This is a genomic window from Paraglaciecola sp. 20A4, assembly GCF_011378905.1.
Lineage (GTDB): Bacteria > Pseudomonadota > Gammaproteobacteria > Enterobacterales > Alteromonadaceae > Paraglaciecola.
Genome location: NZ_WTPY01000003.1, coordinates 1 through 57,671, shown reverse-complemented (window position 1 = coordinate 57,671; position 57,671 = coordinate 1). Strand labels below are relative to the sequence as shown.

39 protein-coding genes (1 of these 39 running past the window's edge) are annotated in these 57,671 nt (G+C 42.5%); 23 read left to right on the top strand and 16 right to left on the bottom strand.

Annotation, left to right across the window (positions count from 1 at the left end; translation table 11 throughout):
• On the bottom strand, positions 1 to 487 hold the 5' portion of the coding sequence (gene kdsA / locus GQS54_RS04630) for a 3-deoxy-8-phosphooctulonate synthase (protein WP_166422856.1). The gene continues 365 nt to the left of window position 1, outside the view; 487 of the gene's 852 nt are visible here — the first part of the coding sequence; it begins with the start codon at positions 485 to 487; its stop codon lies off the left edge, out of view.
• A gap of 430 nt (positions 488 to 917) precedes the next feature.
• Between kdsA and miaB the strand changes: the two genes are divergently transcribed.
• From miaB to lnt, 5 genes are read left to right on the top strand one after another with little or no spacing between them, the layout of a single operon-like run.
• On the top strand, positions 918 to 2,351 hold the full coding sequence (miaB, locus tag GQS54_RS04625; RefSeq protein ID WP_166422855.1) for a tRNA (N6-isopentenyl adenosine(37)-C2)-methylthiotransferase MiaB: 1,434 nt from the start codon (positions 918 to 920) through the stop codon (positions 2,349 to 2,351).
• A gap of 28 nt (positions 2,352 to 2,379) precedes the next feature.
• Positions 2,380 to 3,414, top strand: coding sequence for a PhoH family protein (locus tag GQS54_RS04620; RefSeq protein WP_166422854.1), 1,035 nt, complete (start codon positions 2,380 to 2,382; stop codon positions 3,412 to 3,414).
• Positions 3,414 to 3,872, top strand: a complete 459-nt coding sequence (ybeY, locus tag GQS54_RS04615) for an rRNA maturation RNase YbeY (RefSeq protein ID WP_166422853.1) — start codon at positions 3,414 to 3,416, stop codon at positions 3,870 to 3,872. The genes GQS54_RS04620 and ybeY overlap by 1 nt, the downstream gene beginning before the upstream one ends.
• A 33-nt stretch (positions 3,873 to 3,905) precedes the next feature.
• Positions 3,906 to 4,766 (top strand): CNNM family magnesium/cobalt transport protein CorC, encoded by an 861-nt coding sequence (gene corC / locus GQS54_RS04610; protein ID WP_166422852.1) that lies wholly within the window; start codon positions 3,906 to 3,908, stop codon positions 4,764 to 4,766.
• A gap of 14 nt (positions 4,767 to 4,780) precedes the next feature.
• Positions 4,781 to 6,274 (top strand): apolipoprotein N-acyltransferase, encoded by a 1,494-nt coding sequence (gene lnt, locus GQS54_RS04605; RefSeq protein WP_166422851.1) that lies wholly within the window; start codon positions 4,781 to 4,783, stop codon positions 6,272 to 6,274.
• A gap of 36 nt (positions 6,275 to 6,310) precedes the next feature.
• Here the strand turns inward: lnt and GQS54_RS04600 are convergent, their stop codons facing one another.
• Positions 6,311 to 7,216, bottom strand: a complete 906-nt coding sequence (locus GQS54_RS04600) for a DMT family transporter (RefSeq protein WP_166422850.1) — start codon at positions 7,214 to 7,216, stop codon at positions 6,311 to 6,313.
• Positions 7,217 to 7,834: 618 nt separating this feature from the next.
• On the opposite strand from GQS54_RS04600, the gene GQS54_RS04595 reads away from it, so the two are divergent.
• On the top strand, positions 7,835 to 8,395 hold the full coding sequence (locus GQS54_RS04595; RefSeq protein ID WP_166422849.1) for a type 1 glutamine amidotransferase domain-containing protein: 561 nt from the start codon (positions 7,835 to 7,837) through the stop codon (positions 8,393 to 8,395).
• Positions 8,396 to 8,557: 162 nt separating this feature from the next.
• On the opposite strand, the gene greA is transcribed toward GQS54_RS04595, so the two are convergent.
• The 5 genes from greA to GQS54_RS04570 form a co-directional block, all read right to left on the bottom strand.
• Positions 8,558 to 9,034, bottom strand: a complete 477-nt coding sequence (gene greA, locus GQS54_RS04590) for a transcription elongation factor GreA (protein ID WP_166422848.1) — start codon at positions 9,032 to 9,034, stop codon at positions 8,558 to 8,560.
• Between the two features lie 97 nt (positions 9,035 to 9,131).
• Positions 9,132 to 12,350 (bottom strand): carbamoyl-phosphate synthase large subunit, encoded by a 3,219-nt coding sequence (gene carB / locus GQS54_RS04585; protein ID WP_166422847.1) that lies wholly within the window; start codon positions 12,348 to 12,350, stop codon positions 9,132 to 9,134.
• 37 nt (positions 12,351 to 12,387) lie between these two features.
• Positions 12,388 to 13,533, bottom strand: a complete 1,146-nt coding sequence (carA, locus tag GQS54_RS04580; protein ID WP_166422846.1) for a glutamine-hydrolyzing carbamoyl-phosphate synthase small subunit — start codon at positions 13,531 to 13,533, stop codon at positions 12,388 to 12,390.
• Positions 13,534 to 13,823: 290 nt separating this feature from the next.
• Positions 13,824 to 14,627: a 4-hydroxy-tetrahydrodipicolinate reductase gene (dapB, locus tag GQS54_RS04575; protein WP_166422845.1), complete on the bottom strand. Its 804-nt coding sequence runs from the start codon at positions 14,625 to 14,627 to the stop codon at positions 13,824 to 13,826.
• An 88-nt stretch (positions 14,628 to 14,715) separates the two neighbouring features.
• Positions 14,716 to 15,189 (bottom strand): Lrp/AsnC ligand binding domain-containing protein, encoded by a 474-nt coding sequence (locus tag GQS54_RS04570; RefSeq protein ID WP_166422844.1) that lies wholly within the window; start codon positions 15,187 to 15,189, stop codon positions 14,716 to 14,718.
• Between the two features lie 488 nt (positions 15,190 to 15,677).
• Between GQS54_RS04570 and GQS54_RS04565 the strand changes: the two genes are divergently transcribed.
• The gene (locus GQS54_RS04565; RefSeq protein WP_166422843.1) at positions 15,678 to 16,364 is read left to right on the top strand and encodes a cytochrome b/b6 domain-containing protein; all 687 of its coding nucleotides are present in this window, start codon (positions 15,678 to 15,680) and stop codon (positions 16,362 to 16,364) included.
• A gap of 693 nt (positions 16,365 to 17,057) precedes the next feature.
• Here the strand turns inward: GQS54_RS04565 and GQS54_RS04560 are convergent.
• Together GQS54_RS04560 and GQS54_RS04555 are read right to left on the bottom strand one after the other, a co-directional pair.
• Positions 17,058 to 17,759 (bottom strand): SIMPL domain-containing protein, encoded by a 702-nt coding sequence (locus GQS54_RS04560; protein ID WP_166422842.1) that lies wholly within the window; start codon positions 17,757 to 17,759, stop codon positions 17,058 to 17,060.
• A gap of 148 nt (positions 17,760 to 17,907) precedes the next feature.
• Positions 17,908 to 18,750 (bottom strand): sulfurtransferase, encoded by an 843-nt coding sequence (locus GQS54_RS04555; protein WP_166422841.1) that lies wholly within the window; start codon positions 18,748 to 18,750, stop codon positions 17,908 to 17,910.
• Between the two features lie 501 nt (positions 18,751 to 19,251).
• Here GQS54_RS04555 and GQS54_RS04550 point away from each other — a divergent pair.
• The 5 genes from GQS54_RS04550 (at position 19,252) to GQS54_RS04530 (ending at position 27,550) form a co-directional block, all read left to right on the top strand.
• Positions 19,252 to 20,706, top strand: coding sequence for a nucleobase:cation symporter-2 family protein (locus GQS54_RS04550; protein WP_166422840.1), 1,455 nt, complete (start codon positions 19,252 to 19,254; stop codon positions 20,704 to 20,706).
• Positions 20,707 to 20,834: 128 nt separating this feature from the next.
• The gene (locus tag GQS54_RS04545) at positions 20,835 to 22,226 is read left to right on the top strand and encodes an 8-oxoguanine deaminase (protein ID WP_166422839.1); all 1,392 of its coding nucleotides are present in this window, start codon (positions 20,835 to 20,837) and stop codon (positions 22,224 to 22,226) included.
• 317 nt (positions 22,227 to 22,543) lie between these two features.
• Complete coding sequence (locus tag GQS54_RS04540) at positions 22,544 to 24,952, top strand: TonB-dependent receptor (protein ID WP_166422838.1); 2,409 nt, start codon at positions 22,544 to 22,546, stop codon at positions 24,950 to 24,952.
• An 86-nt stretch (positions 24,953 to 25,038) separates the two neighbouring features.
• The gene (locus tag GQS54_RS04535; RefSeq protein WP_166422837.1) at positions 25,039 to 26,727 is read left to right on the top strand and encodes a cupin domain-containing protein; all 1,689 of its coding nucleotides are present in this window, start codon (positions 25,039 to 25,041) and stop codon (positions 26,725 to 26,727) included.
• 517 nt (positions 26,728 to 27,244) lie between these two features.
• A complete protein-coding gene (locus GQS54_RS04530; protein WP_166422836.1) occupies positions 27,245 to 27,550 on the top strand; it encodes a hypothetical protein in 306 nt (101 codons plus the stop codon).
• A 90-nt stretch (positions 27,551 to 27,640) separates the two neighbouring features.
• Here GQS54_RS04530 and GQS54_RS04525 read toward each other — a convergent pair whose 3' ends face one another.
• Complete coding sequence (locus tag GQS54_RS04525) at positions 27,641 to 28,222, bottom strand: outer membrane beta-barrel protein (RefSeq protein WP_166422835.1); 582 nt, start codon at positions 28,220 to 28,222, stop codon at positions 27,641 to 27,643.
• A 582-nt stretch (positions 28,223 to 28,804) separates the two neighbouring features.
• On the opposite strand from GQS54_RS04525, the gene GQS54_RS04520 reads away from it, so the two are divergent.
• The 7 genes from GQS54_RS04520 (at position 28,805) to GQS54_RS04490 (ending at position 42,561) form a co-directional block, all read left to right on the top strand.
• Positions 28,805 to 29,983 (top strand): efflux RND transporter periplasmic adaptor subunit, encoded by a 1,179-nt coding sequence (locus GQS54_RS04520; RefSeq protein WP_166422834.1) that lies wholly within the window; start codon positions 28,805 to 28,807, stop codon positions 29,981 to 29,983.
• A gap of 15 nt (positions 29,984 to 29,998) precedes the next feature.
• The gene (locus GQS54_RS04515; protein WP_166422833.1) at positions 29,999 to 33,367 is read left to right on the top strand and encodes an efflux RND transporter permease subunit; all 3,369 of its coding nucleotides are present in this window, start codon (positions 29,999 to 30,001) and stop codon (positions 33,365 to 33,367) included.
• Positions 33,360 to 36,506: an efflux RND transporter permease subunit gene (locus tag GQS54_RS04510; protein WP_166422832.1), complete on the top strand. Its 3,147-nt coding sequence runs from the start codon at positions 33,360 to 33,362 to the stop codon at positions 36,504 to 36,506. The genes GQS54_RS04515 and GQS54_RS04510 overlap by 8 nt, the downstream gene beginning before the upstream one ends.
• A gap of 110 nt (positions 36,507 to 36,616) precedes the next feature.
• Positions 36,617 to 37,636: an aldo/keto reductase gene (locus tag GQS54_RS04505; RefSeq protein ID WP_166422831.1), complete on the top strand. Its 1,020-nt coding sequence runs from the start codon at positions 36,617 to 36,619 to the stop codon at positions 37,634 to 37,636.
• Positions 37,633 to 38,160: an RNA methyltransferase gene (locus GQS54_RS04500; protein WP_166422830.1), complete on the top strand. Its 528-nt coding sequence runs from the start codon at positions 37,633 to 37,635 to the stop codon at positions 38,158 to 38,160. Before GQS54_RS04505 ends, GQS54_RS04500 begins: the two co-directional genes overlap by 4 nt.
• Before the next feature lie 186 nt (positions 38,161 to 38,346).
• On the top strand, positions 38,347 to 39,483 hold the full coding sequence (locus GQS54_RS04495) for an efflux RND transporter periplasmic adaptor subunit (protein WP_166422829.1): 1,137 nt from the start codon (positions 38,347 to 38,349) through the stop codon (positions 39,481 to 39,483).
• Between the two features lie 12 nt (positions 39,484 to 39,495).
• Positions 39,496 to 42,561 (top strand): efflux RND transporter permease subunit, encoded by a 3,066-nt coding sequence (locus GQS54_RS04490; protein ID WP_166422828.1) that lies wholly within the window; start codon positions 39,496 to 39,498, stop codon positions 42,559 to 42,561.
• 118 nt (positions 42,562 to 42,679) lie between these two features.
• On the opposite strand, the gene GQS54_RS04485 is transcribed toward GQS54_RS04490, so the two are convergent.
• Both GQS54_RS04485 and GQS54_RS04480 read right to left on the bottom strand, forming a co-directional pair.
• Positions 42,680 to 44,857 carry a molybdopterin-dependent oxidoreductase gene (locus GQS54_RS04485; RefSeq protein WP_166423076.1) on the bottom strand — a complete coding sequence of 726 codons (2,178 nt, stop codon included), beginning with the start codon at positions 44,855 to 44,857 and terminating at the stop codon, positions 42,680 to 42,682.
• Positions 44,858 to 44,951: 94 nt separating this feature from the next.
• Positions 44,952 to 45,260: a DUF1272 domain-containing protein gene (locus GQS54_RS04480; protein ID WP_166422827.1), complete on the bottom strand. Its 309-nt coding sequence runs from the start codon at positions 45,258 to 45,260 to the stop codon at positions 44,952 to 44,954.
• A gap of 157 nt (positions 45,261 to 45,417) precedes the next feature.
• Between GQS54_RS04480 and GQS54_RS04475 the strand changes: the two genes are divergently transcribed.
• From GQS54_RS04475 to GQS54_RS04460, 4 genes are read left to right on the top strand one after another with little or no spacing between them, the layout of a single operon-like run.
• Positions 45,418 to 46,716, top strand: coding sequence for an efflux RND transporter periplasmic adaptor subunit (locus tag GQS54_RS04475; RefSeq protein ID WP_166422826.1), 1,299 nt, complete (start codon positions 45,418 to 45,420; stop codon positions 46,714 to 46,716).
• Between the two features lie 40 nt (positions 46,717 to 46,756).
• Positions 46,757 to 47,473: an ABC transporter ATP-binding protein gene (locus GQS54_RS04470; protein WP_166422825.1), complete on the top strand. Its 717-nt coding sequence runs from the start codon at positions 46,757 to 46,759 to the stop codon at positions 47,471 to 47,473.
• Positions 47,466 to 48,773, top strand: a complete 1,308-nt coding sequence (locus GQS54_RS04465; protein ID WP_166422824.1) for an ABC transporter permease — start codon at positions 47,466 to 47,468, stop codon at positions 48,771 to 48,773. Before GQS54_RS04470 ends, GQS54_RS04465 begins: the two co-directional genes overlap by 8 nt.
• A 15-nt stretch (positions 48,774 to 48,788) precedes the next feature.
• Positions 48,789 to 50,015 (top strand): FtsX-like permease family protein, encoded by a 1,227-nt coding sequence (locus tag GQS54_RS04460; protein ID WP_166422823.1) that lies wholly within the window; start codon positions 48,789 to 48,791, stop codon positions 50,013 to 50,015.
• Between the two features lie 274 nt (positions 50,016 to 50,289).
• On the opposite strand, the gene GQS54_RS04455 is transcribed toward GQS54_RS04460, so the two are convergent.
• The 4 genes from GQS54_RS04455 to GQS54_RS04440 form a co-directional block, all read right to left on the bottom strand.
• Positions 50,290 to 51,237 (bottom strand): NADPH:quinone reductase, encoded by a 948-nt coding sequence (locus GQS54_RS04455; RefSeq protein ID WP_166422822.1) that lies wholly within the window; start codon positions 51,235 to 51,237, stop codon positions 50,290 to 50,292.
• 303 nt (positions 51,238 to 51,540) lie between these two features.
• Complete coding sequence (locus GQS54_RS04450; protein ID WP_205967623.1) at positions 51,541 to 52,827, bottom strand: hypothetical protein; 1,287 nt, start codon at positions 52,825 to 52,827, stop codon at positions 51,541 to 51,543.
• Complete coding sequence (locus GQS54_RS04445; protein WP_166422821.1) at positions 52,824 to 53,447, bottom strand: hypothetical protein; 624 nt, start codon at positions 53,445 to 53,447, stop codon at positions 52,824 to 52,826. Before GQS54_RS04445 ends, GQS54_RS04450 begins: the two co-directional genes overlap by 4 nt.
• Positions 53,444 to 57,133 carry an ATP-binding protein gene (locus GQS54_RS04440; RefSeq protein WP_166422820.1) on the bottom strand — a complete coding sequence of 1,230 codons (3,690 nt, stop codon included), beginning with the start codon at positions 57,131 to 57,133 and terminating at the stop codon, positions 53,444 to 53,446. The genes GQS54_RS04445 and GQS54_RS04440 overlap by 4 nt, the downstream gene beginning before the upstream one ends.
• Positions 57,134 to 57,671: the final 538 nt, after the last annotated feature.

The window sequence follows — 57,671 nt, the reverse complement described above, 5'->3', positions numbered from 1 at the left end:
TATCGTTACCTGCTTCCATGAATTTATTAATGATGTGGCGCATTTCGTGAGGCGCCAAAAACTGTGGTTTTTTGACATTAATGATGGCATTGGTTTTCGCCATAGCCACCACGAGATCTGTTTGACGTGCTAAAAAGGCCGGTAATTGGATTACATCTACGACTTCAGCAACAGGGGCTGCCTGAGCAACTTCGTGCACATCTGTAATAAGAGGGATATCAAAGGTCGCTTTAATTTCAGCAAAAATTTCCAGACCTTTATCCATGCCAGGTCCCCGATAAGAATTCACCGAGGAGCGATTTGCTTTGTCAAATGACGCTTTAAATACGTAGGGGATGCCAAGTTTACTGGTTATTTCTTTATAATGTTCCGCGATGCGCATGGCCATGTCACGTGATTCTAATACGTTCATACCGCCAAAAAGTACAAATGGTTGGTCGTTGGCGACTTGTATATCATCAATTGAAATAGTATGTAAGTTGTTCATTTATTAGGCCTTTGAAATATCTTAAGAGGCAAGAATAGCAAGGCTGATAACGCTTGGGTAGACCCATAAAATGCGTAGATACTTACTGCCATTTTAAACATCCTAATCAAGGTAAATATAACTTGATATATATGGCGCAGTTAACGGCGTGCATAAGTATTCAACATACGATTCAATTCAGCCAGATACTCAACTCATTGATGCCACTGATTTGTTAGCAAATCATTAACAGGCTGCCAAAAATGACGGTTTTTTGTCTTAATAACGCCTGATAAAACTAGCCTAGTGAAACAATTACCCGTAAAATACGCGGTTCGATTTTGCTCAATTAATTTTTGACCACGCTTAAAATGCATTTTCAACATTGGGCATTATAAGATTGCATTGTTTTTTCGCAGAGATTTCACATCAAAGGTAAGTACACGGCGTTATGACTAAAAAACTTTTTATTAAAACTTGGGGCTGTCAAATGAACGAGTATGACTCGCAGAAAATGGCTGACCTATTGGATTCGACCCATGGATACCAAGTTGCAGACACTGCGGAAGAAGCCGATGTGATTTTGTTAAACACCTGTTCCATCCGTGAAAAAGCACAAGAGAAAGTTTTTCATCAACTAGGCCGATGGAAAAATCTTAAAAAAGACAAACCAGAATTAATTATCGGTGTGGGTGGTTGTGTTGCGTCTCAAGAAGGCCAAGTTATTCGCCAGCGTGCGCCATTTGTCGATTTAGTGTTTGGTCCACAAACACTGCATCGCCTACCGGAAATGATTAATCAAATTAAAGGTGGTAGTTCATCGGTGATTGATATCAGCTTTCCTGAAATTGAGAAATTTGATCGTTTACCCGAACCAAAAGCAGACGGTCCCACTGCGTTTGTTTCCATTATGGAAGGTTGCTCTAAATACTGTACTTTTTGCGTTGTACCTTATACTCGCGGCGAAGAAGTAAGCCGTCCAGTAGACGATGTGTTGCTAGAAGTGGCACAACTCGCCGAGCAAGGTGTGCGGGAAGTCAATTTACTTGGACAAAATGTCAACGCGTTTCGTGGCCCTCATCATGATGGCGCCATTTGTACGTTCGCTGAATTACTAGAGATGGTTGCGTCTATTGATGGTATCGATCGTATTCGCTATACCACATCTCACCCTGTTGAATTCACTGACGACATCATCGATGCCTATGCCGCGATCCCAGAATTAGTTGACCATTTACATTTACCCGTTCAATCAGGCGCCGACCGTGTCTTGAATTTGATGAAACGTGGCCATACTGCAATAGAATATAAGTCAAAAATTCGTAAGTTGAAAAAAATACGTCCAAATTTAAGTATGTCTTCTGATTTCATCATCGGTTTCCCAGGCGAAACAGATGCTGACTTCGAAGCAACAATGGATTTAATTCAAGCTATGGACTTTGACTTAAGTTTCAGCTTTATTTATAGCGCTCGTCCTGGTACCCCAGCAGCTGATTTACCAGATGACGTAACCGAAGAAACCAAAAAAGAACGTTTACAGTTATTGCAAAACCGGATTACCCAGCAAGCACTGCGCATTGCACGAAATATGGTAGATAGCGAACAACGTATTCTCGTCGAGGGTCCATCTAAGAAAAATCCGATGGAGCTTTCTGGGCGAACTGAAAACAATCGAGTCGTTAACTTCGAAGGAACGCCAGACATGATAGGCGGATTTGTCGATGTTAAAATCACCGATGTCTTTGCCAACTCTTTGCGCGGACACGTATTGCGAAAAGAAGCGGATATGAATTTACGTATCAATGTTGCGCCGCAAGCCATTTTAGCCAAACAGACGAATAAAACCGACGCTTTAGGCGTGGCGCAATTTGTGCCGGCACATTGATCAAATATTAACAACCGAGAGAGAACGATTGAGCAAACTTATCAGTAATGAAATAGCGTTAGAACCATCTGATCATAAACGACTAGCCAGTTTATGTGGTCCACTAGATGACAATATTAAGCAAATAGAACGTCGACTTGGGGTAGAAATCACCTACCGTAATAACGAATTTAAGGTCACAGGCAAACCGCTTCAATCGAGCGGTGCTGCGCAACTATTAAAATTGCTTTATATTGAAACCCAACCGATACGCGGTGAAATTCCTGATTTGGAATCTGAACATGTACACTTAGCTATTCAAGAAGCCAAGTGTCTAGAACGTGCGGAAGCCGGACATTACGGTAAAGAAGTGCACATTAAAACCAAACGCGGGGTTATCAAACCGCGTAATCCAAATCAGTCGAAATACGTTTCCGATATCTTGACCCATGATATTAGTTTTGGTGTCGGCCCAGCAGGGACAGGTAAAACCTATCTAGCAGTTGCCGCCGCAGTTGATGCTTTAGAGCGTCAAGAGGTCCGTCGTATTTTGCTGACCCGTCCTGCCGTGGAAGCTGGGGAAAAACTGGGTTTTTTACCGGGAGATTTATCGCAAAAAGTGGACCCTTATCTACGCCCACTTTACGATGCACTGTTTGAGATGCTTGGTTTTGAAAAAGTCGAAAAGCTTATTGAACGTAACGTGATAGAAGTAGCCCCCCTTGCATACATGCGCGGTCGTACCTTAAACGATGCCTTTATCATCCTTGATGAAAGCCAAAATACCACCGTCGAACAGATGAAAATGTTTCTGACCCGTATTGGCTTTAATTCTAGAGCAGTCATTACCGGCGATATCACCCAAGTAGATTTACCTCGGGGAACACGCTCAGGTTTGCGCCATGCCATTGAAGTTCTTAAAGAGGTTAACGATATTTCATTTAACTTTTTTAATGCTAATGATGTGGTAAGACATCCTGTAGTAGCAAGAATCGTAATGGCTTACGAAGATTATGAAGCACAGCAAGAGCGTATTCGTCTGGAAAAGAAGGCTGAGCACACTAGTCAGCAAAGCGAACAATAGTGAGGGCGCTACTGGATTTACAAATTGCATCTACTGCGCCAGATTTACCTCTAGCTGTTGACGTACAGTCATGGCTAGAGGCCGTTTTTGTACATCAGAACATACCTGAAAATGAAGTGACTGTGCGCATTGTTGACGTTCCTGAGAGCCAAGCGCTCAATTTGGCCTATCGTGGCAAAGACAAACCTACCAATGTACTGTCATTCCCGTTTGAGGCACCTGCGGGTATTAGTATGAACTTACTTGGCGATCTTATAGTTTGTTCCAGTGTTGTGGCACAAGAAGCTAATGACCAAAACAAAGCGTTGCATCATCATTGGGCCCATATGATAGTGCACGGAACCTTGCATTTATTGGGCTTTGACCACATAAAGGATGATGAAGCACAACAGATGGAAGAACTAGAAGTCGCAATTCTTAAACAATTTTCGATTGACGACCCTTACCAAGATCAATGATGATAGTCATTCAAACCATAATTTAACGAGATCATGAGCGAAGATAACCCCCCATCTACAAACGGTTCTTCCAACAAAGGTTGGTTGGATAAAATAGTCCAATCATTCACGGGAGAACCGAAAAACAAAGAAGAACTTTTCTCTGTCATCACTGATGCAGAACAGCGAGAGGTCATTAATCAAGAAACGCGCGAGATGATTGAAGGTGTCATGGAAGTGAGTGAAATGCGTGTCAGAGAGATTATGATACCTCGCGCTCAAATGACCACCATCGACATTACAGAAACGGTCGACAAATTCTTGCCTATTATGCTTGATTCGGCACATTCGAGATTTCCCGTAATAAGCGAAGATAAAGATCATATCGAAGGTATTTTACTCGCCAAAGATTTACTGAAATATGCCTTTATACCTGGTAAAGAGCTAGAAATTAAGAATGTTTTACGCCCAGCAGTTATCGTTCCAGAAAGTAAACGGGTGGACGTACTGTTAAAAGAGTTTCAACAAAAGCGTTTCCATATGGCGATAGTGGTAGACGAATATGGTGGTGTATCAGGTCTTGTTACAATCGAAGATATTCTTGAGCTGATTGTCGGCGAAATCGAAGATGAACATGACGCAGAGGAAATCAATAGTGATAATATTCGCGCCCTGAATAAGCACACGTATTCGGTAAAAGCACTCACTGAACTTGAAGACTTTAATGACTTCTTTAAAACGTCATTTGATGAAGAAGAAGCCGATACCATCGGCGGGATTGTTCTAAAGGCATTTGGTCATATGCCGATGCGTGATGAGAAGGTCAGTATTAATGGATTTATTTTTACCGTATCTAACTCAGATTCTCGTCGCTTGATCCAATTAAAGGTCACCCTTCCCCACTCTGAAGATTAGGTGCCATAACCCGCATGCTTTACTTTTTATCACTTCTTACTGGAGCTAGCTTAACATTAAGCTATGCTCCTTTTTCTTATTGGGCGGTTATGCCCATCGCTCTCACTGGTTACTTGTGTATTCTGTACAAAGCGCGAGTCGATCAAGCTGCTAAATTAGGTTTTATCTTTGGTTTAGGTTGGTTTGGTGCAGGAATTAGCTGGGTACATGTCAGTATCGCTGATTTTGGCGGTTTACCTCTTGCGGGTTCACTAGGCTTAATGCTTTTACTGTGCAGTTATTTATCACTATACCCCATGCTGTTTAGCAAACTAGCAAAGCGTTACTTATCACCCAACCTATGGGGATTAGCACTACCATTTTTATGGCTGCTAAGCGAATGGGCGAGAGGCATAGTGTTAACGGGTTTTCCGTGGTTATCCATCGGTTATAGTCAAATGAATAGCCCGTTATCTGGCTGGCTACCAGTGATAGGTGAATTTGGTGTAAGCGCACTGTTGATGTCGCTCTGCGCCGCATCCGCGATTTGGTTGATGCACAAACGGTACCTGGCGCCAATAATACTCTGTGGATCACTGTATTTAAGCGGGGGGGTACTCAATACCTATAAATGGGTTGTGCCAACCGGTGAGCCAGTCAAAATCGCTATGGTGCAAGGCAATATAGCGCAAGAGATACGCTGGGCACCTGAGCAAGACTGGCCAACAATGAAAAAGTACCTCGAATTGACAGAAGCCCATTGGGATAATCAAGTTATTATCTGGCCAGAGGCGGCTATTCCACAACTCGAACCCATCGCAGTAGATTATCTGACTCAACTTGACGAAGAAGCCGCCAAGCATAGAACGGGCATACTAACGGGGATTGTTAATTATAATTTTGAAACCCGCCAAGCATACAACAGCATTATAGGTGTGGGTTTAAAAAATAAAGCTGACAGCAAAGGACACTATCAATATCCTCAATCAAATCGTTTTGACAAGCATCATCTATTACCGGTCGGAGAATATATCCCCTTAGAGGATTGGTTGCGTGGTTTGGCGCCCATTTTTGATTTACCAATGTCATCTTTTACCCGAGGGGATTATCAGCAGGCAAACTTGGTATCAAATGGCTTTTACTTTGCCCCTGCCCTGTGCTTTGAAATTGTCTTCCCGAATCAAATACGCGAAAATTTATATGCTGCTACAGATTTTATTATCACTGTAAGTAACGATGCTTGGTTTGGTCATTCCCATGGCCCAGCTCAGCATCTGGAAATAGCTCAAGTGCGAGCTAAAGAGTTCGGGCTTCCTGTATTGCGCGCCACAAATAATGGTATCACCGCTTTTATTGACGCCAGCGGTGCTATTCAGAGTCGTTTACCTCAGTTTGAAACGGCGGTACTCAGTGATAAAATACAACGGGTTAGTGGGACTACACCTTATCGATATTTCGGTAATTTAACGGCATGGCTTGTCACTGTACTAGGATTGATTATCGCCATTCGTCTACATCGGGCTAAGTAGTTAATTGACGACTATTTAGCCGACGATACATCTTTTTTACTGTTTGCGATGCAAAAACCAATGTCGAATTTTAGCCATCGGCGTCAGCACGATGGCATTACCGATAATGACCAATACAAAACCCAATACGGTATTGATATGCCATTCGAATCCTTCGTAATAGGTACTGAGCGTAACGGCCACAAATGGGAATAATACAATCGAATAACTAGCCTTTTCTGGCCCAATATCCCGAAGTAGTAAGAAATAACATGCAAAAGCGATAACTGTGCCAAACAGTGACAGATATAGTAATGACAAGACATAGCTAGGTTTCATTGAGAAACTAAACTCGACCCCCGTAAAGAACACAACACAAACAAGCGCTAAGGCACCGTATAACATTCCCCAAGCATTGCCCTGCATTACACCTATCTTATGGGCAGAATTACGTACACTGGCCATATTGCCCAGTGACGCTATAAACGTTCCACTTAGCGCTAAGCCTAACCCGAGAACGGCGTCACTAGCATAATCGAGACTTTTAATATCAGGCCAGAACAATGCACCTAAGCCCATAACACCTAACCCAGCCCCAACATATATACGTTTAGCAATTACCCGGCCGAAAAATAATCGCGTATTGATAATGTTCATCAACAGCAACGTTGAAAAAGCGATAGATGCCATCGCTGATGTAAGGTAATTTTGAGCCCAATAAAGGATAAGGTAATTTACACCAAAATTACACAACGCTAATATCAGGAAAAAACGATGGTCGCCCCAAGAAAAACGCATATCCAGATGCTTGAACAAACAATATGCCCACATTAAAATCGCGGCAATTGCGAAGCGGTAAACCAAGGAGACTTGCGCCGGAACATCACCCAATTGAAACTCTATTGCTAGCCAAGTTGAGCCCCAGATAAGCACAGTGATTATATATAAAACGCTACTGCGCATGTGTCTCGTTATCCCAAAGGTGAGTGTTATATTTAAAAAACGTACAAATGTAATTTACGCGTTCACGTTTAACGCACATTTTCGATCAAGTGATTAACGCAACTTAAGTAGCTTATTAATATGCCGCGTTTTTAGATGCTTTATTTTGCGCTAATCAGATTAACTCATTCCCTTTTCACAAACCTATTTTAATAGCTATTAGCACTTTATTTATGCAGAGGGAAAAACCTACTGTGCAACATTAGACACATTTAACGTTACAAAACACTAACGGGAAAGTAATTAACCTTGAAAAAGTACTAAAAATCTCATCTTAGGTAATTTTAACTACCTAAGCTTATTTTTGCTGTAAATATTCGTGACAAATTTGCTTAATTCCTGCGACTAAATTTACACAGATTTACTATATCATTTGAAAACTAACTGACTTGAAGTCGGTCTAATCTAATTAATAAACAAGCATTATTACGTTAAATCAATAACTAAGGCATTTTCACCACCAATCGGAATCGCGATTAATTACTGGTTTAATAATTGCATTACCTATTTTAGATGCATTTGTTGGCTTTATTCATATTTACGTCACAAAAAGCACGAATGCAAAAGCAGGAGCAAAGCATGTTAAACACATTATCAAGTAACAAAACGGCCGCCATATTAGCCAAGGATGGATTCGAACAATGTGAGCTCATTGAAACCCGCGATGCACTTATCAGCGCTGGGGTGAGAGTTCATATCATCTCTTTAGAGCCAGGCACTATTATAGGATGGAATGGCAGCAAATGGGGTATCGAAGTAGATGTCGATAAAATAGTTTCAAATGTTTCGGCTGAGGATTATGACGCACTAATTTTACCTGGTGGTTTATTTAATCCCGATGCATTGTTGCAAGATAAAGACGCCATCGATTTTGTTAAGGGGTTCTTTAAGGACGCTGAAATCAAACCCGTAGTCGCGATCAATCAAGGTACATGGATGTTGCTAGAAGCAGACGTACTTAAAAATCGGCTTGTGGCGTCCTTCCCGACCGTTTTAAATAGATTACGGTACGCAGGCGCTAAGCTCGTTGACAGGGATCTGGTTATCGACAAGGGTCTTTATACAAGTCGCAGCTCTCACAATTTAGCAGCATTGAATCAACAAGTTATCCAACATTTAACAAAACCGAGAATGCATTAGCAGTAGCTTAGCTTAGCGCCAATTTCAGACTTCGCGGAATATTTAGTGAAGACTACATACTTTAGGCTTTAAAAGCGCATGCCAGCGTTAGAGAAAATTTCACACAAAAAAAAGCGTGCCGATCAGCACGCTTTTAACCTTTATTAACACCAAAGGCATTAACTAAATGTATTTCACATCGATAATTTCGAATTCAACTGCACCTTTAGGTGTTTGAATTGTAACAACATCATCCAAGCTCTTACCAATTAAACCCCGTGCTATGGGTGAGTTGATAGATATTAAATTATTCTTAATATCAGACTCGTCATCGCCGACAATTTTGTACGTAATTTCGCTGTCATTGACCAAATTAAGCACGGTCACTGTAGTACCAAAAATGACTTTTCCGTTATTGGTCATTTTGGTTACATCGATAATCTGTACATTCGACAGTTTACCTTCGATGTTTTGAATACGCCCTTCACAAAAACTCTGCTGCTCACGGGCTGCGTGATATTCTGCATTTTCTTTCAAATCACCGTGTTCACGCGCTTCTGCGATAGATTTGATAATTTCTGGGCGTTTTACTGACTTTAAATGCTGCAATTCTGTACGCAACATTTCCGCGCCTTTCGCCGTCATTGGATATTGAGTCATTGATCAATAGCTCGCTTAATGTGTTTGTTGATTTACGTCACTATAAGGTGAGTGCTGGGCGTGATATTTCAACACCCAGCACAAACTTTTTAAACAATTAGACTAATTGTTTATGCAGTTCCTGTAATGAATTAACTCTGGCTCTGTCATCAGCTTTATTAGCATTGACAGTAGCAAAAGCAGCATTCATCGTTGTAGTGTATGGAATTTTATTCAACAACGCTTCCCGGCGAATATACACCGAATCATTAATCGCCTGGCGACCTTCAGTGGTATTTATAATATAACAATATTCACCGTTTTTAATCGCATCTACGATATTTGGACGCCCTTCAGACAACTTATTAACGATTGAACAAGGTACGTCTGCGTTATTAAGTACTTCAGCTGTTCCACGCGTTGCTTCTAATGTAAATCCTTTTACCACCATAGCGCGACCTAATTCGATAATACGATTTTTATCATTTAGACGCACTGATAATAGCGCTTTACCACCCGCAGGGATCGGTTCACCAGCACCAAGGTTAGCTTTCGCGTAAGCTTCAACAAAAGTATCTCCTACGCCCATCACTTCACCTGTCGAACGCATTTCAGGACCAAGCAAAGGGTCAACACCTTGGAATTTCGCAAACGGCAACACCACTTCTTTCACACTGAAAAATGGTGGGATAACCTCTTTACTATAACCTTGAGAAGCAAGTGATTGGCCGGCCATCGCACGGGCACCGATTTTGGCTACCGCTAACCCCGTTGCCTTAGACACGAATGGAACAGTACGTGCAGCACGTGGGTTGACTTCGATTAAATACACTTCGCCGTCTTTTACCGCAAATTGCGTATTCATCAAACCAACAACGCCTAATTCTAGCGCCATGGCTTTAACTTGCTCGCGCATTACATCTTGTATTTCGCTACTCAGTGAATATGGTGGCAGTGAACATGCAGAGTCACCAGAGTGAACACCCGCCTGTTCAATATGCTCCATAATACCCGCTATCATCACTTCTTTACCGTCACAAATAGCATCTACATCAACTTCAATTGCATCGTCTAAGAAGCGATCTAGCAGCACAGGTGAGTCATTTGACACTTTAACAGCATTATTTAAATAGCGTTTTAAATCTTTTAAGTCATAGACAATTTCCATTGCACGACCACCCAATACATATGAAGGGCGCACAACCAATGGGAAACCGATTTTCTCAGCTGCAATTAAAGCTTCTTCAAGATTGCTTACCGTCGCGTTGGCAGGTTGCTTAAGATTTAATTTATTAACCATCTTCTGAAAACGTTCACGATCTTCTGCTTTATCGATGGCGTCTGGTGACGTCCCAATAATCGGTACACCGGCAGCTTCTAAATCACGCGCAAGTTTAAGAGGTGTTTGACCGCCGTATTGAACAATAACGCCGACAGGCTTCTCAATACGCACGATTTCTAAAACGTCTTCTAGGGTCACAGACTCAAAATACAAACGATCAGATGTGTCATAGTCTGTTGAAACTGTTTCAGGGTTACAGTTGACCATAATGGTCTCATACCCATCTTCACGCATCGCAAGCGCTGCATGCACACAACAGTAATCAAACTCTATACCTTGACCAATTCGATTAGGGCCACCGCCTATGACCATGATCTTTTCTTTGTCAGTAGGATTTGCTTCACATTCTTCATCGTAAGTCGAATACATGTAAGCGGTGTTAGACGCGAATTCAGCCGCGCAGGTATCGACACGCTTGTAAACGGGGTGAATATCATAGCCTCGACGAAGTTCACGCACGTCACCTTGATCTACTCCCGTTAAATCAGCAATTCGAGCGTCTGAGAAGCCTTTACGCTTTAAACGGGTCATTAATTCTGCGTCAATAGCCGACAAGCCAATTTCAGCAATATTTTGCTCTTCTTTAACAAGATCTTCGATTTGCGCCAAGTACCAACGATCGATATTTGTCAGGGTAAATATCTCATCGATATTCATGCCCATTCGCATCGCATCCGCCACATACCAGATACGCTCAGCGCCTGGTTCGCGCAGCTCACGTAGGATCGTAGCTTTATTCTCAGGGTCGGTATAATCAATGATAGAGTCAAGTCCATTCACACCGACTTCTAAACCACGAAGGGCTTTTTGCAATGATTCTTGTTGATTGCGGCCAATTGACATGACCTCACCAACTGATTTCATCTGGGTAGTTAAACGGTCATTCGCACCAGCAAATTTTTCGAAGTTAAAACGTGGAATTTTTGTTACTACATAATCGATAGCAGGTTCAAAGGATGCTGGCGTTAAGCCACCCGTAATGTCATTAGCCAACTCGTCTAGGGTATAACCAATGGCTAGCTTCGCGGCTACTTTTGCGATAGGAAAACCTGTTGCTTTTGATGCCAGTGCAGACGAGCGAGAAACACGCGGGTTCATTTCGATGATAACCATACGCCCCGAGTCGGGATCAACACCGAATTGAACGTTAGAGCCACCCGTTTCGACACCGATTTCACGTAAGACTGCCATGGCAGCATTACGCATAATTTGAAATTCTTTATCGGTCAGAGTTTGCGCCGGAGCAACCGTGATAGAATCACCTGTATGTACACCCATGGCGTCGATATTTTCAATGGTACACACGATAATGCAGTTGTCTGCTTTATCACGGACCACTTCCATTTCGTATTCTTTCCAACCGATTAATGATTCGTCAATCAGCAATTCAGAGGTGGGAGATAAATCTAGCCCTCGACGGCAAATCTCTTCGAACTCATCAACGTTGTATGCGATGCCGCCGCCACTTCCACCCATGGTGAACGATGGACGAATAATACATGGAAAACCAATACGGGTAGAGACATCGAATGCTTCTTCAAGGCTATGGGCAATTTCGGCGCGGGGACATTCTAGGCCGATAGATTTCATCGCCTTATCAAATCGCTCTCTATCTTCTGCCTTATCTATAGCGTCAGCTGTGGCGCCAATCATTTCTACGCCAAACTCTTCTAAAACACCGAACTTGTTTAAATCCAATGCACAATTCAAAGCAGTTTGCCCACCCATAGTTGGCAAAATGGCATCAGGGCGTTCTTTCTCAATAATTTTTCTAACCACTTCCCAGTGAATAGGCTCAATGTAGGTTGCATCAGCCATTTCAGGGTCAGTCATTATAGTCGCTGGGTTCGAGTTAACCAAAATAACTCGGTAACCTTCTTCGCGCAGTGCTTTACACGCCTGCGCACCAGAATAGTCGAATTCACAGGCCTGGCCGATGACAATCGGTCCAGCACCAATAATTAAGATACTTTTTATGTCGGTACGTTTTGGCATTGTGCTTATTACTCTAATTTGGGGCTTAAGGGTCGTATTAGCGTGTTGCTTGCATCAACTCAATAAAATGATCAAATAACGGGGCGGCATCATGAGGGCCAGGGCTCGCTTCAGGGTGTCCCTGGAAGCTAAACGCGGGCTTGTCATTGCGGTGAATACCTTGTAGCGATTGATCAAATAACGAAACATGAGTGATATCTAAATTATCAGGCATTGATTGCTCGTCAACCGCAAAACCATGATTCTGACTGGTTATCATAACGCGATTACCGAGTATATCTTTCACCGGATGATTAGCACCATGGTGACCAAATTTCATTTTGACTGTCTTAGCGCCGCTAGCCAACGCAAGCAATTGATGACCGAGACAAATTCCGAAAATAGGTAAGTTATTATCAAGCAATGTTTTTATCGCTTCAATCGCGTAAACGCACGGTTCTGGGTCACCTGGGCCATTTGATAGAAATACCCCGTCAGGCTTCAAAGCCAATACGTCTTGAGCACTGGTTTTCGCCGGTACAACGGTTAAACGACAACCTCGGTCAACCAACATGCGTAAAATATTGTGTTTTGCACCGAAATCGTAGGCAACAACATGAAAAGGCAGATCGGTTTGGTTTTCTTTAAAACCTTGACCCAAAGTCCAAGAGCCATCGGTCCAGCTATAGGCGCTGCCAGTGGTGACTTCCTTTGCCAAATCCAAGCCTTTCAACCCAGAGAATGCCTTCGCCTTCTCAAGAGCTAACGCGTGATCGAGAGAGAATTCTGAATTTGAATCAATCGCGATAATACAGCCATTTTGCGCGCCTTTATCACGTAAAATACGTGTTAGACGTCTGGTATCGATATCAGCAATACCTAAAATATTATTCGACCGCAAATATTCACAAAGAGATTGCTCACTACGAAAATTACTCGCCAATAGGGGTAAATCTCTGATGACAAGGCCTTTGGCCCATATCTTGTTGGATTCACAATCTTCACTATTGGTACCGGTGTTACCGATATGAGGATATGTTAAAGTTACAATTTGTTCTGCGTATGAGGGATCAGTAAGAATTTCCTGATAACCTGTCATTGAAGTGTTAAACACCACTTCCCCAACAGATATACCAGTCGCTCCGATAGCCGTGCCATTGAAAACAGACCCATCTTCTAGCACTAAAAGGGCGGAATTAGCCAAGTCAACCTCCGAATATAGTTAACCTAAGGTATTTACACGGGCAATGTGCAAAAACCTGTAAAAAACGGGCTGCAATAAATCAAATCACATCCCGCTCTACCGTATTTGCAGCTATTAATTCCGTGGATTTGTAAAAAACCCACTAAAATTTGGCAAATTCGCAATAATATACATGAAAGCCTGTTTGAGGTCTATTCCCAATTAGAAAAATCGCTAAAATACACCTTTCACGCGCATTTACTGCACTAAGGGGTAAAACCCCTAGTTACACATTTATGATTAATGGTATTTTATGCCAAGCCTAAAACATCCTGCATATCATATAAGCCAGCTGGCTTGTTTTTAAGCCACATTGCGGCTTTTACAGCGCCGTTGGCGAACGTTAGACGACTAGATGCTTTGTGCGTCAATTCAATCCTTTCACCAATATCAGCAAAAAGTGCAGTGTGTTCACCCACGATATCCCCTGCCCTAATGGTAGCAAAACCAATCGTTTTTTGATCCCGCTCCCCAGTGTCACCTTCACGGCCATACACTGCACAGCTAGCAAGATCACGACCTAACTCGTCAGCTATGACTTCACCAATCGCTACTGCCGTGCCAGAAGGGGCATCTTTTTTGAAACGGTGATGACCTTCAATAATCTCAATATCTGCGGTATCTCCCATTACGCGAGCCGTTTGCCTGGCCAAATTTAATAACAGATTGACACCGACACTATAATTAGCGGCAAATACGATGGGAATATGCTGGCTAGCTTGGTGAAGAGCCTCTTTTTGCGATTTATTTAAGCCTGTTGTACCGATCACGACTGGCTTTTTATGCGCAACACATAACGCTAAATTTGCTTCAAGTGCATCAGGAAGTGTGAAGTCAATAATAACATCGAGACATGAAAGATCGGCTTTGTTCGCGTCAGTGACGACTATGCCTCGTTGGCCAATACCGGCTAATTCACCTACATCAACGCCCATCATGGTTGAGGTTGCTCTGACATAAGCCGCGCTCAACGTTGCGTTTTGCGCTTGATCTAACGCATCGATTAATACACGTCCCATTCGGCCATTGGCCCCAAAAATTGCGATTTTATTCATGCTGTTTGTACGTCAAATTATCTGTGTCATCATTGTGCCTGATTTACCACAGGCTTTCAGCCATACAATTAGCTCAATACCGCATTTTTTATAATTGGATTAAATGTGTCGATTTAACTTCTTCCATTACCACGTAGGTGTGAGTCTGCGTAACACCTTTAATTGACGCTAATGTTGAGCCCAAAAACTTACAATATTCTTCCATATTTTCAGTTCGTATTTTAATCAAATAATCAAATTGGCCGGCAACCATTGCGCATTCAACAATTTCGTCTATTTCACCTATTTTTTGATTAAATTCTTTTACTGCTTCGGTGCTAGTACTGGCCAACGAAAGCTGCACATAGGCGGTTAAGTTAGCTCTAAGCTTTTTCGGATTCAAATGTGCAACGTATTTCTCTATATAGCCATTTTTCTCTAAGCGACGAACCCGCTCTAAGCAGGGCGTTGGACTTAAATGGATTTGGTTAGCTAACTCAACATTCGATATCCGGCACTCTCTTTGTAGAATGTCGAGTATTTTTAAGTCAGTGCGGTCTAGCGTATCTTGCCCTTTTTTCATTTTTTGCTGCCTTGTAGTAACACGATTTTATCGTTTTTTGTTTTGCTCATGCTAATCATAGACAGAATTAGTGTCAGGTAAATTATCCAAAAGGATTAATTTAAGCAGCAATTCTACGATATAACCAGTGATAAGTGCTGCTTAAGTAGGCAAACCTTAAAATAGTAACACGACCCTATTATTTTAAATTTAACACTATCTCCTTCACGTCGGTGGTCTCAACATACGAATGAGTCCGTCAGCATGACTTAACATAAAACCAACGAGTCCATGGGTTATTAATATTGCGTGTCATTTTTTGCCTTCATCCAAACTTTGCAAACAAGCTTCGTGACCAACGCTTTTAAATCTTTTGTACTGCGTCGAGTCATGGGCTTCTTACGTTTAAATATTAAGTAATAACAAAAAAAACAATTTTGCTTGAGTTCCGCGTCATCGCCAGTAACAATATTCATTACGAATTTCACTTATATCTAGTGGGTAAAGCCATGCAAAAAAGAACCTTGGTATGGGATCTTCCTTTACGTATTTTCCATTGGGCCTTAGTCAGTCTTATATTCGCACAATGGCTCACTGCAGAAGTGATAGATGGGTACATGGATTACCACGCATTCTTTGGTTACAGCTTGTTGGGGTTAGTTATATTCAGAATTGTATGGGGGTTTTGTGGGCCTAAGCACGCCTTATTCAGTGATTTTCTGCGGGGGCCGACTGCTATATGGCATTATTCGCAATCATTAATCAGTCGTCACCCATCTACCTATACGGGCCACAACCCTGTGGGTGCTTTAATAGTTCCAGCGATTTTAATTGTGGTAGGCACACAAGCGATTAGCGGATTATTTGTTACCGATGACGTACTATTTACTGGCCCTTATTACGCGGCCATATCAACTGAATTACAAAGCACGATGCAGTGGTTGCACCATAAAATGTTCGACCTTTTGTTAGTCATTATTGGCTTACACCTAAGCGCAATAGCAAGTTATCAATTCCTGCTTAAAAAACCACTTATTGGCGCAATGGTACATGGCCACAAGAATTTACAAGCTAAGAGTGGCATTATTTCCTCTAAGCTACCTTTAGCCTTCATTATTGCTTTAGCGATAGTTGCTTTTATGTATTGGTTGGTCATTATCGCACCGCCAGCAGCTGAGTTGGATTATTACTACTGAGAAAATATTACTAAAAAATAAATAATTCAATGCGTTGGGCATAGTTAATGTTTCAGCGCGTACCTCTTCAATTACGAGTAAAAAAGTATCAACATTACGTTGCTGCATGATCTCCCAATTATCATTCGATACTTTTATTACAGTCGCACTTTTTGCGGGAAAAGGTTCCCTAAGCAGCAGCGCCAATATTGTAGCGTTAATACATATGCCCAACCATGACGGGGATTACCTTTATCTTTAAGAGCAGAACGATAACGATAATGAATTATAATCAGTTGCCATTCGTTTAGTTTAATCAGTATTCCTCTCCCCGTGACAGCGTTTACGATTGTATTTTGTTGCTTTATTTCGCCAAGTTGAAAAATCAAATCCTGTTAGTTGCTCTAAACTTATTAAAGAACTGCCGAAATTTTATATAGATATCTATTATTCATCCTGCGTTGTGACAAAAAGGTCAAATATAAAACGCGCTAAATGCTGAATAACATTCAACAAACCAAGGCGATTTAGTATAAAGGGCGCGAGACAAGCGAACAAAAGAGGTGTGTTGCTATAGAGTATTTGCAGATAAATAAAAGTGGAATAACCCAGACACAAAAAATATGGCGGATAATAAGTGTATCCGCCAAGGTGCAACGTTACTTCTTGTGTAGCCATTAAATAATGGGATATTTTGACTACTTTTACACAGGGTTACTCGACTAATTCAAAAACCACATTAACCTGCGCGCCAGTATTGATTTGGCCCGGCAGCGAATCACTCGATTTACTCATCATCATCACCTCACGAGCACGGGGCATTGGCGAGTAACCACTGTTCTCGCTTATAGAAATCACCTTCCCTAATTTTGCGCCTAACGTTGCGGCCATACGAGAAGCCCGCAATTTGGCATCTTTAAGGGCAAGTTCCAGTGCAGCTAAATATTGCGGCTGAGCATCTTCAACTACATAATTGAAACCATCAATACGACTCACCCCTGTGCTAAGTACAGCGTCAATAACTTGGTCATATTTTTCAATGTCACGTAAGGTGAATTTTATTTCTCTGGATAATCGGAATCCGTTCTGTACCCGTTGATTATTAATATTTTCATACCAAGGATTGAGCTGAACGCGCATCGATTGTATATCCTTTTTATCAACGCCAAATGCCAGCACACTGCTGACTATCGTTTGGGTTTTATCTGTGACAACACGATTTAGGTTTTGTACTTTTTCGCCTTGTTCCTCGACGTAAACACTAAATTCAAATAAATCTGGTACGCTCGCCACATTAGCTTGTCCGCTAACATTGATTTGGTGAACCTGCTCATCATTCTTAGCCAGACTTGCGGTGCTATAAGTTAACGCGGCGCTGAGGCTGATTAAAGTGACAAACGCGAATATTTTTTTCATTTTACGTCCTTAAAAACTAAGCAAATTCGATTTAACTATCGATGAAGGAGCAAAGTATCGGCTCCTGTGACTGAATCCTTACTGAATATCGAAATACTCATCTATACATAATTGGAAATGCCGTTGTGGCAGTCCCATTTGAAAATAGCTAATCGGTCACTACAGGCAAGCCATTATCAGCTCCCCATTCACTCCATGAACCATCATATACACTGAGTTTTTCATATCCAGCCTCATGGGCCGCCAGCGCTAACACACAGGCAGTAACACCGGAACCGCAGCTAAAAATAAGCGTTTGATTCTTGCTTATTTTTAACGCTTCGAATTTTTTGCGTATAACTGAATCGTTTATTAATTTCCCCTTATCGACACAATGGTTAAACGGCAGATTACACGCATTAGGCATATGCCCCGAGCGCAAATGGGCACGCGGCTCCTCTACTTTGCCAAAAAAGCGCTCAGATGAGCGCGCATCAATCACTTTTTTGTCTGTCGCACTTAATGCGGCTAAAACCTGCTCAGAACCAACAATCAAATCAGCTCTATAATTACTGATAAAGTCCCCTAGCAAGGTTGTATTTGTTAAGCACGCATCGCTTGTAAACCCATTTTTTTGCCACGCCGGGAAACCGCCATTTAGCACATATACGTGCTTGTGACCCATGCATTTGAACATCCACCACACACGAGGCGCACTGAATACACCTTGGTTATCATATATCACTACCACGCTATCGTTATTGACACCTAATTTACGTACTTCCTGTTGAAATACTTCAGGACTCGGCATGGTATGGGGCAACGAACTCGTTTTATCACAAACTTGATGCTCAAAATCGAACAATTGAGCATGTGGAATATAGCCCGAAGGTGCGGCTTCAGGTTCGCCTGTTGTAATCACATTCATAGTACTCATAAACAGCACTAAATTCGCATCATCAATATGTTGGTTAAGCCAAAATGGGCTAACAAGTGCACTACTGTTTTGCATACTTTACTCCTGAAATATATTCGATAGTCATACTGAACGTCATGAATTTGTAATCAAAAATCGACGTGTTAGCCCAACTCTAACCCAACTTTAACGCCATGTATTATTCGATAGGTAGACTGCGCCCAAAACAATCATTTTATGCACCATTTAAGAGCAATTAATATTCACCTGACTAACCACCTCTAATTAAAACAAATATTAATCAATCAATTCAATAAGTTACCAATTCAATATCAACTGACCATTTGGTCAAATAATTGCTTCATAGCCTATAACCTTGATTGAAATTAGCTCAACTCAATTTACTGACAAATATATGCCCTTAGGAAATTCCCCAAACCGGTAATTTTCCATTTGCCTGCAAGCAGAACATTATTCTCAAGCTTGCAGATATTGCTTAGCACAAGGTTGAAACGGAATATGGACTGGTATGAAGTTTTCACGCAATGGGCTTCACAATCCGATTATTTCATGTAACACAACTTTATAGGGTTACCCATGCTTAATGCTCGTCCACAAAATGATGAAATACTGTATTCCCTTACGGACGTGCCATCAATAAGCCATAGCTTAACGGCGGCACTGCAACACATTATGGCCTGCTTTATTGGCATCATTACGCCGACCTTGATCATCGGTTCAGTACTGGGCTTGCAGACAGAAATTCCCTATTTAATCAGTATGGCCTTAATGACGTCTGGCGTATCCACCTTTATTCAAGCGAAAAAATTTGGCCCTATAGGCTGTGGACTCATTGCCGTTCAAGGTACCAGTTTCACCTTTATTAGCGCCCTTCTGGTGGCCGGTACTGCAATAAAAAGCAGAGGCGGCAGCAACGATGAAATTATGGCCTTGATGTTTGGATTATGTTTTTTCGGAGCGTTTGTAGAAATAATCATAAGCCAGTTTATACAACACCTTAAGGCCGTTATTACCCCCCTGACGACAGGGATAGTTATCACAACAATCGGCATTACGCTTATCAAAGTGGGTATGACTGATCTTTCAGGTGGGTTTAACGCCCCTGATTTTGGCGCGCCACATAATCTTATGCTAGGCCTAAGTGTGTTGGTTACAGTGATTGCCTTGAACGCATCTAAGTATCCGATGCTGCGCTTAAGTGCCATATTCTGTGGCATGTTGGTTGGCTGCATCATTGCATGGTGGCAAGGTATTCTATCATTTAATGATATGGTGTCATTGCCACTAATTAGTGTTCCAGAGCCTTTTAAGTACGGAATTGCATTTGATTGGGAACTTTTCATTCCCATTGCGCTGGTTTACTTCCTTAGCGCCATAGAGACATCAGGTGATTTAACCGCCAACAGCTTATTTTGCAAAGAGCCCATCAAAGGACCTGTTTATATTAAACGGATAAAAGGTGGAATATTAGCAGACGGTGTTAATTCTATGTTTGCCGCGATATTCAATAGTTTTCCAAATACCACTTTCGGTCAAAATAACGCCGTGATTCAAATGACCGGAGTGGCAAGTCGTCATGTGGGTTTCTACATTGCAGGCTTGTTAGTGTTATTGGGTTTATTTCCGATTATTGGTAGCGTATTGCAATTGATGCCCAAGCCCGTTTTAGGCGGTGCAACCTTAGTTATGTTTGCTACTATCGCTGTCGCGGGGGTCAAGATCCTTACAAGCGAGCCTATTGATAGGCGAAAAAGCTTGATTATTGCTACCTCGTTAGGACTAGGTTTAGGGGTTATGATGGTACCTGACGCTTTGTCGCAGCTACCACAATTGGTCAATAACATTTTATCTTCATCAGTCACCACTGCAGGCTTTTGCGCCATCATTATGAGTATTTTAATTCCTGATAATACCCCTATCGATACCGCCGAAGAAGAGAACGTACCCTCATCAAATTTGTTGGTAAATAAACAGATACCGAGTTTAGCTAGCGCAAATGTTATTAACGCTAAAGTCATAAGAGAAAGTTAATTATTAATCGGTTATTTCGACATTAACACCGAGCAACAACGCAATTTAATGCGCCGTTGTCATCACCCAACTTATAAAAAGCCAATTAACAAGTCAACGTTCAAACAATCACCAAAGAGCAAGAATAAATGCAACATCCTGTCCAATATAAAAGTGCTCCTACTCTATGGCTTAAATCACCAGAAGGTGTTTTTACCGGTAATACTCAAAATGCGGATAACGGCGTGCTGGTTCAAAACAGTCAAATTATCGAGTTGGTTAAAAGCGGAGAAACCCCTAAATTACCGTTTGACGCAATTGAAAACTGCACGGGTAAAGTGATTATGCCGGGTATGATTAATACCCATCACCATTTTTATCAAACACTGACGCGCTGCGTGCCAGGCGCTTTAAATAAACCACTCTTTCCTTGGCTAACATTTTTATATAAAGTGTGGAAAAACCTCGATGAAGAAATGCTATATAGCGCCACCAAGTTAGCGGGCTTAGAGCTGATGATGTCTGGTTGCACCACAATTGGTGATCATCACTATGTATTTCCTAAGCGTTTACGTCATGCGATTGATGTGCAAGTACAAGCAATAGCGGAACTGAACTGCCGAGCACTGCTAACTAGAGGCTCCATGAGCTTAGGCCAAAGTAAAGGTGGATTACCGCCAGATTCAGTTATACAAAGCGAAGACACGATACTGGCAGACTCACAACGTGTCATAAGTGCTTATCACCAATCAATAACTAGTCACCCTAACCCCATGTTGCAAATTGCTTTAGCCCCCTGTTCGCCATTTTCTGTATCAAAGGAATTGATGCAACAAACCGCCCTATTAGCCAACAAGAATGACGTGCTACTGCACACACATTTGGCTGAAACTGAAGACGAAAATGCCTTTTGTCAGCGCATTTATGGCGCTCGTCCCTTGGATTACTTAGAGCAATGCGGTTGGTTGAATGAACGTACATGGTTAGCACATGGTATCCATTTTACCCCGCAGGAAATTGCCCGCTTAGGGGAGGCAAACGTCGGTATTGCCCACTGCCCTAGTTCTAACATGTTATTGGCATCGGGTATTTGCCCAACACTGGATTTAGTAAACGCCGGTTGCCGAGTCGGTTTAGGTGTTGACGGCTCTGCGTCAAATGATTGCTCAAACATGATCCAAGAGGCTCGCCAATCGCTATTGCAACAACGATTGCGCTATGGCGCGGTCGATATAACCGCCGAATATGTTCTTGGACTGGCTACAAAAGGTTCTGCTTCGTTACTTAATCGAACAGATATAGGTGAAATTGCCATTGGTAAGCAAGCTGATTTAGCTATATTTGATTTAAACGCGTTGCGCTTCTCAGGAGCAGGAGATCCCATCGCCGCAATTATCACATGTGGCGCACATACCGTTGATAAATTGATGGTAGCCGGTAAATGGGTAATCGAAGACGGTAAACACTATGCTATCGACGATCATGACTTAATTCTAGAACATCAAAAATTAGCCAAAAAGCTGCAATCTGCTGCGATATAAGCAAACTTGGTGCGGTTTGTGAAATTAATTAACCACTTATTTCACAAACCATTAAGTTATGTTTAGGTGCAATAGCCCATTTTTTGATTCGTTTTGGTGCAGCCAGTTAATCCGAATTTTTACGAACATCGGATTTATTGTCGCCATCTAACCGAAAATTAAATATTACTTATATAAATCATGCTCTTACGTATTAGACTAATTTCTTGACCATTTGGACAAGTCTTTGGCACTCTTCATGCTTTTACCCCATCAGTAACACAAATAAACACCACACATAAATAACCACATATAAGAAAATAGTTAGAGGAATACTGATGAAACATCCCTTATTTAAAAGCTCAACCGTGAGCACTGCAGTTTTATTAGGGTTAGCGATGACGCTATCACCTACTATCATGGCTCAAGAGACCGCAACTGATGAAGCAGCGGCAGTGGAGCGAATAGAAGTAACGGGATCCCTAGGTAGTCTGCCAGGACAAGGTGTCGAGGCAGTTTTTGGTTTTGGTAAGTCAATTTTAGAAACGCCTCGTTCAGCATCAACTATCAGTGATGAAATGCTTGAACGATTTGCAGTAACCGATATCGATGACTTAGTTGCATTTTCGCCAGGTACATTTACCCAGTCCTTCTTTGGCGTTGCCGGTTCACTAGATGTCCGTGGTACACCCGGCGAAACTTATTTCCGCGGGGTTAAACGCTTAGATAATCCTGGTAACTACCCTACGCCAATTGGTGCATCTAGCCGCATTGATATTGTGCGCGGTCCAGCATCTCCTATTTACGGTCCAGCTAAGATTGGCGGTTACTTAAACTTTAATCCTAAGTCAGCCCGTGCCAGCGGCGGCCAGTATCTTGAAGAAAACGAAGGTCAGTTTTCATATACATTAGGGTCATGGGATAAAAGCGTTATGACAGCCGAAATTGGCGGCCCTACAACACTGGCCGGTAAAGAAGCAGGTTTTTACCTGTACGGTGAAGTTGAAAATTCAGGCAGTTACTATGACAACTCCGGTACTGACCAAACTGTGTTACAAGGCTCATTCAACATAGATGTAACAGACAACTTACGTTTTGAATTTGGCGGAATGTATCATGATTATGATGGTAATCAAGTAGCGGGTTGGAACCGCTTAACCCAAGATTTAATCGATAATGGGACTTATATCACAGGTACGGCTAAAAACATTGATACTGATGGCAGCGGTGCGATTTCTCATGACGAATATGGTGCTGTAAACTTAGCGGGTAATAGCTTTTTCTATCCGTTTGCTCCTGGTTTTACCGATGATGAAGCCACTGACTTGATGCAACTCGAGAACGTCGGTACCACCACATTGGGCCGCAACCAAGTGTTGGTAGCCGCTGATGACGTGCTGCAAAATACCGTTCAAACACTATATTTTGACGCGATTTATTACAGTGATAGCGGTTGGGAAATCAAAAACCAATTCTTCTATGAAGATTATGAAAACTTAAATGAAAACGCTTACGGTTTCTCGCAATTTCACAACAGCTCAGTAGTTGAAAATAAATTAATATTTTCTACTGAATATGAAACCAATTCTTTGTTAGCCCAATTTCAAGTGTCACCGTCAATTCGTCATACTAATTTCTTACACGGAGACGACTTCACTTACGAATACTTTAATCGTCGCGATTTGACCATGGCGTCAAGCGCGTTGGATAGACGTGAAATGGCTACTCGTATTAACGACAACTACGATAACTACGACAAAGGTAATTATACTGACTACGGTATTGCTGCATTAACCGATTTAACCTGGGATTGGGGCCTGAACATAGTACTAGGTTTGCGTTACGACTCAATCGATATTGAAACCACTAGCCGCGGTGATTTGCTCCTCGAAAAAGGAGATATTGTGACCTTGAGCAAAACCGAAAGCGGCACATCGTGGAACACCAGTATTTCTTACAAAACTGAATTTGGATTAATTCCATATATTACTGCCGCCGAGCAAGCAACGATCGTTGCAGGTCAAGGTGCTGAAATTGGTGTAGGCCAACTTCAAGACGGTGCGTTTGATACATCTGAATTGTTTGAATATGGTGTAAAAGGTTCTTTCCTTGACGACAGTTTGTATTTCGCCTTATCAGTGTACGAACAAAAACGAACTGATTTTAGCGCACAAGCCATCGTGACCAACTCAACTACGCAAAATGAAGGTGTAGAATTTGAATTACGTTGGGTAGCAACAGATCAGTTAGTCCTCGGTGCAGGTTACACACATTTAAATGTGTATAATTTAACCGCATTAGATGAAGGTAGTCAGTTTGGTTTCCTTGGTGCCGAAGACTTAACTAGCTTAACTGACCCATCATTAATCTTCGGTGGTAACCCAATAGGGTTAACTTTGCTGCCAGAAGGCGCAACTAAAGACGATGCACGTAAGGCTGGTATTCCAGAAAACATTTATACCTTAAACGCAACATACGACTTCTTAAACGGATACGCCGCTAATGCCAGTATAGTGCGAGCGGACGAAACTTATTCTAGTTTCTCCCAATCGGTTCAACTCCCCGCTTACACATTGGTTAATGCAGGTGTGTCGTATACAACCGATACATGGTCAGCAAGCTTTAATATTAAAAACTTAACAGATGAAGAGTACTACCGTGCCAACTTCCCTGATTTGTTTGGTGCACAAATTGTGTTACCTGAGCTACCACGTCATTATCAAGCGTCGGTATCTTATAAGTTCTAATCACATGTAATTATTTATAAGTGATTTATTCCAACAGACAGGTATGCTAAATAGCATGCCTGTTTTTTTATATAACGGTTTTTATTATGCTATCAACTATACGTAAATCTATGCTGCCACTTGGCGCACTTATTCTTTCAAGTTTTTTTATTAGTGCCTGCCAAAATACGCCTTCCTTAGCAGATGCCAAGCAAATGGCTACTAAACAAGAAGCGCCACTTGAGATCAAAGTGGTGGTGGTCACCATGTTCGAAATAGGTGAAGACGACGATGACAAACCCGGTGAATTCCAAATGTGGAAAGAAGGCCAAAATCTTGATACCCGCTACGCATTCCCCATGTCTCACCATGATATTTACGTCAACAAAGCAACCGGCGTAATGGGCATAGTAACCGGTATGGGAACGGCTAAAGCTGCTGCGGCTATTATGGCACTCGGTCTTGACCCGCGGTTTGATTTAACCCATGCCTATTGGTTAGTGGCAGGTATAGCAGGCGTCGACCCTCATGACGCCTCTATTGGCTCAGCGGTTTGGGCAAATTGGTTAGTCGATGGTGACTTGGCTCATGAAATTGACGCCCGTGAAATACCCAAAGATTGGAAAAGTGGCTACTTTCCATTGTTTAGTGTTGAACCAACGCAGCGCACGCAAGAGACCGTAGAGGCACATAATGGTGAAGCATATAAGCTTAATACCCAGTTAACTAGGTGGGCCTATGAACTGAGCAAAGACACACAGCTTAGTGATTATCCTGCGATGTATGAGCTACGCGAAAAATACTTAAATTACCCTAATGCCCGAAAACGTCCATTCGTATTAATGGGCGATCATATGGCCGCGGCAACCTTTTGGCACGGCAAGCTACTCAACCAGTGGGCTAACGACTGGAGTGATTACTGGAGTAATGGTCAAGCAAATTTTGTAACCTCAGGCATGGAAGACACAGGTAGCTACCAATCAATGATTTATCTCGATAACGCCAAAAAAGCGGATAAATCACGTTTTATGGTCTTGCGTGCAGCTAGCAACTACTCCATGCAGCCTGACAGCCTTACTGCCGCTGATAATCTAGCCATGGAAAGTGGTGAGAATGGCTACGCTGGTATGCAATCAGCCTTAGAGTCTGCTTATAGCGTCGGTACTGTTGTGGTCAATGATATCATTGCAAACTGGTCTCAGTATAAAGATGCTCTTCCCTATCAAGCTACACAAGTCTCACCAGACGAAGACACCTTGAATGATTTAGTCAAGCCAACATCGGTCCCAGTAGATGCAAAACTTAGCGCAGATGAGCTCATCAAATCGTTAAATTTATCAGGCCACGTTGAAGGTGGTTTTTATCGTCAAACCTTTAAAGCCGACCACCGTCCGATGATTAGCACCGAGAATGGCGATAGAGTAAACATGACGTCTATTTACTATCTACTCAGTGCTAAGTCGCCCATCGGACATTTCCATATGAACCGGTCAGATATAATGCATTACTTCCATGTAGGGGACCCGATTACATACTATCTATTAAATCAAGACGGGTCGTTGGAAACGCATATTCTAGGACCTGACCCAACTCAGGGTCACGAGATGCAAATGGTGGTTAAAGGTGGTACATGGAAAGCATCGAAGATATCCACCACTGGCGAGTATGGTTACGGGTTAATCGGTGAAGCTGTTGCGCCTGGGTTTGAATACGAGGATATGCAGTTAGGTAAACAAGCAGAGCTTGTCAGTACGTTTCCCCAGTACAGCGATTTAATTAAAACCCTTACCCGCTAAACTAAAATTTTCTATATAAGCCACCTTGTCACATTGAGTTTTCGATGATAAATCAAACGTGATAAGTGGCTTTGCGGTGTTTTTAGAACATTGTCCTTTATAAATAACTATTCTCGAACACAACACGAACGTTTGTTTTATATGCAGCGCAATATTTGGGCTATGCTCAATTTGCTCAATAAATGTCTCCAATGTTAAAAGGAGCGTTGCTATCACGTCATGTTCTAGATGGGCAATGATAAACCCCAAAATACCATAAATAGGCATAGCCGATCTAATCACCGTTAGTCGTTAGCGCTCAATAACTGACGTATACTGACCACCTAGACTCGGATATTTGTTAGCGCGGCCTCGCTCACTTGCAACTAATTCTCTGTAGCCTTGTCTCTAGTGTTACTGTGTTAATCATTACTTAACATGCCATTGTTATAACTGCTTTAAAAGCCCTTAAATTTGTTAGAAGGGGGTTAACGTTATGGCTTATCGAATATGTTCAGAAAATTTACAGGATCTCCTTATGCCTAACCTTAAACGTTCGCGCTTTATACCTAAACATGCACCGTCGCTGGCAGCACTTGTTGCTGTATACGCTTTATTTACAACGAGTACTCAAGCGCAGCAGATGGGCAGCCCCCTAGATTTTGTTAACTCCCAATTAGCAGAGCAAATGAAAAATCAAGTGAGAGCCATGAGCGATCCAGATTTAATAAAGGCCCAAGCGCAACTACAGCGTAAATATTACGATGCATTGGTTGAAGCAGGGTTTAGTAAGGAGGAAGCGTTAAAAATTATCGTGGCAACCGCAACGGGTGAGAACAACTAGTTTGTATTTTTCGCGACATTAATTTTTTTCGCGACATTAACAATAAAAGGCCTGCAAAATTGCAGGCCTAAAAGTTGTATAAACTAGTGTTTAGAAGGTGTATTGCACCGAAACACTGGCATAATCCACGTCGGTGTCGAAGCTGTCAATGTCGCCTAAAATACCGATTTCGTCGCGTTCAAATTCCAGATCAAAACGTGTGTATTCCAGTCGTACATCCCATCCCTGTGAAATGGCGAAAGAAGCGCCCACCCCATAAAATAAATCGTCACCATCAGTACTGTCATTGGCAGAGGCCGCGTTAATATCTGCGTCCCACCATAACTGTCCACCTTTTGCATAAACCGTAATATATTCATTTATCGGCAAACCCGCTTTAAGACCTAAGGTGTAGCCATCAACCTCTGTATTAAACGTATCATTTCCGAATTCGCCAAAATCAATATATCCGCCTTCAATCGACACGTACTGATTGAATTGCGTACCGATAAACACGTTAGGCGCATTGTCATCTCGGTCAAAATCTTGATCGCCGTCCGCGTCAATTAAACCGTAACCAGCGCCAACATAAATACCATGATGATCCACATTGTCATTCGCTGCAGCAAAGGAAGCACCTGAAGTCATAAGTAACGAGGTCGCTGCAAGTGTGGTAAGGGTAAATTTTTTCATAGTCATCTCCGTACATCTAATTCAACAGTTTTAATAAGAAAGTCTGTTCACCTTCTTGCTCGAGTTAGCTATATCAAACTATATGCCACCTAATTTAAAAAATTAAATAAACTTAAAATTCAATAAGTTAATTAAATTCAGCGATGGTAAATTGAAAATATGTAGTAATTATCTATGTACAATCTGCCTTGCATATGAAAATTTTACTGGTTAAAAAACATACCATTAATATTGCATCAATCAGCTTTGAAATTTAAATGTTTACACCTCTGCCACGTTTTAGAGAATTCGAAGAGAATACAAACTACTTATTTGCCTATCATATTAACCACAGACGTCGTAAAGATGATCTTCCACTAATAAGTGGTCAAATTCACTAAACAATGGGGGAATCATCACTCACCATTTTCATTCAGCGCTACAACAAACTCATAAGAACTTGATTTATATATATAAATTAGCATGGCATAGCTTCTGCAAATACGCTCCTAACATAAAGGCGATTTAGGCACGTAAGTCATTATAAAAAAAATGCCAATTTGACCGACACGTAGACTAAATAACAAGATACAGGGGAATAAGATGACGATTAAAACGATACCACTTATCAGTTTTAACTCTCTAACAGTACTAGCATTACTCGCCACTAGCAGCTTACTCGCAGGTTGCGGTGTAGAAGCCACCAGCACGGCGCAAGAAAAAGAATTAATGATAGCCGTTCCCGTCGAAGCAGCCGTGATGCGTGTTGGTGACATATCATCTAACTACACCACCACAGCAGTGCTAGAAGCGAAAGAAGAAGCTTTTGTGGTGGCTAGGGCGTCAGGCATTATTGAACATATTTATGTGGAAGAAGGCGACTACGTAGAAAAAGGCCAAGTACTTGCCCAGCTAGAGCCAGAGCGTTATCGCTTAAATTTGGCGCGCGCTAAAGCCGACTTAATTGGCATTCAAAAAGAATTAGCAAAAATCAATAAGGTCTATAACCAAAAACTTGTGAGCGACGATACGTACGATAAGATCAGTGCGCAATATGCCTCATTGCAAGCAACGCAGAAACTAGCGGAACTAGACTTAAAAGAAGCGACTATAGTTGCCCCAATCTCTGGCTATATTGCGGCCCGTAATGCCAAAGTGGGTAACTTAACTGAATCGTTCCAGCGCGCTCAAATGTTTCATATCGTGGAACAAAACGAGTTGCATGGTGTGGTTTATTTACCTGAAAAAGAACTAACTCGGGTACATAAGGGACAGGCGGCAATACTAACGTTAAGCGCGTTAAATGAGGACCAAGTCAAGGGGTTCGTAGAGCGTATCAGCCCAGTGATAGATGCACAGACAGGCACGTTTAAAGTAACCTTGCGGGTACCGAATGATGCCCACCGACTTAAAGCGGGTATGTTTGCCCATGTTAGCTTAAATTACGATACCCACCAACTTGCTACTTTAATGCCCCGTAAAGCCATGCTTAGTATTGATAACAGCATCAGTGTCTTCGTAGTGCGCGACGGCCGTGCCCATAAGCAGCCTATTCGCGTTGGTTATCAAGAAGGTGACTATGTAGAAGTATTGTCAGGCCTAACGGGTAAAGAGTACGTGGTCATCACGGGCCATCAAAATTTAAAAGACAATGCACCAGTTGAAATTGTTAACGCTGAAGCTTTACCACTAAATAGCGTAGACGCTGCAGCACTCGAAACACCCTCCGATATCGAAATAGATAATGACGCTAAAACGTTAAACGCTAATCACGCCAGCTAAGTAAGGATACCTAGCATGAATATTGTTGATATTGCAGTAAAACGCCCTGTTGCCGTGTGGATGTTCACTTTCGCCATCGTATTATTCGGGCTTGTTTCTTTGTCACGCCTTGCCATTAATTTACTACCCGAACTGTCTTACCCTACCCTGACTATCCGTACCGATTACATTGGTGCAGCACCCGGTGAAATCGAACAATTGGTAACAAAACCCGTTGAAGAAAGTATCGGCGTTGTTAAAGGCGTGCGCAAAGTCACTTCATCATCCACATCTGGCCAGTCTGATGTGTTGTTGGAATTTGAATGGGGCACAGATATGGATATGGCGAGTCTTGAAGTTCGCGAAAAACTTGATATTTTGATCTTGCCGCTGGACGTTAAAAAACCTGTATTGTTGCGTTTTAATCCCAGCTTGGAGCCAGTTATGCGACTCGGGTTTGGTGTCGCAGCTAATAGCGATAACGTCACTGCTAGTCAGTTAGATATTCCACAAATGAAGCGTTTGAGAGAATACGCTGAGCAACAAATCAAACGTAAATTAGAATCTATTAGTGGCGTTGCGTCGATTAAAATTGGCGGCGGGCTGGAAAGTGAAATTCAAGTATTGGTCGATCAACAAAAAGCCAGTCAATTAGCTATCTCCATGAAGGACATCATCAAGCGCTTAAAAGAAGAAAACGTTAATGCCGCAGGCGGGCGTGTAGAAGATGGCTCTCAGGCGTACACCGTGCGCACCCTTAATCAGTTCACTAGCTTACAAGACATGCAAAACGTATTTATTGCCCGCCGCGATAACAAAAATATTCGTCTGGGTGATATAGCGCAAATCCAAGATTCCTACAAAGAGCGTGACGCGATCTCTCGCTTCAACGGTCTAGAAGGGGTTGAAATTGCAATCTATAAAGAAGGGGACGCAAATACCATACAAGTTGCCCAGAATATTAATGCTGAACTGCTTACCCTAAAACAGGCTTTACCAGAACAATACAAAATTCAATTAACGTACGATCAGTCCGTTTTTATCGCCAATGCGATTGACGACGTAAAATCTGCGGGATTTATCGGTGGTTTACTGGCCATGCTGGTGTTGTATCTGTTTCTTCGAAATATTTGGCCTACGCTGATCATTTCGATTTCAATTCCGGTTTCGATAATCGCCACCTTTAACTTAATGTATGCCAATGACGTAAGCCTGAATATTATGAGTTTAGGAGGAATAGCCTTAGCCATCGGCTTATTGGTCGATAACGCTATCGTGGTACTTGAAAACATTGAACGTCATAAGCAAACGGAACCTAACGTTCAAGAAGCAGCGGCCAACGGGACTAAGCAAGTTTCCATGGCGATTATTGCATCCACGTTAACCACTATGGCGGTATTTTTCCCGCTGGTATTTGTTGAAGGTATTGCTGGACAGTTGTTTGCTGACCAAGCGTTAACCGTTACCTTCGCTTTAGGCGCTTCGCTTGTTATCGCGTTAACGGTGATCCCCATGCTCGCAGCTCGTGAGCGCGGCGTGCTTGCCCACAGCGCTAGTCAAGGAGTCGTCTCAGGTACCACAATCAACGATTATGCAAACACCGCTGATGACCCAGCAAAAAACTTACCAAATAAAGCGAGTCTTGCACGGCGTATTGTAACGATGATGAGATTACCTTTTGTCTGGCTTGGTCAAGGGTTGTTTTACTATTTCCCCTTGACCCTATTGACCGCTGTACTGGTCATATTTAGGTCAATGTCGCGGGCGCTTTATTTCCTCTTTAAACCTTTATTATGGGTATTTGATCGTAGCCTTTTGTTTATCTCAAAACACTATCTCAACTTACTCATTCGAACCTTGAAAGCACCGGTTTTATTGCTGCTCGGCGTTGTAGTCATCTCAGCCAGTGCTTTATTGCTAGTACCTAAATTAGGGATGGAACTTATCCCTAGGATGTCTCAAGGTGAGTTTTATGTAGAAGTGACTTTACCCAGCGGTGCGCCGCTTAGCCATACCGATACGACTTTGTCTGCATTGGCCGCCTTTACCGCTGTGCAAGAAGGTGTTGAACGTACTTATTCTTTAGCCGGCACTGGAAGCTTAATGAACGCTTCGGCAAGCCAAGGTGGGGAAAATTGGGGTAAGCTTAACGTGGTCATGCAAGGCACTGCTAGCAAAGATCAACTTGCCTTTGTAAAAAACGCCATGCGCAAATATTTAAGTATGCAAGCAGGTGTCAGTGCTAAATTTGGCCAACCAGAACTGTTTAGCTTCGCATCTCCTCTTTCAATCGACATCATTGGCTATAATCTAACGAGCCTAGGACGCTACAGCAGCGCCTTAGTAGAAGCCTTGCAACAAGACGCACGTTTTAGCGATGTAAAAAGCTCACTTCAACGAGGTAACCCTGAACTCAAAATCACCTTCGATCACGCTAAGCTTGCCCAGCTTGGCTTGAGTGCTCCGCAAGTATCCACCCTAATTAACGCCAAGGTTGGAGGCGAAGTAGCCAGTCAATATAACGTAGATGATCGTAAAATTGATATTCTTGTACGTAGCCTTAACGAACAACGGGACTCAATTGAGGACATAGGACGTATTATTGTCAATCCCGGTGCAGACAGAGCCATCGCGTTAAACGCAGTGGCACAGCTAAGTATGTCGATTGGGCCCAGCGAAATTACCCGTATCGGTCAGCAACGTGTGGCTGTGGTCTCTGCTAACTTAGCTTATGGCGATTTGACTCAAGCAGTAGCGGTAGCAAACACGTACATTCGAGATCTAAACCTACCCCTTTCAATGCAAGGCCGCGTCGCCGGCCAAAGTGAAGAAATGAAAAATAGCTTTTCTTCCTTAAAGTTTGCGTTAGCACTAGCGATCTTTTTAGTTTATATCGTGATGGCGTCCCAGTTTGAATCATTACTACACCCGTTGTTAATATTGCTGACCGTGCCACTTGCGTGCGCGGGTTCAATTTACGGCCTATTCATTACCCAAACTAATATTAGTGTAGTGGTCTTCATAGGGTTAATGATGCTGGCGGGTATAGTAGTGAATAACGCGATTGTACTGATTGATCGTATTAATCAGTTACGCGCTGAGGGCATACATAAGGTTCAAGCTATTATCGATGCAGCCCAAAGTCGCTTGCGTCCCATATTAATGACCACATTAACAACCTCACTTGGTCTATTGCCTATGGCCCTAGGTATTGGGGAAGGCGCTGAAATGCGCGTGCCCATGGCTGTCACCGTAATTTTTGGTTTATTATTTGCCACATTGCTGACGTTATTCTTTATTCCTTGTCTTTACGTCTTATTCGATCGCAAAAAAGATACCCAAATAAATTCAAAGGATGACGGTCAACCTGCTCAAGCACTCAACAAGGAGTTGGGCTATGAGTGAAGTTAAAAAAACTAAGCACGATAAGTTTGGTGCAGCAGGTGCAAGCTTAGCTGCCTTTGCGATACGTCGCCCTGTGACCATAGGCATGCTGTTTCTCTCAATGTTACTGTTTGGGATCCTTGCCTCGCAATTACTGCCTCTAGAAAAATTTCCCAGTATTGATATTCCAGAGATTGCCATACGTATTCCTTACGAAAACGCTACCCCTGCGGAAATTGAAAAAATGATTACCCGCCCGGTTGAAGAAGTACTTGCTACTATGTCGGGCATCAAGCGTTTACGCTCTAAATCAACGGAAGATGCAGCAGAAATCCAATTGCAGTTTTCCTGGGATGAGAACCTGAAAGCTAAGGGTATTGAAGCTAGGGAGAAAATTGACGCTATTCGCAACGATTTACCCGCTGATGTTGAGCGTATTTTGGTCTATCAATTTAATACCAGCGACCTACCCATATTTCAATTACGCGTTTCCAGTGACCGGGACTTATCTGATGCCTATGATTTACTTGAACGGAATCTAAAGATGCCCATCGAGCGTGTGGCTGGTGTATCAAAAGTAGAGTTGTATGGAGTACTTAAAAAGCAAATCGCCATTCGAATCGATCCCCTAAAACAAGCAAGTCTGGGGATCACTAATAGTCAACTCGTCACAGCTTTACGTCAGGCTAATTTTTCAATGACAGCCGGTTCTTTTTACGATCTCGAACAAAAAATCAGTATCAATCCTCAAGGTGAGTTTAGACAAATTGAAGACATTGAGACGCTGCTGCTGAAAAAAGGCGTACAGCTAAATGATATTGCCAGCATTGGTTATGAGAGTCCCAAACGCACCGAAGGTCGGCACCTCGATCGCACCTATGCGGTGGGCTTTAACATCTTTAGAGAATCAAACAGTAATTTAGTCGCTGTATCTAACGCGGTGATGAAAGTCATTAATCAGGCCCATAAGAGTCCAGCATTTACCGGTATCACGTTATTCGTTATGGACGATGAAGCGAGCAGCGTAACTGAATCACTGTCTGACTTACTTAATGCAGGACTACTAGGTGCATTGCTATCAATACTGGTGCTATATAGTTTTTTACGTAATTTGAAGACGACCTTAATCGTGGTGCTGTCCGTGCCGTTCTCGATATGCATAACCTTGGGTTGCATGTACTTTATGGGCTATACCATTAATATTTTGTCCATGATGGGACTTATGTTAGCGGTGGGTATGCTGGTTGATAATGCAGTGGTCGTGACCGAGAGTATACAGCAAGAGCGTAAACTTCATTCCAACGCCGTTGAGGCAACTAAAGCAGGCGTAGGCAAAGTAAGTCTTGCCGTTATCGCAGGTACCACCACCACGGCTATCGTGTTTTTACCGAATATCGTTGGCGTTAAAGTAAATTTAACTATTTTCTTAGAACACGTGGCTATTGCGATTTGTATTTCACTTTTCGCATCCTTGTTGATTGCACAAACCTTGATCCCCCTACTGACCAGTAAATTATCAAACCGCGCTTTTTTACGCCCCAGCACAAAATCCCCCCTGACCAGTGATACGCAAATTAACACAAGTGCTTATAAAGATGCGCCCATGGGTAAACTTGCCAGTAGTTATAAAAAGACGCTTGTATGGTCGTTGTCTCACCGGGGGTTAACCTGCCTGATTGCATTGCTAATATTAATAAGTACTGCTATCCCCATGCAATTTGTGAGTGGCGATGACGATGATGACAACAATAATCGCTTGTGGCTCAACTACGACATTCAAGGTAATTACAGCTTGGCTGAAGTTGAAAAGTCAGTAGACAAGATGGAAGCGTATTTATATGCCAACCAAGAGGCCTTTCACATTGAGCAGGTTTACACTTACTACACGGCAGGCGAAGCCACCTCAGCCCTAACACTTAAAGAAAATTTGCCTATGTCAAAGGGCGATTTAAAGGCATTGATTATTAAAGACATACCTAAATTTGCTAGGGCTCGGCCCTCCTTTCAATGGGAGCAAGGAAACGGGGGAGGCTTACAATTAACCTTACTTGGCGATTCGTCTGCGTCTGTAAGTAATGTAGCAAAACGCGTGTTGCCCGCCATCCAGCAAATCGATGGTCTGACTGATGTAGGCATCGACGGCAACAATCAGAAATTTGAATTACAGATTATCGTTGATAGAAACAAGGCATTTCGCTACGGTTTATCAGCCAATGACGTGGCAAGTACGATTGCTAGCGGCCTTAGAGGCACTAACTTACGTACCTTTAGAGATGCTCAAAGTGGTGAAATAGGCGTGCGGATGTTATTCGATGAGGCATTACAAGAATCTATTACCGAGCTAAAGAACTTAGCAATTACCCGTATAGGGCAGCAAACCATCACGTTGGACATGCTCAGCGAAAGCAAAATCGTACCGCGATTAGCGGAAATACGCCGCAGTTATCGCCAAACCTCAATCACCATTGGTGCAAATATGGCGGATGATGTGACACTTAAACAAGCGAAGGAACGTATTGAAAATGTAATGCAATACCTGAGGTTACCCGATGGTTACAGTTGGACATTTGATGGTAGTATCGATAGGCAGAATCAAAATGAAGCAGTTATGCAAACCAATATGTTGTTAGCCATTTGTATGATTTACATCGTTATGGCAGCATTATTTGAATCCTTATTGCTACCCACTGCCGTGATCACCTCTTTACTGTTTTCCTTAACCGGCGTGTTTTGGGCGCTTTTTGTTACCGCGACGCCGATGTCAGTCATGAGCATGATTGGTATGCTCATTTTAATGGGGATAGTCGTCAACAATGGCATTGTGCTCGTAGACCGAATCAACCAATTAATTATCCAAGGTGCTGACGTAAACAACGCGGTTATCGAGGCTTGTTTAACCCGTATCAAACCCATTTTGATGACAGTAGCAACGACCATAGTTGGTCTTATTCCTCTGGCATTAGGCAATACATCTATTGGTGGTGACGGCCCCGCATATTCGCCCATGGCGATTGCCATTATCGGTGGTTTAACGTTTTCAACCATGACCAGTTTAGTGTTAGTGCCATTGGCATATGTGTTGCTTTTGCGACTGCGGACAAAAACAACCTTGTTAATTAATACAGCGAAGCAAAAGGCCAATAAAATCGTTAACGCCTAATCATGTTACGTCTGTTATAGGCGTTGTGTGAGCCTTTGAATAGTCGAACAAAAATTGAGAATTCAAAGGCTTTCGTTTAGGCTATCGAAAATTTTGTTTAGCGAGTAATTATGATCATCCATCAGCCAAATCCAAGCTATGTGCCAACGGCCTCACGTTACGAAAATATGCCATATAAGCGCTGCGGAAAAAGCGGTATTCGATTACCGCGATTATCCTTGGGCTTATGGCAAAATTTTGGCGAAGTAGATTCGTTCAGCAACGCTCAAGCTATGGTGCACAAAGCTTTTGATTTGGGTATTAATCACTTTGACCTCGCTAACAATTATGGCCCTCCCTATGGCGCGGCAGAATCAACCTTTGGCAAACTAATGCGCAAGAGTTTAGCCCCCTATCGTGACGAACTGCTAATATCCAGCAAGGCGGGTTACGATATGTGGCCTGGCCCATTCGGCATAGGAGGTTCACGTAAGTATTTAGTGTCCAGCTGCGATCAGAGTTTGAAGCGCACAGGATTAGACTATTTTGATGTGTTTTACTCCCATCGATTCGACCCAGACACTCCGTTAGAAGAAACTATGCAAGCCCTTGATTATATCGTGCGTTCTGGCCGCGCTTTGTATGCTGGCATTTCAAATTATTCAGCTGACCAAACCCTGCAGGCAATTGCTATTTTGCGTGATCTCGGTACCCCCTTGTTGGTGCATCAACCCCGTTATAATATGTTTGACCGCTGGATTGAAGATGGGCTAACTCAAGTCTTAGAAGACCACGGTGTGGGCGCTGTGGTCTTCTCGCCTTTAGCACAGGGCTTTTTAACCAATAAATATTTATCTGGGATCCCAGATGGTTCTCGTGCAGCTAGAAAAGAACAAATTCACCTTAACGCTGAGCAAATCACCCAGCAAAAAATAGCAAAAGTTCAAAAACTCGGCCTGATTGCCAAACAGCGCAATCAAAGTCTAGCTCAGCTCGCTTTAGCTTGGGTATTGCAACCTACCACCGTGACATCAGCAATCATTGGGGCGAGTAAAGTTACGCAAATAGAAGATTGTGTAGTCGCGCTGGATAACCTTGAATTTAATGGCGAACAACTCAAGCAAATTGACCAAATACTGGCGGGCGAATGAGTACTTCATCTGGCAAAAAAGATATTGCTTTGTGCATAATAAACCCCAAAAGCCCGCAAAACATGGGCAGCATTTTGCGAGCGGCGGGTTGTTACGATGCCAGTGCTATTTTTTATACGGGAGAGCGATATGCTCGGGCAAAAGCCTTTAACACTGACACTAAAAATGTTGGCTTAAATATACCCATGGAGCATATAGACTCGCCATGCCCAGCTCCTCATATGTCAATGGTCGCAGTAGAGCTTGTAGAGGGTGCAACCCCTCTTCCACATTTTACGCATCCCGAGCATGCTTATTATGTTTTTGGGCCGGAAGATGGGTCGATAGAACAAGCTATTTTAGACCGCTGCCAGCACGTGGTCTATATACCGACTAAAGGGTGTATGAACTTAGCGGCGACGGTCAACGTATTACTTTATGACCGCTTAGCAAAATCAGCAAACACCCAATATGGGGACCAAATAATTATGGCTAGCCGGGATACAAACAACCGCACAAAAGTGCCTGCATCGGACAATGAATAACCACTTTAAATACCAACTTTATCCCATGCACAAAGCGTTAATACGTTAATAACATGGCGAATTGGGTTTTTAAACGTATAGTTTAACGAGCAGAGTAGAAAACCATATTAATAATGCCTACAACGGTTACGCATAACCATTTTATTGGTTTAATTACACAACATACAAAAATTTTAGGAATATCACGTGAATAAATCGGTGTATTTACTGGCTTCAGGATTATTAGCCTCAAGTTTTATACTCGCAGCATGTAGTGAGCAAAAACAAGAAGCCAAAGAGATCGTACGCCCAATTGCATGGTCCGAAGTAAAAGCACACGCATTAACCCAGGTACGCAGATTAGCCGGTGCAACGGCAGCCATCGAGAAAGCCTCATTAAGCTTTTTAGTCGGCGGTAAAGTCGCCAGCGTATCCGCTAACTTAGGCCAGAAGATCACCCAAGGCCAAGTGTTAGCAACCTTAGACCAACGCAGCTTTACCCTTAACCATCAATCGGCGCAAGCAAAATACGCTCAGGCCAGCTCGGCGCTAAATGAAGCTGAAAATGAGTACCGCCGTTATAAAGAACTCGTTGAACAAGGTCTGGTTTCAAAATCCGGCTTTGATAATGCCGAGGCGGCTTATAAATCAGCACTGAGCAATGTTGACGTCGCTAAAAGTCAGCTCGACCTAGCCACTAAAGACCGCCAAGATAGTACGTTACAAGCCCCCTACGACGGCGTTATCACCAAGCGCATGATTGAACCATCTCAGCAGATATCTCCTGGACAAAGTGTATTCGAAGTTGAAGGTCACGGTGGCCTTGAAGTACATGTATCGGTGCCTGAAAGTTTAATTCAGCAATTATCAGACGGCATGACCGTCCCAGTGCGTTTCCCTGCTGCGCCGAATGTGGAAATAATAGGTGTTATTACAGAAGTCGGTACACGCGCAGAAACGGCCAACGCCTTCCCTATTACCTTGGTGCTAAATGGTTCATCTCCTTTATTACGAGCAGGCATGACAGCCGAAGTTGATATTACCTATACCAGCCAAGCTGATAGTGATGAAGAAAGCAAAATATCCTCGACTGAAGAAATGATGATCATTCCTGTGGCTGCTCTTGGAGCTGGACAAAATCAAACCAAGTTCGTATTTGTGTACGATCCTGCAAGCCAAACAATCTCTAAGCGAGACGTTATTGCCAAAAATATTTTAGGCAATGAAGTGTATATTTCTAAAGGTTTAAAGGCCGGCGAAATTATTGCCATTGCAGGCGTTGCATTTCTACGTAACGGCCAACACGTGACGTTGCTTGATGCCAAAATAAAACGCTTTAATTAACGGCTGGGTATCATGAATATTACAGAAATAGCCTTTAAACACCAAAAACTTGTGTTGATGATTGTCGCAATACTCCTTATCAACGGCATTATTGCCTACTTCACATTGCCTGCACGAGAAGATCCCAGCATTACTATTCGAGAGGCGATTGTCAGTACCTCATACCCAGGCATGTCGCCTGAACGGGTTGAGTTACTTATTACCAAAACATTAGAGGAAGAGATACGCAAAATTCCTGAAGTCGAGAAACTGCGCTCTTCTTCTTCTACTGGCTTGTCGGTTATTCATGTTGAAATCTACGATCGGTATTTCAACCTTGATGCCATCTGGCAAAATCTACGGAACAAGGTGGCACAAGCGCAAGCATCGATGCCAGAGGGTACCAATGCCCCCTTTGTAAATGATGAGTTTGGTGATGTTTCGGTACTGACGTTGGCGTTAACAGCCGATGGTTTTGATTTGAGTCAGATGTTCGATATATCTAAACATACTCGAGATACCCTGTACGCAGTAGAGGGCACAAAGAAGATTGAATTACTGGGGGTGCAAGACGAACGTATTTTCTTAGAAACATCTAACGCCAAGCTATCTCAGTTGGGTATCTCACCCAACGCGTTAATGAATGCACTGCAAACTCAGAATATCATCAGTTCAGGGGGGAAAATCGATACTGGCTTACTGTCTTTTATTATCGAACCCACTGGAAATTTCAGCAGCATTGAAGACTTAGCCGAAACATACATAACCATTCCAGGTACCGAAGAATCAATCGCTCTAAGTGATATAGCTACCCTTAAACGTGGTTATATAGACCCACCCAATGATTTAGCCTATTTCAATGGCCAGCAGGCCATCGTTTTTGCCATTTCTATGCTGCCAGAATACAACATTTTAGAGTACGCCCCACGCCTGAAACAAGCCATTGAGCAATTAGAAAATAGTTTACCTGTAGGTTATCAGTTACATATCGCCACCTATCAGGCCGAGCAAGTAGAGAAAACGCTGCAAGGTGTGTCAATTAATGTACTGCAAACTCTTACCATCGTATTGATTGTAGTGGTGCTATTTCTAGGTATGCGTACCGGTTTAATAGTCGGAACGATTGTCCCTTTCGTGATGCTCGCCACATTAACGATTATGCAAGTTTTCGACATTCGATTGGAGCGAATGAGCTTGGCGACACTGATAATCGCCTTGGGTTTACTGGTAGATAACGGCATCGTTATCGCCGAGGATTTCAAGCGCCGGTTAGAAAGTGGCGATGATCGTTTCAAAGCGATGAGTCAAGGTGGCAAAGAGCTAGCGATACCGTTACTTAGTTCATCGGTGACCACCATATTATTCTTTCTACCGCTTATGCTTGCTGAGCATGTAGCTGGAGAATATACCCGCTCAGTGTCCCTGGTTATTCTTATCACCTTATTAACCAGTTGGATCCTCGCCCTGTGTGTTACGCCTATATTGTGTTATCACTTTATAAGAGTTGATGAACCACAAGGCGGCGCAGACGCATTAGCGTCTAAAAAAGTCACAGGGCGTTATGAGCGATTTTTACATTTTATTTTGCGCCACAAGGCACTTTTTATGGCGTCACTATTCGCCTTATTAATAACATCTGTATTGGTCATGAAAATTATCCCTAAGCAGTTTTTCCCTGATTCTGACCGTAATCAACTTATTGTTAATATTGATTTGCCCAGCGGCACATCTGAACGTCAAACCAATGAGCAAATGCGCCAGATAATGGAATGGTTAGATAACGAGTCAGGTTACGATTTCATTGAAAATCATACCGCATATGTGGGCTTCAGTGGTCCTCGTTTTGTGCTGTCCCTGAGCCCAGAAGACCCTGCAGAAAATAAAGCATTTATGGTCCTCAATATTGCACCGGATAACGATATTACAGCCCTAGCGATAAAGCTTGATCAAGAACTTGAGCATCAATTTGTAAATATATCAGTGCGCGCAAAAAAAATGTTCTTGGGGCCATCGGATTCAAAAACCATCAAAATACAGGTCAAAGGGCCTGACAAAGACGTTATTTATAAAAAAGCGCAACAAGTAATGGACTTACTCTACGCAGTGCCTGACACCCGAGATATTCGCAATGACTGGGAAAGCATGATTTCGAAAATCGAAGTACGCGTTGACCAACAACGTGCCCGGCGCGCCTCTGTTACCTCGCAAGATATCGCTGACTCACTGCAAGCTTATTTCTCGGGCGCAGCGGTAACGGAGTTTCGTGAAGAAGATGACATTATTCCTATTATGTTTAGAGCCAGTAACGCTGAGCGCCATAATTTGGATCGCTTACGTTCTTTAAATGTATTTTCACAGGCCACAGGCAAAGCGATACCACTGTTTCAAGTAGCAGAGTTTTCGCCGGTTAATCAGTACTCAATTATACAACGTGAGAACATGTTTCCTACCGTAAGCATCGAGGCGCGAAATAGCCGAATGGCCGCAGAGGATTTAAAAGCCATCATAGATGAAGACATCCAAAAAATTGCCCGGGATTTACCCCTTAATCATTATATAGAATACGACGGGGTTATCGTACAATCCGCAGAAGCTCAGCAAGCGCTTAGCGCCAGTATGCCAATGGTATTAGGGTTAATTCTTATTTTGTTAGTTGCGCAGTTTAATTCATTCCGACGTGCTGGCATTATTGTGCTTACCATGCCCCTGTCTTTCATTGGTGCAGTGTTAGGACTAGGCGTAATGTTTGCGCCATTTGGTTTTATGGTCACACTAGGGCTATATAGCTTAGCCGGTATTATCATTAACAATGCTATCGTGCTGATCGACCGTATCGATATTGAACGTCGCGAAGGTGCATCAGACTATGACGCGATCGTTAACGCATGTATCACGCGAGTGCGCCCTATTGCCATGACGACCATTACGACTGTGGCAGGCTTACTGCCCCTTATTTTAAGTCACGACCCATTATTTTATGGCATGGCCTGTGCAATAGCCTTCGGCCTAGCAGTCGGTACTGTGTTAACTCTTGGTGCAGTACCCGTTTTATACGCCAGTTTTTTCAAGGTCAGTAGAGATAACCATACCAGCAGTTAATGTGTCGAGGTGATTATTCAACTTAAGTTAAAAAAGGGCTCGTTTGAAGATGAACCAGCCCTTTTATCTTTTCACTTTGAGCTTAATAGCGAACCTTCATACGCCGACCTAAATCGCCTTACTGAGCAATATTTAGCGCGGCAATTGTGACGGGCACCCCATTTAACACAGCGTTGCCTGATAACTCGTCCAAACACATTTCATCGGTTAAATCGTTCACACTAACACCACTGTGTTGTTCAGCTAACGCCCAACTACTACCGGCTTTATTATGCCCCCATCCATGGGGTATAGAGATAACGCCAGGCATTATTTTATCGGTTAATTCAGCTACAATTTCAACTTGTCCAACTCGTGAAGTCACACTGATTAACTGCCCATCTTGAATATTAAAACGCGCTGCGTCATCTGGGTGTAATTGCGCACTGCACCGCGGATTTTGGCCTTTTTTGTCGCTCGAAAGACCTTTCATCATTCGTGGACTGTTATGCAGCCATGAATTATTTGACTTCAAGTGACGTCGACCAATTAAGTACAAGGTATCGCTATTGTGTTGATCAAGCGGTGACTCATCAGAAAAAAAGTGTTTTTCCAGCCGTGGTAAATCCCCCATAAAGTAATCAAATGCCATATCTATTTTTTTATCACCATGGTAAATCGCACCAGGTAGCTCAGGTTGTAATGGACCTAAATCAATTCCGTGGGGTTGCTCACGCAAGGTTTGAATACTGAGGTTGTATTCACCATTGGCATAACGACCACTTTTTAGCATGTCATCTATAACGCCGGTTGGCTCTTTGTGCCACAGCGCTGCATAGTGCTCGGTAGCCTTACCATTTAGCCTGTCAATTCGCTCAGCCAAGCCTAAGTATATTTGCCAATCAGTTTTTGTCTGTGCTGATTGGGTAAACAACGCGGGTGAAAACTTAGCGCTATTGCGCACGGCAAAATTATGAAATACCACATCGTAATGATCCCGCTCCAGTGCGGTAACAGGGGGCAAAATAATATCTGCATGACGGCTGGTCTCGGTAACATAAAAATCCACAGCAACCACAAACTCGAGTTGCTCGAATGCTTTATCTAGCTGCTTGCCATTTGACGTGGTCAGCACCGGGTTCCCTCCACCGATAACCATGGCCTTTATCTGTCCTTCTCCTGGCGTAGTGATTTCTTCTGAAAGCGCGGCAACCGGATACTCACCTGCAAATCCCGGTAACTTGCGTACTCGAGAGAAGTACTTACCTAACGTACCACGACCTGAGTGAGGTAAGGCGTCTGCTGCAGGTTGCGTAAACATCATGCCTCCACGGCGATTAAGATTGCCGCTTAGCATATTAAATAACATAATGAGGTACTGTGTTAATGTACCAAAAGTCTGCACACTTGCGCCCATTCTGCCGTAACAAATAGCTGATCCAGCAGCGCAAAACTCAATGACCATAGTTTCGATTTCATCAGCACTGATCCCTACCCGCTCTGCGACTCTTTCTGGAGGATAGTCTTTTACAAACGATTCAACTTGTAACAAATCTGGCGCATGGGTGAGCAATTCATTAGCATCCACCAAATTTTTCGCAAACATAGTATTGAGCATGGCCAACATCAATAAGGCGTCACTTCCAGGCTTAATAAAGTGATGATCACAACTGATATCAGCCGTCTCCGACTTTTTCGGATCGATAACTACGACCTTACCACCACGTTTCTGGATACCCTTCAAGCGCCGTTTAATATGGGGCACCGTCATAATACTACCGTTAGACGCCAGCGGATTTCCGCCAATAATCATAAAATAGTCGGTGTGGTCAATGTCTCCTATCGGTATTTGCAATTGATGACCAAACATCTGGCGACTGACAATATGATGGGGGAGTTGGTCGACGGACGTCGCGGAATAGCGATTATGGGTATTTAGTGCCCGGTAAAAATAAGGTCCGAAAAGAATACTACCCATGTTATGGGCGTTCGGATTGCCTAAATATACCCCTACTGCATCATTCCCATGTTGATTCTGAATATCATGTAAACGAGTAGCAACAGTATCAAGCGCTTCGTCCCAACTGATAGGTTCAAAGCCACTGGCCGTTTTGCGCATAGGTTGACGAAGTCGCTGGGGGTCGTCATATAAGTCTTTCATCGCTGCCGCTTTAGGACAGACATGGCCTTCACTAAAAGGATTCTTTTTGTCCCCAGCAATCGATAAAATTTCACGGTCTTGTATGGTAACTTCGATACCACACATAGCTTCACATAGAGTACAAGTCGAGTAGTGCTTTTGCGGCTGTGCTTGCATCACAACATATCCCTTTGAATTGAGTTAATGAGACGTTATCTATTTAACATCTTATACACAAGCATCATCGAAATTTATCAATACCCAGCAAGGTTTATCGCGCGTAGGGGCTCAACCCTTTGAGCATACTTAGCAAAAGTTTATGTTTTTTCAAATCGACTGGTTTGTGCACCACATCCGTACTAGCTGGATAATCTTCCAAGCAGTTGTGATTAACATAGTTTCGCTGAGGTCTAATCGGTCTATAGGTAAACCCACCTGCACAATTGGGACATACATTAGATAAAATTTGCGCTACACATACTTCACAAAAAGTACATTCAAAGCTACATATCATCGCGTCTTTGGCTGCGGGTAGTAGGGCTTTGTTACAATGTTCGCACGTAGGTCTTAGAGATAACATAATAGCTTTTGAACCTTTTTAATGTAAATGTAAGTAAATGTGCAACTGTAAAGTAGACACTCGAGCGCAATTAATTTACCCTTGATTAACAAGGCATTGGGGGTCTGAGAATTAACTTAAATGTACTCGCCTATGACAAATGTCTCAAGGATCACTATTGAATATTACCGATACCAGTTCGCAGGACACCGTACTGGAAAAATCATCATCTAAAAAATACCTGTGGTCAGTATTATTAATTGTATTAATTCTGTCTGGGCTATTCATTTTATTTCAAGATCCACTCACGAGATGGTCATCGGCAGATACGAGTTTGTCGATGCAAAATGTGCGCGTCGCTACCGTGATCGAAAAAGATTTTGTGCGCGACTTATCGGTCCAAGGTCGCGTTGTGGCGGCTGTTAGCCCCCGTCTATATAGTCCTGCACAAGGTACAATCACCTTTTTAGTTGATGCCGGAGACAAGGTCGTTAAAGATCAAATATTAGCCCACATAGATAGCCCAGAGTTAACCAACCAACTCCAGCAAGAAGAATCAAACCTGCAGCGCAACAAATTAGAGTTAGATAGGCAGCGTATTCAAGGTAAAAAATTAGCACTTGAAAAACAAAAAGCAGCAGACTTATCCCAAGTTGCGACTATTGCCGCCCAGCGTGAAAAGCGTCGGGCCGATAATGCCTATACCACCCATGCCATCAGCGAGATTGATTTTGAAAAGGCACAAGATGACCTCAAAAATGCTCAATTAGTATATAAACATGCCGTGCTTGATGCGAATCTAGATAAAGAAAGTCTCGATTTTGAATTAAAAACGCAACAGCTGATGATTGAACGCCAAGCATTACAAGTAGCAGAGACAAAGCGTCAAGTTGATCAACTTCAACTTCGTTCCCCAGTAAACGGTATTGTCGGTAATCTCGCTGTACAGCAAAAAAATCAAGTCAGTAAAAATCAACCTATATTAAGTGTGGTCGACCTATCAGAATTTGAGTTAGAAGTGGATATACCCGAAAGCTATGCAGACGACCTCGCTATTGGTATGGACGCTCAAGTAAGTTTAAATGGTCAACAATACCCTGCAGTATTAGTCACTATTTCTCCTGAAATCGAAAACAATCAAGTGACCGGTCGAGTTCGTTTTGCCAAACAAGACGAGCAAGGTAACTCCTTTATTCAACCGAAAGGACTAAGACAGAATCAGCGCTTAAGTACCCGCATATTGATGGAAAATAAACGCGCGGTACTCACGCTTGCCCGAGGTCAATTTTTGCAAAGCGACAATGGACGCTTTGCCTACGTGGTTAAAAATGACATGGCACTACGTCAACCTATTACGATAGGTGCGCGTAGCTTAAGTGAAGTTGAAATACTGGCAGGTTTAGAAAAAGGTGACCAAGTGATCATTTCATCTACTGACTCACTCAAGGGTGCAGAAACTGTGTTATTGGCACGCTAAACAATATGGTAGAGCCGAGCAAATAAAAAGAAGGTGAAGTATGTTAGCAATGAATAATATTGGTAAAGTCTTTACTACTGATGTGGTACAAACCCATGCTCTACAAGACTTTACTCTACAAGTAGACGAAGGGGATTTTTTAGCTGTTACGGGAACATCAGGCTCAGGCAAAACAACGTTTTTGAATGTTGCTGGTCTGCTTGAAACATTTGATAGTGGGCAGTACACCCTAGACGGACAAAATATAAAAGGTCTGAACGATAAACAACGCAGCCAGTTACGCAATGAAAAAATAGGCTTCATATTTCAGAGTTTTAATCTTATTCCTGATTTAAATCTATTTGATAATGTGGATGTGCCGCTACGGTATAGAGGATTCAATGGCGCCCAGCGAAAAGAGCGTATCTTACAAAGCCTGGAGAGAGTTGGGTTAGGTAAACGACTTAGACATTTCCCTGCACAGCTATCAGGTGGTCAACAACAACGCGTTGCTATTGCTAGAGCACTGGCAGGCTCACCACGCTTTTTATTAGCAGATGAACCAACCGGTAATCTGGATAGCGATATGGCCCAAAGTGTTATGGGGCTTTTGCAAGAAATAAATCAAAGTGGCACGACTATTATTATGGTCACGCACGATCAGGCTCTGGCCAAATTAGCTCAGCGAAAAATTATTGTGCGCGATGGCAAAGTGTGTGACATAGGTGTCTCAACGATTGGTTTGCAACCACAAGAACTTAGCGCACCGCGTGTTTAGATATTATTGCAAGCTCGCCCTGAACAGTATACTGCAAGCCAAAGTTCATAGTTCACTCACCATACTCACGGTTGCTTTGGGCATTGCGGCCTGTACTATTGTACTGACCCTTTTACATAGTATGTCGTCTAATCCGGTTGCCCATAAAAGTGAGCAATTATTTCGCGTGCAACTAGACAATTGGGATCCTAATCAAGCAGCCGTATCACCAGATTTACCACCTGAGTTTGTTACCTGGACCGACGCACAGAATATCGTGCAAGCCAAACAAGCCAAACGCCAAAGTGCCAGTGCGATCACGTGGGGTATGGTGAATCCTGCCGAACAAGGGTTAACGCCATTTCTGGCTTTGATGCGCGTTACCGGTAAAGACTTTTTTCCCATGTTTGATGTTCCTTTTTTGTTTGGGGCTGGTTGGGGTGAAACCACAGAGCAAAATAACGAATACGTAGTTGTGTTAAGTAAAGAAATCAATCAACAGGTTTTTAATGGTGCTAACTCCGTTGGCCAAACGCTGAGCATGTTAGGCGCCACATTTACTGTGGTCGGGGTGTTAAACGACTGGCACCTGTCGCCTAAGTTTTATGATATGTCCTATGGCGCATTTAGCGATCCTGAAGAGATATACTTACCCTTTGGCTTAAAAGCTATTTTTGAATTACCTCACGGTGGGATAACAAATTGTTGGAAGCCTGTGGAGAGTGAACGCTATGAAGCATTCTTGCATTCAGAATGCACAAATTTTCAGCTTTGGGTTGAGCTAGATGAGCCGCGAGAAAAAACGCAATTCAATGATTATTTGACTCACTACGTCGAGCAGCAAAAATCATTAGGTCGCTTCCCTCGCCCAATGAACAATCGCTTACTTAACGTCAATCAATGGTTGGAATACAAACAAGTCGTTAAACAAGATATTCAAATTATGTTTTGGCTATCTGTGATGTTTTTATTGGTTTGCCTGATTAATGCAGCAAGCTTACTCAGTGCAAAGCTACATACCAAACACAGTGAAATAGGGTTACGTCGTGCTTTAGGTGCCAATTTTGGTCAAATCATTATGCAATATTCTCTTGAAGTGATAATTGTTGGTCTTTGTGGCGGTATTCTGGGTGTTTTATTAGCTGTAGCTGGCTTGCAGGGTGTTGCATCTCTTTATGCGGGTTACGGACAGCTTATTGAATTGAACGTATCGATAACATTAGGCGTTATACTACTTGCTGTAGCTGGCACGGTCATAGCCGGTTTAGTCCCGGTTTATAGCGCATGTCGCCCTGTTCCAGCAATGCAACTCAAGCAATGATAAGGGCGCTGTCGAATGAATATTCTGCTTAATCTCGGTCCTATATTTCGAGCATTACAACGCCAGCGCTTCAGCGCAATATTAGTGATCGTTCAAATAGCGATCACCATGGCCATTATTACCAATGGTATTGCCATCTCTTGGGATCGTTATTTACATATTGAGCGCAGCAGTGGTATTGATGAACAAAATACCTTCTTTATGACCAGTTCTGGCTTCACCAAAGACTTTAATCCAAGAGCGACAATTGAACTGGATTTAGCGATTATTCGTTCTACAGATGGCGTTATTGATGCGCTTCAAACCAATTCATTTCCGCTGTCGGATAGCGGCAATTGGTATGAGATTCAAACCAGCCCTCAAACTGACGCGCAGTTAGTGCCTGCAGCCAGTTATAAATTTGACGAGCACGGTATCAATACCTTTGGCTTAAAACTAATAGCAGGAGATAACTTTAACCAACAAGATACGCTATGGCTTAATGAAGCCGATAGTCAGTGGCCAAGTCACGTGTTACTGAGCAAAGCAACTGCTGCGGCTTTATTTGGCGCTAATCAATGGCAAATCGCGGTGGGGAAAACCATTTATGTCAATCAAAACACGCCCATTATCGTTAGAGGTATCGTTGAACAACTTCATGCGCCTTGGGTGGATTGGCCTCATGTTGAACGAACGATTATCTCTCCTGCTCGGGTTACCCACAATTCAGCGCGGTACGTAATTCGCACACAACCAGGGCGACTCAATGAGATAATGCAAACCCTACCGATGACCTTAGCCAAAGAAAACACCCAACGTGTTATCCGTAAAGTGAAGAGCATACAACAAGCTAAAGATGAAATTTATGCAGCTGATATAGCGACTGTAAGTATATTACTTATCGTAATAGTGGTACTTGCCTTTGTGACAGCGATGGGTGTGGCAGGCTTGGCAAGTTTCAATATTGACAAACGAAGACAACAGATTGGTATTCGCAGAGCGTTAGGTGCGAGTAAACGACAAATTTTACAACATTTCATGCTCGAAAATGCACTGTTATGCACAATGGGGGCTCTATTTGGCACCCTACTCACATTAGCGTTAAATATATTTTTAGTAAACCAATACGCGCTTACCCCGCTACCAATATATTACTTGCCTCTCGGTGTGGTTATTCTATTTGTGATCAGCCAGCTTGCAGTGATAAAACCGGCGTGCAGAGCCATGAGCATTTCACCGGCAATGGCGACCAGATGTATCTAATATTCAACATGGTATTACTTATTACCCATGTGAGGCTAATATTGGCCTCGCATGGGTATAAAGGCTCAAGAAGGATATAGAGCCTACCCCCTACCTTGTGGGAATCTATAAAGGACACTACCCATTACCTCTTGCTATACTTTGCTCTTGCTATATTTGCTCTGGTTAGTAATTAAAAGCTTGGAAATTAGCTAAAATTACACGGAGTTGATTACGGTATATCTCTATATTTTTATCTCTATATAACAAAGACTTAATTTTTGAACATTAATTATTAAACATTAACTACGATGTTCCCCATTGCCCCCGACTCCATGACCGCGACATGGGCTGCAGCGGTATCCGCTAATACAAAACGTCTGGCTATAACAGGTTTAACAAATCCTGCTTCTGCACCAGCAAATAATGCTGCATGTATTTTTGTTAACTGAGTTGGGCTAGCGTGTGCCATCGCCATTCCCATGATACAAGCATCTTTAGACATCAAATCACGAGGATTAATTTCAACCGAACCTCGGCTGCCAATGACCACAACTCTACCACCTAGAGCAAGTAAAGGTAGATCATCCCCTAAATTTTGGTTAGCAAGCATTTCCAAAATAACATCTATTGCACCTGCTTCTTGTAAAACTTGATAATGCTTAGGGTCATGATGGTTTACGACGAGATCAGCCCCTTGTTGTTTCAACAACTCTCTTCCCTGTTTAGAACTAGCGCTTGCAAAGACTTTACAACCTGCCGCTTTAGCTAACTGAAGTGCTGCCAATCCAACACCACCACTAGCCCCATGGATAAATACTGTTTCGCTTGCCTGACAGTTTGCTCGAATAAACAAAGCGCGCCAAGCTGTCGCATAAGGAGTACCTAAACAAGCACCTTGTTCAAAACTAAGCGCATCAGGGAGCGGAAAAACCTGTGATGGGCTAGCTAATACAAGTTCAGCACAGGTGCCAGTAATAGAACCTGAACAATAAACACGCTGACCAACCTTAAAGCCAGAAACATTAGCGCCTAATGCAATGATTTCTCCTGCTGCATTCATGCCGGGCGTATGTGGAAAAGTCGCCGTATAGCCGTTAGCCCCCGCAACAATGTAGGTATCTACGGGATTAATACCCGCAGTTTTAACTGAAATTAAAATCTCTTGATCACTTACTAATAGATCTGCACATTGATTTAATTGAAGTTGATCACCGTGATACTGAGCTTGAATAGTTTTCATTACATAATCCTGTTTAACTTTTATAAATTAAGTATCGTTTCTCTTAAAAATCAGAAAGTAAGTTCTAAATTCGCTAGCCCTTAAAAACGAATTAATCTGACGTCAAAACATTTAAAATAACGCTAGCAGTTAACTCCAATAAAAATAATACTAAAATATTGGCTATCGATTGGATATTTTACGGTGCAGGAGAAACTCAATTGGATTAAATGATCGCAGATTTTTTAGCGAAATAAATAATATCTTATGCTGAGATATTTTCTATTTTATTGCATTCGACAACCAGAAAGCCCTTTGTTCTTGTCAGCCTACAGCCTGAAAATCACCAAAAAAGCGCATACCTAGGCTGATATCTTTAATAATATGCAAATGATTAAACGCGCTTTTTCGAGCACTGTCTTTTTTCAGTATAAAACTGTTTTTATTTTGTTGAGGCAAACCTTCGTATTCAGCTACAATTTGAAATAACCACATTTCGGGCTCCCACGATAATTCTTTTTCAGCTAGGTATTCGATACCACTAAGTGCATTAGTGGTATCGATGACCTGTAAGAAAAAATCTTCAACATCTTTGGCCAGCTGCTTTTGTTCTGTCGCCACTAAGTCTTGTATACCAGTATCAAACCCTTGGGTTTGTTTTTCCGAATGCAGTGGCGGAGTCAAACTTCTGGGTATGGCTCGTGCGAGTTCAGCTAACGCATAACTGTCTTGTGGTCTGTCGAGTGCTATAAACCCCTGGGCGTGTATCCCATGGGCTTGGTTGATTACCCCAGGTACATGACTTCGATTAGGATAATCACCCACTTTAAAGTTTGGATGTTGACGCAAAAAAGCGCTCATGCGATTTACTAGAAGCGCGCGCTCTTGTTGATGACGAAAACGTGCCATTAACAATATTAAACGCTTTTGTACCTCAAACAGTGAGCCTGAATGCTCGGATATACGTGCTTGCAATTGACTAACCAACAACTTGCGTAAAGTGCCGTCACTGCCTGCTAGTTGAATCAAATCATCAAAATTGATGATTTTAAATCCATCTAATACCCGTCTTAGCTGGCGCTGGGCGAGTTCAATTTCTAATATTTTATCGTCTAAACTACTGACAAATCCAAACTCGGTATTTAGTCGATGCCAAAGACTTTCTATGGCATCGCCAAACTGACCGGTCATATCATGAACCCGCTCAGTTAATAGCTGCAGATGGTGCTCGCTGGCCGCATAATCACCTTTTTGTCTGGCAGCTTGTAGCGACTGTACCCGAGTGTGAATGAGATCAAGATGCTCGCCCACATCTGAATTGATCTGCCGCTTACGTTCATCCTGGGTTAAACCGGCGATGAGTTCGTTCACATTAGGCCGTAAACAAAGCGGGTGTTGCTCATCAGGACGCCACAAAATACGACCATTGATTAATTTATCAAGGGCTTGTTGGGTAAAGCTGCTCTCGTCAATATGGCCTTGCAAATACCCTTGCATCAAAGTATCTGCGTGTTTTCCTATCAGCTCTAACCGCTCTTTGCCTAGCTGAAACAAAGGATTACTTTGTGCTCCACTTTTAGCGTTTCTGATGGGTTCACCTGACGTACTCAAAACATAGCCTCTTGCTCAGGGGCATCATCATCAATGGGCACATTTTCTTCATCTTTAATAAAACGCACCAATTCAATCAATTGCTCAACCTTACCGGTAACAATATAAAATAGACGGTCTTTGTGGGGCTGATACAAATAACCAAGCTCTTTAATACGCTTAAACACTTGTTTAATTTGCATATCAGATTTATCACTCGTGGACTTAAACAGCTTATCATTTGATAAGTGCGCTAAGCGCTGAATAAGTGATTGGTTATCTACCACTTTAGACTCAAAATCCTGCAATTTTATGGTATCACCTGCGCCTAGTGCACCATCTCTGCCCATAGCTTCTTGCACCAACTGCATCCATTCCAACATTGGCAATAATGACTGTACCGTTGCATTAAACTGTTGACTAAGTTGATGACGGGCATGCTGGTTTAAATCACAATAAGCTAAAAAATACACCGAACCGTCTTCACTTTTGGCGACGCGGCGATTTAATGGACGCAAAAAGTGATTAAGATCTTCTACTAGTTGTGGCTTCTGCAACTTATGGAAACTGTGCTCATCAGTAACAGCGCAAATGAACTCGCCTTCTAATAAACGTTCTAATAGTGGTCCATTCTCTATCATACTGTCACCTGCGACTTTTCATGGGTGGTGTTGGTATTTTGCTGCAAACGCTCGGCGATACGACTGAGCTTAGGCTCTATTTTTTCCAGACGTTGTCTTTGTTTATCGATTAGATAGCGATGCTTAAACAACATGAGTACATCTGACTCAGGGTTAGGGAATGCCCCTAGAATATGGATGTGGTTGGCATCACAAGCTGTGAAAAGTTTTTCAACATTATGATACGCCAACGTACCTATTTCATCGATGGGCCAATGAATATCAATGTTGGCTTCGTTACGTAATAAACGCGTAAACGCTAACAAGAATTTGCACAAAATCAGGTACGCCATACCATGACTTGATGACTCTAAGAGCTGGCGGTCATTCTTGATCACTAAGTCCGAGCCACCTTCATTTAAGTGCAACTCCAGACGCAGCAACGATTCAATACTGTAATTTGCGTCGTTGGGCAGTACTTCTACCACATCAGCCAACGTATCTAAGTATGCTTCGCTTGGTAGGAAAGCATCTGATTTATTCCAATTATCATACTGCTGGGCAAAGCGCTTAAGGGGCGTCCAGAAATTTAGCTCATCAACGGTAGAGATAATTTTCACTTCAGAACGCGCGATGCCATCTAATGTTAAATCATCTGACACTTCGTCGGTTAAGCGTTTGCTTTGTAATGATATTTTACGGTTAATATCACTGAAAACCGTGAAGAACTTATTAAGATCACCGCCTATGGTTTCACCTTGTTCAACAATCTGTCGTTGGCGTGAGGCCAAGATACTCAATAAACGTTGTAAAATGGGCAATCTATCGCGCACGTTAGCATCTTCATCTAATACGCTAAAAGCTTGCAGCATGGTGTCTAAGAAGTCTTTTCCTGCATCTTTTCCGAGATTTGCTTCAAACTCAGTTAATGCTTCTTTAAGTTTTTTCTCACCGCGACTTCGGCTTTCAAGTGCTTCGGTACAACGACTAATGCGCTCTGCTTGATCGCCAACATTAATTTCGCGGTCGTCATTGGCCTTGAAAGAAAATACGATATTTGCCAACTGTCGCACCATGGGCTCTAATTCGGATACCAAGGATCCACAAGCAGTTAAGCGTTTCTCTACCACAGACAACGCCTGATTTAGCTCAGCACGCTTGTTTTGATATTGACGTTGCAGCGCACTTTGTTGTTGGGCTAGTTGCTGGGACAGTGCTTTAAGATCAGCTTCTTGTTCTAGGAGTAATGGCCGCTGTTTATGCCAATCGGACTGCATAAACGTTTTATATTCGTTTAGCTCTTCCCTGCGACTCGTCACAAGTTGAATATGACTTTTCAGCGTTTCTATTTGTTTTTTCAAGTTTTTTAGCGTGTTCGGATCGATATCTTTATTCGCCAACTCTTGATTAAACGCATCTTCTAATTGCTTAATTTGATCACGATTTTGCTGACGCTTTTGCTCGACTTGCTTTTCTAACTCCTCAATTTGCTCATCTAAATGCGCAAGTTCGTCTTGCCAGCCCGATTTAAATTCAAGTAATTGCTCATCGTAGTCAGATTTAAGTAAAGCAATGGCAGCCGTTTTTTGTTCGACTACCTGTTGCTTTTCATGCAAAAGGGTTTGCAATGCATGTTGCGCAAGTTGCCGTCGCTTCTCTAAGGCTATTTTTAGTTCATCGCTAAAACGCTGTTTGGCGCTCTGTGCATAACTAACCTCTTGCTCTGCCTGTTCGAAAGCCCTGTTACGTTCCGCCACCATTTCACGCTGTATTTCTGACTCTTGGTGAAGTTGGTCTAGCTCAGACTCTGCCTGCTTCTGGTGTTTTTCAGCATCCAGTAAATGTTTGGTTGCATGCTCAAGCGCCACCCGCAGAGCCGTTTCGTCTTGGGCGTAAGCTGGTGCATCAATCACCGACATGTCTAACTGAACGCCCAATAGATTATTGGCGTACTCATTACTGTGTGCTGTAATCAATTCAGGAGATAAGTCTTTTCGCTCTAGCAAAGGCTCTACAATTAGCTTACCTATGCTGTGCTCCCAGCCCGGTTTATTGTCCCGTAAAAATTGACGCAAACTGTCTTGCTCTGGGGAAAGCTGTATATGTAATTGCTGTAAATGCTCCTTTCCTTGTCTAGTAGCAAGCCTAGCGCGATGCAAATCTTTATCGGCTTCATCGCGCTTATACTGACATTGTTGATAAATCGCTTCAGCTTGTTTTTTAGCACTAGAACTTTGTTGCCACGCCCGCTGAGCTAATTCTAAACGCTTGTCAGCTAATGCGCCGTTTTCGCCTTCTTGCTCTGTCGCTGAGGCATGTTTAGCTTGATGCTCTTGGCGCACGATACTGCGCTCAACATCCATTAACTGCTGTTCAAATTCTTGCGCTTGCTGTTCTTTGCGTTGTTCGAATTGGCCACGCAATTCGGTTTCTTTATCATGGTGTGTTTGGCGAACATTTTCTTTTTGTTGCCTGATGACCTTCACACTAACTTGATTTTTGCGCGACAATCTCTCTAAAGACTCTGATAATTTGAACTTCTGTTGTTCAAGCTGGCTCTGTAAATCTTTGTGCTGCTCGATAAGTAAATTATATTGCTCTAATGTCTGTTCATACTCTTCGCGTTTTAATGGCAACGCATCCATGTCTTTTTGCAGTTGCTCAATATCAGAGTCTTGGTACTTTTCATATTGCTGCTGTAAATGGTCTAATCTAGACGACTTAGCCGCCAATTGCTCACCGGTTTCACTGATACGGCTATTTAATTCCCCTTCCGCTTTCTCAAAAGACTCTTTTTCAGTACGTTGTTGTGTCTTAAACGTATTGCGTTGTTCCTGACCATCTGCTTTTTCAGTGATTAGAGTTTGTAAGTCATTTTCTAATAAGGGTTTAAGTAACAACAACTGTTGCTCGACGATATTGAGTTGTTCTGTTTGCCCTTGAATTTTCTCGTAATCACCCTGCATGCTTTGTAAACGCATGGTTTGGCGCATTTGCGTGATCCACTCGCGAGCCTTGTTATTTTTAACTGTGGTGGTGGGTTGTATGAGTCCATCTTCTTCGAAAATGGCAGCCAACATGGTGCGTAATGTGTCCATTTTGCCTTCTTTGGCATGCACTGCACTAACGAGTTTTTCCATATGACGAATACGGTGTTGACTAGAAACCAAGCTATAGCGACTCGCTAACTGTCTAAGCTTGGTGTTTTCACGACCTGAGCCACCGCCTACACTGGCATCGTTTTGAATAATTCCACGAAATTCACTGGTCGCTTGGATTTTATGAGAAAAATCAATTTGTAGTTGTCTTAATTGCTTTATCCACTGATCAGGCATCATGGCTTGTGCTTCGCCGCTTTCCATTCCAATTAAGATTTGTTCACTATGATAAGGCGCACCGATAAAGCGATACTGAACACCATCACTCCCTTTGCGCGTCAGCACGACTTGGCACTCTTGGCCATCTTCTCGCTGATATTCATAAATTAAATAGCTGTTCGCGTGGGGTAAATAAAACTCATCAAACTTTTTGCGCGTTTTAGGCACAACTTTACTGGGTAACTCACCGTAAAAAACCGGGATTAAGCGTTGTAAGGTAGTTTTACCGGAAGCGTTGGTGCCACAGATATTACTGTGCCCGGATACATCTAGCTCAACAAAACCAGGAAGATGACAATTAATTAAAATAATGCGGTGTAACCCAGGCATAGCTGTCCTTTACTCAGGGAGGGGAAAAACAGGCCAATTGAAATTGGCAAAATATCAATCGTAAATTTTACCTAGATTTAATCGCCTTGAACACCTTCAATGTGTCTTAGTATTCAAAGTAGTTGGATAAGTACAAATTTCTACAAAGGCAGAGTGATTATTTGTTAATCGGCTGGCTGATAAACTACTCATAACTCAGCTATTTAAAATGGAAATGGGGGACGAAGGAAGGCTACTGGACCAAACTAAACTTTTTTTAAATCTTAAACTTTAAAAATAGATAGCGACTAACTGAAGTAACAATTCATTGCGGGAGCAGGATTTGAAACTACGACCTTTCGTGACTATGAAGAGCGAGCCCTAAGGCGATTGCTTTTTTATATTTGATTTATAACTGAAGTATCGGTTGGTTGCGGGAGCAGGATTTGAACCTACGACCTTTCGTGACTATAAAGAGCGAGCCTAAGGCGATTGCTTTTAGTTTTTGGCTTTAGAATTTCAAATTAAAACTGAGGGTATCGGTTGGTTGCGGGAGCAG

Bases quoted from the DNA above. Each gene is read 5' to 3' on its own strand.
- miaB (WP_166422855.1), top strand. From the start codon at position 918: ATGACTAAAAAACTTTTTATTAAAACTTGGGGCTGTCAAATGAACGAG.
- corC (WP_166422852.1), top strand. From the start codon at position 3,906: ATGAGCGAAGATAACCCCCCATCTACAAACGGTTCTTCCAACAAAGGT.
- lnt (WP_166422851.1), top strand. From the start codon at position 4,781: ATGCTTTACTTTTTATCACTTCTTACTGGAGCTAGCTTAACATTAAGC.
- GQS54_RS04600 (WP_166422850.1), bottom strand. From the start codon at position 7,216: ATGCGCAGTAGCGTTTTATATATAATCACTGTGCTTATCTGGGGCTCA.
- GQS54_RS04595 (WP_166422849.1), top strand. From the start codon at position 7,835: ATGTTAAACACATTATCAAGTAACAAAACGGCCGCCATATTAGCCAAG.
- greA (WP_166422848.1), bottom strand. From the start codon at position 9,034: ATGACTCAATATCCAATGACGGCGAAAGGCGCGGAAATGTTGCGTACA.
- carB (WP_166422847.1), bottom strand. From the start codon at position 12,350: ATGCCAAAACGTACCGACATAAAAAGTATCTTAATTATTGGTGCTGGA.
- dapB (WP_166422845.1), bottom strand. From the start codon at position 14,627: ATGAATAAAATCGCAATTTTTGGGGCCAATGGCCGAATGGGACGTGTA.
- GQS54_RS04570 (WP_166422844.1), bottom strand. From the start codon at position 15,189: ATGAAAAAAGGGCAAGATACGCTAGACCGCACTGACTTAAAAATACTC.
- GQS54_RS04565 (WP_166422843.1), top strand. From the start codon at position 15,678: ATGCAAAAAAGAACCTTGGTATGGGATCTTCCTTTACGTATTTTCCAT.
- GQS54_RS04560 (WP_166422842.1), bottom strand. From the start codon at position 17,759: ATGAAAAAAATATTCGCGTTTGTCACTTTAATCAGCCTCAGCGCCGCG.
- GQS54_RS04555 (WP_166422841.1), bottom strand. From the start codon at position 18,750: ATGCAAAACAGTAGTGCACTTGTTAGCCCATTTTGGCTTAACCAACAT.
- GQS54_RS04550 (WP_166422840.1), top strand. From the start codon at position 19,252: ATGCTTAATGCTCGTCCACAAAATGATGAAATACTGTATTCCCTTACG.
- GQS54_RS04545 (WP_166422839.1), top strand. From the start codon at position 20,835: ATGCAACATCCTGTCCAATATAAAAGTGCTCCTACTCTATGGCTTAAA.
- GQS54_RS04540 (WP_166422838.1), top strand. From the start codon at position 22,544: ATGAAACATCCCTTATTTAAAAGCTCAACCGTGAGCACTGCAGTTTTA.
- GQS54_RS04535 (WP_166422837.1), top strand. From the start codon at position 25,039: ATGCTATCAACTATACGTAAATCTATGCTGCCACTTGGCGCACTTATT.
- GQS54_RS04530 (WP_166422836.1), top strand. From the start codon at position 27,245: ATGCCTAACCTTAAACGTTCGCGCTTTATACCTAAACATGCACCGTCG.
- GQS54_RS04525 (WP_166422835.1), bottom strand. From the start codon at position 28,222: ATGAAAAAATTTACCCTTACCACACTTGCAGCGACCTCGTTACTTATG.
- GQS54_RS04520 (WP_166422834.1), top strand. From the start codon at position 28,805: ATGACGATTAAAACGATACCACTTATCAGTTTTAACTCTCTAACAGTA.
- GQS54_RS04515 (WP_166422833.1), top strand. From the start codon at position 29,999: ATGAATATTGTTGATATTGCAGTAAAACGCCCTGTTGCCGTGTGGATG.
- GQS54_RS04510 (WP_166422832.1), top strand. From the start codon at position 33,360: ATGAGTGAAGTTAAAAAAACTAAGCACGATAAGTTTGGTGCAGCAGGT.
- GQS54_RS04505 (WP_166422831.1), top strand. From the start codon at position 36,617: ATGATCATCCATCAGCCAAATCCAAGCTATGTGCCAACGGCCTCACGT.
- GQS54_RS04500 (WP_166422830.1), top strand. From the start codon at position 37,633: ATGAGTACTTCATCTGGCAAAAAAGATATTGCTTTGTGCATAATAAAC.
- GQS54_RS04490 (WP_166422828.1), top strand. From the start codon at position 39,496: ATGAATATTACAGAAATAGCCTTTAAACACCAAAAACTTGTGTTGATG.
- GQS54_RS04485 (WP_166423076.1), bottom strand. From the start codon at position 44,857: ATGCAAGCACAGCCGCAAAAGCACTACTCGACTTGTACTCTATGTGAA.
- GQS54_RS04480 (WP_166422827.1), bottom strand. From the start codon at position 45,260: ATGTTATCTCTAAGACCTACGTGCGAACATTGTAACAAAGCCCTACTA.
- GQS54_RS04470 (WP_166422825.1), top strand. From the start codon at position 46,757: ATGTTAGCAATGAATAATATTGGTAAAGTCTTTACTACTGATGTGGTA.
- GQS54_RS04460 (WP_166422823.1), top strand. From the start codon at position 48,789: ATGAATATTCTGCTTAATCTCGGTCCTATATTTCGAGCATTACAACGC.
- GQS54_RS04455 (WP_166422822.1), bottom strand. From the start codon at position 51,237: ATGAAAACTATTCAAGCTCAGTATCACGGTGATCAACTTCAATTAAAT.
- GQS54_RS04445 (WP_166422821.1), bottom strand. From the start codon at position 53,447: ATGATAGAGAATGGACCACTATTAGAACGTTTATTAGAAGGCGAGTTC.
- GQS54_RS04440 (WP_166422820.1), bottom strand. From the start codon at position 57,133: ATGCCTGGGTTACACCGCATTATTTTAATTAATTGTCATCTTCCTGGT.